Raw genomic sequence first — 56598 nt, forward strand, 5'->3', positions numbered from 1 at the left:
GTGCCGGAGGGTTATGTGTTCCGAGACACTTGCGCTGTGGCAACCACTGGGCCAGGGCGAGGCAACTTCGTTCAGGACTCCAATCTCCGCAGAGCTCGTCGCTACGGTCTTCGTTCGTGCGGTAAAGGTTGCAGAGTACTCTGGGAGGCCTGCTCGTTGCCGTCGCGCGGTGACTAATTAATGTGTGGTGCGAATTAGTTAACGAAAATTGCCCTCTGTCTCCACAGCACGAGGATGAGGAAGGGCGGAGATATATAGATGGGCAGAGGAAGATAAGTTGGTGGCCTACGCGGATTGCGCGGCGCGAATCCAGACTATATATTGAAAGCGCTTTGGTCAGCGCGCTTGCTCCGTCAAGAACTAGGTGATGTTTATCAAGACTTTGCCCGAGTCCTTCTTGGCGGATTCGAGAGAGCGGGAGTTGGTCACCCGAGCAATGCTCTCAGCTTCATAACGTAAGCAGGCCCATGGACCAGTGGATCGATAGCCGACGCGCCCAGCTTGTCGCCATCCAGGCGCACGGTAGCTTCAATGTCGACCCATCTGACGTCGAGTCGGAGTTGGCCGGTGCCCACCCGGATATCGATGCCGCCGTGGACCGTCATGCCCCATGAATTGCCGAGGGCGAGCCGACTGCCGGACAGTGCGCCGCGGGTATCCTCGCTGGAGAATGCGGTGTAATTGACGCCCACTCCAAGCGTCTGCCGTCCCAGGGCCTTGGAGATACAACGCCAAATCGACCGAAGAGGTGGGGCGCGTTTGCCGGAAGCGAATCAGATGGTGCTTCGGGGGTAGGCCTAGACAAGCGCAGTCGAGCGTCTGCGGAAAGAGCCGCGATGGCGCAGTGCAGGAATGCCGGTGGAATGAACTGTGAAGTTTTCTTCGTATTTCTCAACCAATGTGGTGCGGTCGCGTCCACAGCTACAAACAGCACTTGGGCGCGAGGCCCAACTCTTTCTGATGTTCGAGATCAGGCGATGAGCGGATGCAAATCCCGCGAATGCTCAATTATTTTCGAACATTGTCTGTAGTCCGACCTGTTCTTAGCGGGCAACGAACTCCTGTCCCGCAGGATCAGGTCTGGTCTCGAAGACCGCACAACGCAGCACGACCCTATGATTCAATCAGCGGGCTGACGCCCATTGAATATCGCAAATAACACGCCCGGAGTTCTACTTCTCAAGTGTGCGCTTGACGGGGAACTTCTGCAGTAGCTCGGCGGGCCGCAGCAAGATCAGAACTTCACGACGTAGGCAGCCCCGTACACCAGCGGATCGATTTCAACCGTGCCCAGCTTGGCGCCGTCGAGGCGTGCCGTACTGTCGATGTCGATCCAGCGGGCGTCGATCCGCAGCTTCCCCTTTCCGGCACGGATGTCGAGTCCGGCGTGGGCCGCGAGGCCCCAGGAATTGCCCAGTGCGAGGCGGCTGCCGGCCAGCGCGCCCCGGGTGTCCTCGTCGAAGAACGCGGTGTAGTTGACCCCGACGCCGAGCATGGGGGAGACGGGAGCCTGGGGCGCGAAGTGGTACTGCATGCTCACGGTGGGAGGCAGGTGTTTGGTGCTGCCCACGCGGCCGAGGCCGGTGATGTCGACGTCGTGATGAAACGGCGTGGCAGCGAGAACCTCGATGCCAAGGCCGTCACGCACGAAGTACTCCAGCGCGAACGTCGGGCGTGTGCTGCTGCCCAGCGTCACCGGCAACGTGCCGTTGGCGAGCCGCCCGTTGTTCGACTTTGGGTCGACCTGGTGGGCACCGAGGGCGAACGTCCAGTCGCCGGCCGACTGGGCGGCGGCGGGGCAGACGGGCAGGGCGCAGGCGAATGCGGCAAGGGCGAGAGTGAGGGGGCGCATCTGGGTCGTCCGGTTGGCAGGAATGGCGCCAGTGTCCCGGTGTGCGGCTGCAGGCGCGTTGATCCGGATCATTGCGTACACCTGTCCGACGTGGGTCCGGGTGGCTGCGGGACGGCTGGTAGACTGTGCAGCGCCGACCCGGCTGGCGCAGGTGCGCCGCGCGGGGGCGCTCTTCCCATCTACGCCGCGCATGCGGCCGCAGGAGTCCGGATTCATGGCGATCAAGGTAGGCATCAACGGCTTCGGCCGCATCGGCCGTAATGTGTTGCGTTCGGCGGTGGAGAACTTCGACGGCGACATCGAGATCGTCGCGATCAACGATCTGCTCGAGCCCGACTATCTGGCGTACATGCTGTCCTACGATTCCGTACACGGCCGCTTCAAGGGCGAGGTCTCGGTCGAAGGCAGTACGCTGGTCGTCAATGGCAGGAAGATCCGGCTCACCCAGGAACGGGATCCGGCCAATCTGAAGTGGGACGAAGTGGGCGCCGATGTCGTCATCGAGTCGACGGGCCTGTTCCTGACCAAGGACACCGCGCAGAAGCACATCGATGCGGGTGCGAAGAAGGTGATCCTCTCGGCGCCGTCGAAGGACGACACGCCGATGTTCGTCTTCGGCGTCAACGACAAGAGCTACGCCGGCGAGGCGATCATCTCCAACGCCTCGTGCACCACCAACTGCCTGGCCCCGATCGCCAAGGTCATGCACGACAAGTGGGGCATCAAGCGCGGCCTGATGACCACGGTGCATGCGGCCACAGCCACGCAGAAGACCGTCGACAGCCCCAGCAACAAGGACTGGCGCGGCGGCCGTGGCATCCTCGAGAACATCATCCCGTCGTCGACCGGTGCGGCCAAGGCCGTAGGCGTAGTGATTCCCGAGCTCAACAAGAAGCTGACCGGCATGGCGTTCCGCGTGCCGACCTCCGACGTGTCGGTGGTCGATCTGACCATCGAACTCGATTCGCCCGCGAGCTACGAGGAAATCTGCGCCGAGATGAAGGCGCAGAGCGAGGGTGCCCTGAAGGGTGTGCTGGGTTACACCGAGGACAAGGTGGTGGCCACCGATTTCCGCGGCGAGACCTGCACGTCGGTGTTCGACGCCGAAGCCGGCATCGCGCTGGATTCCACGTTCGTCAAGCTGGTGAGCTGGTACGACAACGAGTGGGGCTACTCCAACAAGTGTCTGGAGATGGTGCGGGTCGTCGCGTCCAGGTAAGCCGTGCCTGTGCACGCCTCGCCTCGAAGCCCCGCCTTGCGCGGGGCTTCGTGCTAAGGCTTGCGGCTGAGAGGTGCGACAGGATCACAGCATTCGTCCCCGCGGCCCGGCTGTCGGACGGCATGACGAAACGTATCGTCGGGCAGATCGCGGCGCACTCGGCACTTAGCCGGGATGAATGACTGATGGGGCGCTATGGGCCTCACGCGAGGCCCGCTTCGATCTCCGGCGGTGCCGGTCACTGCAGCGGGTCACGCGAGAAAGTCGCTGCGTCTCGTCGGTTTTCACGGCTCGTCCACTTTGGTGAGGACGACCACGAGCAGAGGCCACGCCTGCGATGTACCTGGTCGTGACAGAGCGACCCCGCCGGACCCGCTATGCGGGACGAGTGGGTTCAGCTCCTGCGGCGGATGTCTGGAAATGGTGTGCCTCGGTTCCTGCCGACACACGGGGTGCCAGAGTCATCCATCGCCTTGCCCCCTTTGAAATGAGGCGTCCTGGCTCACGTCAATGACGTCCTTGCCAAGAGGACAGCGTGCGCGAAGACATCGCGTAGCGAGCGAGCGAACAGAGCAGGAAGTAACACGCGCCCGCGAGAATGAACCACCAAGGCTGGACCCAGGGGCTCTTCGGCGGCAGGCGGTCACCACTCAACAAGATGTGCGGGAGCGCAAGGTACTGCATTGCGTCATTCGTGAACTCGCCGCGTGACACGGAGGCGGAGAAGTCCTTGGCGATCATGAAGATGGTCAAGAAGATCGTGAAATGGATCGCGAGCCTGAGCCCTTCAATGGTCCACGTGCTGTCGCGCCGGGCAGTGGTGTAAATCAGAGCTTTGCTGACCACCATCGCTAGCATCGGGACCAATAGCAACGCACTCGGCATCGCCTGCAGCGCCTTGATCCCCATCAAACCGATGAAGTACATCGCGCAGCAGAGGAGTGCGACCGCTTTGAGCTTGTCGGTCAAAGGACGCTCCATGTGGAGCATGAACAGGCCGGACAACGCCAGTAATGCAGGTAATTCCAGCGCGATGAGCACCATGGCGGCGAATACGCTCTCCGCGCCGAACGTCAGCGGCGCTTGCCAGATCATGATCAGGAAGGCCGCGGTGACGGCATCCGGGAAGGCGGCGAGGAGTCGATGGGCCGCAGCGCTCCGGACGATCTGCATGTCGCGCTGTTCGCGTTGAGGGCTCGCACGTGATTAGACCATGCGTGAGCGCCCGCAGGCCTATGCGCCGTGCTGTCGAATCGATGCGAGCCGGGGTCCAAGAGGACCCTGCGGCTAAATTCCCAAGCGAAGGATAGTGAGCCGCGGGGCGGCATCGTCGCTGGCAAGCAACACCGTTGGGGGCCATCCGCGATACCCAGGCCGCCCGCTTGTGCGGAGCTCCTTGTTTTCGCGCGCGGCCCGGCTAAGGTGCACGCAGCGCGCCGGGGTGGCGTGGACAGGCCTTGACCGTGGAAGAGCTGTTCGTGCTGATCGGACTGGCGCTGCTGACCGTGCCGGTTCTGCTGATCGTGTGCCTGGTCATGGTGTTCGGGCTGCGTCGACGGGTCCGCGAGCTCGAAGCGGCGACGGCGGACCTGCAGGTTGCGCAGCGGAACGCATCGGCTTCATGGCAGGCCACGCCTGCGCAGACGCGAGAACAGACGCCGGGCGTGCCGGCGGTCGAACCGGTCGGCTCGACGCCGCCGCCGGCCGCGCCGTATGAAGCGCCGGCACGTGCGACGCCTGCGGCAGATGGGCTCCGGCCAGCAGTGCCGCCCCCCTTGCCGCCGGCACCATCGCGCGAGGCATGGCGCGACGCGGACGCGGACGCGGTCGCGGTCGCCCCGGCCGGGCGCGATGCCGCGTCGCCCGCGCACGGCGCCTCCGATCCGGATGCAGTGCAGCGCGGCCTGCGCCTGATCGGCAGCTGGTTCACCTCGGGCAACCTGCCGGTCAAGATCGGCATGCTGGTGCTGTTCGCGGGCGTCGCCGCGCTGCTCAAGCACGCCAGCGACGAGGGCTGGCTGGCGGTACCGGTCGCGTTGCGGCTCGCCGGCGTGGCCGCTGCCGCGATCGGCGGCCTCCTGTTCGCGTGGCGCCGGCGCGACAGCCATCGCACGTTCGCGCTCAGCCTCCAGGGCGGGATGATCGGCGTGCTGCTGCTGGTGGTGTTCGCGGCCTATCGCGAGTTCGAGTTGCTCGAGGCCGTGCCGGCCTTTTCCGCGAGCGTGGCTCTGGTGGCCGGCGCGGGCGTGCTGGCCGTGCTGCAGAACGCACGCGCGCTGGCGGTGTTCGCGGTGCTCGCGGGTTTCCTGGCGCCCATCTGGCTCTCCACGGGCAGCGGAAATCACGTTGCGCTGTTCGCCTACTACGCAGTGCTCAACCTGGCGATCCTGTCGGTCGCGTGGTTCCGGCAGTGGCGTGTGCTGAACCTGCTGGGCTTCGTTTTCACGTTCGGCATCGGAACGCTCTGGGGCGTGCTGGCCTACGACCCGGTGCATTACCGCAGCACCCAGCCGTTCCTGGTTCTGTTCTTCGTCATCTATCTCCTGATTCCGTGGCTGGATGCACGTCGCCGTGCGGCCGCCCCAGGCGCGCTCGACGGAACCCTGGTCTTCGGCACGCCACTGGTGGCGTTCTCGCTGCAGGCGGGACTGATGCCCGGAGAACCCTTGGCGCTGGCGCTGGCGCTGTGCGCGCTGGGTGTATCGGCGCTGTATGCGGCCCTCGCGTGGGCGCGGCTGCGGATGGCCCCCGTTGCGCTGCTCGGCCGGTCCTACGCGCTGCTGGCGGTGGGGTTTGCGACTCTCGCGGTGCCGCTGGCGCTGACTGCCCAGGCCACGGCCTGCGTGTTTGCCCTGGAAGGCGTGGCACTGGTCTGGCTCGGCGTGCGCCAGGGGCGGCGGCTGCCGCAATTCATCGGTGCGGGTCTGCAGCTGGCGGCGGTGGTCGCCTTCGTGATCGCGGCCGACGTGCCGGCCCATCGGTTCGGCGGAGTGCGCGTGCATGGCCAGTTCGTTGCGGCGCTGCTGATCGCGTTGTCCGCGCTGGCGAGCGCTGCGGCCTGGCGTGGGGGCTCCCGGCTCGCGCTGGCACGCTGCGCCTACGGCTGGGCGCTGGCCTGGTGGCTGGGCGCATGGCTGTTCGAGTTCGCGATGCGCCTGCCCGAGCGGCTCTTCCCGGATGCGGCGCTGGGACTGCTTGCCGTGACCGGATGGCTGGCGGCGGAAGCGCATCGGCGGCGTCCCGACATCGCGACGGGGCTCACGCCGCTGGCCTTTTTTGCCGTCGCCGCGCCGCTGGCGGGCGTGCAGGCGCTCGCGCACGGCCACCCGTTCGGCGGGCGCGGCGCCATCGCCTGGGCACTGTTCGCGGTCCTGGGCGTGCGCACCCTGGTGTGCCTGCGCGGCGCGGGCGGCTGGCTCGCGTCCACGGCGCAGGGTGTCTGGTGGCTGGTCTGGGCGCTGGTGGGGTCGCTGTTGCTCCGCTACGTCGGCGAGCGCGCCGGACTCGCCGAAGGCTGGCGCCACGCGGCGCTGGTGGCGCCGTGGCTCGCGATTGCGCTCGCGGCGCAGTGGCGCTCGCGGTGGTTGGCGGCGCCGATCGGCGCGGCGTTCGATACGGCGCGCCCGGTTCTTCAGGCGGTGGTGTGCAGCGTGGTCGTCGTGTGGTGGTGCAGCGCCATCGTGCGCGCGGGCGACAGCGCGCCCTTGCCGTGGATCGCGCTGCTGAGTCCGCTGGATGTCGCCCAGGTGGCCGCCCTGCTGGTGTGGGCCGGTTGGCTGGGATCGGGCAGCGCCGGCCCGGTGCTCGGCCGGGTACGGGCGCCGGTGCTGGCGATCGGCGGTTTCGTTCTGCTGACCGTGATCACCTTGCGCGCTGCGCACCACTGGGGCGGCGTGCCGTGGTCGGGCGAGCTGGCGTCCAGCAGCCTCGCCCAGAGCAGTCTGACTGTCGTGTGGAGCGTGCTCGGGGTACTCGGCTGGATCATCGGCTCGCGCCGCGGGCACCGGGTGCTGTGGCTCGCCGGCGCGGTGCTGATGGGTGTGGTGCTGGCGAAGCTGGTGCTGGTCGACCGCGGTCATCTCGGCAATCTCTGGGGCATCGGCGCCTTCATCGCCTATGGCCTGTTGTGCACCGTCGTCGGGTTCTTCGCGCCGGCGCCGCCGAAGGCGCCAGCTGCGGCCGAACAGGTGCCCGCATGATCCGGCGCCGGGCCACGGCCGCCGCGATGGCACTCCTGGTCTCGCCGGCGCTCGCCGACGAATTCGCAGTGGGCTGGCCGCTCGTTCTCTCGGAGCCGGCCGCCGGCGCCCATCGCGTCGAGCTGGACCTCGACGTCTATCGGCATTCGGCATCCGCGTCGCTGGCGGACATCGTGGTCGTCGATGGCGACGGGCGCCCGGTGGCCGCCGCTCTCTGGAGAGACGGGTCCACCCCGCCTGCCGCGGCGGGCATCTGCGAGCTGCCCTGGTTCCCGCTGCCGGCGGCGGCCCCGGGCGTTCGCGACGATATCGCCGCGATCAGCGAGATCGACATGGATGGCCGGGTGCGCCGCGTCCAGTTGCGCCCCGGCAACGCCACTCCAGGCCTCGCGGTCCTGGTGGACGCCAGCGCGGTGGAGCGTCCCGTGCAGGCGCTCCAGCTGCGCTGGCACGACGACCAGCCGGATTTCGAACAGGCGTTCGACGTCTACGGGTCCGACGACCTGCAGCGCTGGGAGCCCGTGCAGGCCGACGCGCGCCTGCTCGCCCTGCAGCAGGGCGGTGCGCGGCTCGACGAGCGCCGCATCGTGTTCGACCGCAGCGCCCGGTGGCGCTATCTGCGGCTGGTGCCCCGGGCGCCGGTCGCCGCCACCCTGCGCATCGCCGGCGTGTCGGCCGAGCTGGTCGCGCCGGCCGCGGCACGTCCCTGGCAGTGGCAGGCGCTCACCCCGAGCGGAACAGACGGTGCGGCGGGCATCTACACCTACGTCCTCGATGCACGGCTTCCTGTGGAGCGGATCGACATCGTGCCGGCCGGTGCCAGCGCCGCACGCTGGAGCGTGGACGTGCGCGATGACGACGAGGCCGAGTGGCGCACGCTGGCGTCCGACCGTCTCGCGTTCCGGGTTGGCGAGGGCGCCGCCGGTGGGCACTCGCCTGCGATCGCACTCGACCGTGCGCTGCGCATGCGCCACTGGCGCCTGCGCACGGCGCCGCCGGGTCCTGCACGCGCGCCGGAGCTGCGTGTGGGCTACGTGCCCGAAACCCTCGTCTTCGTGGCGGAAGGGGATGCGCCCTACGAGCTGCGGGCCGGCAGCGTGCGGGCGCGACGCGCCGACGCGCCGGTTGCCGAGCTGGTGGCCAGCCTGCGTCGCGAGCGCACTCCCACGTGGCAACCCGCGCTCGCGACCACCGGTGAGCGGCGCGTGCTCGCAGGAGACGCCGCGCTCGAGCCGGCGCGCGACTGGACCACCTGGACACTCTGGGGCGTGCTGCTGCTCGGCGTGGGGCTGGTCGGCGGGCTCGCGATCCGACTGCTGCGGACACCCGCCGGCGGGACGTGACCGCTCGGCTCCTGGCGCGCGCGGCGTCTGCGGCCGCGTGGCGGACGCACCGTGTCGAAGGCTGCACCGGTTTCAAGCCGCCGGTGCAGCACGCGGGTTTGCCTCGATCCTCGTGCAGGGACGACAATCGCGGGCGGCCGGTGCCGATGTCGTCCACGGCGTCGGCAGGCCCCGGGTCCGATGGACCGGCGGATGTCGTCCGTCGCACGTGTCAGCGCCGTCCGGCATGCGCGGCGGGTGCGTCCCGTCGGCGGCCGGCGGACCCGCCCACCGGAGGTCGCCCCGCCACTGCAGCAGGCCCCTGATGCCATCGTCGCAGCGCCTCCGGACACCCGCGCCGCGTCTTCCGCGCCCGGAGCGACGCGTATCGCCCGCGCGGCGGATGGCGTGACGTCCAACTCTCATTCTTCGAAGCGAGTGCACTGCCCATGACCATCCTCCGCATGACCGATCTCGACCTCTCCGGCAGGCGCGTGCTGATCCGCCAGGACCTCAACGTGCCGCTCGACGGTGGCCGGATCACCTCCGACCAGCGCATCACCGCCTCGCTGCTCACGCTGAAGTACGCGCTGGAGCAGGGCGCCGCGGTGATGGTGACGTCGCATCTTGGTCGCCCGAAGGAGGGCAGCTGGAGCGAAGCGGATTCGCTCGCGCCGGTCGCGGCCAGGCTGTCCGGCCTGCTCGGCATCGAGGTGCCTCTGGTACGCGACTGGGTCGACGGTGTCGAGGTCGCGCCGGGCCAGCTGGTGCTGCTCGAGAACTGCCGCATGAACGTCGGCGAGAAGGACGACGACGAGGCGCTGTCCAGAAAGTACGCAGCGCTGTGCGACGTGTTCGTCATGGATGCCTTCGGCACCGCGCATCGCGCGCAGGCGTCGACCCACGGCGTGATCCGCTTCGCGAAGACGGCTGCCGGTGGCCCGCTGCTGATGGCCGAGCTCGATGCGCTGGCCCGGGCGCTCGACGCGCCGAAGCGTCCGCTGCTGGCGATCGTCGCCGGCAGCAAGGTCTCGACCAAGCTCGAGCTGCTGTCGTCGCTGGTCGGAAAGGTCGACCAGCTGATCGTCGGTGGCGGGATCGCCAATACCTTCATTGCCGCCGCAGGCCATGGCGTCGGGAAGTCGCTGGTCGAGTCCGACCTGCTGGAGACCGCACGCCGGATCGATGCCGACGCGCGGGCCCGGGGCGCCGAGATCCCGTTGCCCACCGATGTGGTGGTGGCGCCCGCGTTCGCGGCGGATGCGCCGGCCACGGTCAAGGCCGTCGATGCAGTGGGCGCGGACGACATGATTCTCGACATCGGGCCCGATACCGCGCGGCGCTATGCGGGGATGATCGCCGAGGCGGGCACCGTGGTCTGGAACGGGCCGGTCGGCGTGTTCGAGTTCGACGCGTTCGGCGCAGGCACCGAAGCGCTGGCGCGCGCGATCGCGGAGTCCTCGGCGTTCTCGATCGCCGGCGGCGGCGACACCCTGGCGGCAGTCGACAAGTACGGCGTGGCCGACGGGGTGTCCTACATCTCCACCGGCGGCGGCGCTTTCCTCGAGTTCCTCGAGGGCAAGACCCTGCCGGCAGTGGCCGCGCTCGAGGCGCGCGGCGCATAAGCCGCGCGATGGCGACACGCGGGCACGCGGCTGCCCGTGTGTCGACCGGTCACCGGGGTGCTCCGGGCGGAGGGGGCCGCACCCGCGAACGATCGAGTTCCGGCGCGGTCGGCGACACTGCCGGAGGCGCTGCCGAAGACAGGGAGCGGCGGATGGGAACGGCCACCACGGCACGTGGTCGCCCGTAAGCCGGGCGCCGTGGTGCATCGATGGCGGGCCGTTATACGAGCGCACGTGCGGGCAGTCCCACGTCGGAACCCGCGCGTGGCGGTGCGGGCCGGAATCGATGGGCCGCGTGCACATCCGGCACGGACATCCCTTAAGCTCGAACCGTGCGCCGCGCCCGATGCACATCCGATGTGTTGCCTTGCAACATGCCTTTGACTACCGGTGGACACTACACTCGACCGATGACCACGAACGAACTCGCTCCCGTCCCGGCGCATCGCCGACGCACACGTATCCTTGCCACCTTGGGGCCCGCCACCGATCCGCCGGGCGTGCTCGATGCCCTGATCGCCGCCGGCGTCAACGCGGTGCGCCTGAACTTCTCGCACGGTGACCCGTCCTCGCAGAAAGTGCGCGCCGAAGCGGTGCGTGAGGCGGCCGACCGCGCCGGTGTCGAGGTCGGCATCCTTGCCGATCTGCCGGGGCCGAAGATCCGCATCGAGAAATTCGCCGAAGGCCGGGTGCAACTGCGTGCCGGAGCGCGTTTCGACCTGGTGGCCGATCCCGATGCGCCGCCCGGCACCGTCGACGAGGTCGGGGTGAGCTATCTCGGCCTGCCCGGCGATGTCGCGCCCGGCGATGTGCTGTTGCTCGACGACGGCCTGGTCCAGCTGCAGGTGGCGTCGGTCGACGGCGCCCGGATCGCCACCACCGTGCTCAACGACGGCGTGCTGTCCAACCGCAAGGGGCTCAACAAGCAGGGCGGTGGCCTGTCGCTGGGTGCACTGACCGACCACGACCGTGAGCTGATCAAGGTGGCCGCCGAGATCGGTGTCGACTTCATCGCGGTCTCGTTCTGCCGCAATGCGGCCGACATGGAGGAAGCGCGCTCGATCGCGCGCGCCCACGGCAGCGATGCCGCACTGGTCTCGAAAATCGAACGCACCGAAGCGATCGACAACCTGGCCGAGATCATCGACGCGAGCGACGTGGTCATGGTCGCGCGTGGCGACCTGGGCGTGGAGATCGGCGATGCCGAGCTGCCGGGCCTGCAGAAGAAGATCATCCGCGAGTCGCTGGCCCGCAACAAGGTGGTGATCACCGCCACCCAGATGCTGCAGTCGATGGTCGAAAGCCCGATGCCGACGCGCGCCGAGGTGCTGGACGTCGCCAACTCGGTCATCGACGGCACCGACGCGGTGATGCTGTCGGCCGAGACCGCGGCCGGTACCTACCCGGTGCGCGCGGTGGAGGCGATGGCGCGCATCTGCGTGGGCGCCGAACGTCAGTTCGCGCACGACACGGACTTCGAGAAGGCCCAGCGCAATCTCGAGCGCGCCGACCATGCCATCGCGATGGCGGCGATGTTCCTGTCCGAGCATGTCGGTGTCGGCGCGATCGTCGCGATGACCGAATCCGGCGGCACCGCGCGCTATCTGTCGCGGTTCCGCGGCGGCGCGCACGTCTACGCGTTCTCGCGCCATGCCGATGCGCGCCGGCGCATGTCGCTGATGCGCGACGTGTTCCCGTTCGACTACGACAGCCGTGGCCAGACGCCGCGCGAAGCCGCCCGCGGCAGCATCCGCCTGCTGGTCGAGGCCGGCCTGCTGGGCGCGGGCGAGCGCGTCGTGTTCACCAGCGGCGAGCACATGGAGACGCACGGCGCGACCAACACGCTGCGCCTGTTGCGCGTCGGCGAGGACGGCCGCGCCGAGGGGCTGGGCGAACTCTGAGCGCGGCCGCGACCGGCGCACGAGGCGTCGGTCGCACCGGGCCGGGCGGGCAGGGGCGCTATAATCGCGCTCCTTTCCCCGTGCCCGAGCCATCGCCCCATGAGCATCGAACAGCTTGCCGAAACCGCCCAGGCCATGGTCGCCCCGGGCAAGGGCATCATCGCGATCGACGAATCGACGAGCACCATCGGCAAGCGCTTCGACGGCGTGGGCATTCCGAACAACGAGGAAAACCGCCGCGCCTACCGTGAGCTGCTGCTCACCACCCCGGGCCTGTCGGACCACATCAGCGGCGCCATCCTGTTCGACGAGACCATCCGCCAGTCGACGAAAGCCGGCGTGCCGTTCGCGAAGTACATGGCCGAGCAGGGCATCCTTCCGGGCATCAAGGTCGACAAGGGGACCCACGCCCTGGCCGGGTTCCCGGGCGAGCTGGTCACCGAGGGCCTGGACGGCCTGCGTTCGCGCCTTGAGGAGTACTACAAGCTCGGCGCGCGGTTCGCGAAGTGGCGTGCGGTGATCACGATCGGCGAGGACATGCCGTCGGGCACCTGCATCGACGTCAACGCGCACGCCCTCGCGCGCTATGCGGCGCTGTGCCAGGAGCAGGGTCTGGTGCCGATGGTCGAGCCGGAAGTGCTGATGGACGGCGACCACGACATCGAAACCTGTTACGAGGTCACCGAGGTCACGCTGCGCGGGCTGTTCGACGCGCTTTACAGCCAGAACGTCATGCTCGAGGGCACGATCCTCAAGGCCTCGATGGTGCTGCCGGGCAAGGACAGCGACGAACGCGCCGACATCGATGAAGTGGCCGAAGCCACCCTGATGTGCCTCAAGTCGTCGGTACCGGCGATCCTGCCGGGCATCGTGTTCCTGTCCGGCGGGCAGAGCGACGAGCGGTCCACCGCACATCTCGATGCGATGAACCGCCTCGGGCCGAATCCATGGCCGCTGTCGTTCTCCTACGGCCGCGCGATGCAGCAGGCCGCGCTGAAACTGTGGTCGCAGGATCTGGTGAACAACGTCGGCAAGGCCCAGGAAACGGTGCTCGCCCGCGCACGCGACAACGGGCTCGCGGCACAGGGCAAATGGAAGAAGCGCTGACCGCCTTTTAAGTAATGAAGGCAGTCAGGACGCCGGCCGTGGGCCGGCGTCGTGCGTTCCGGGGCTGGCGATCCCGCCGTGCCTGCTCGCGCGATGGAGGCGCCCGACGTCCGCTTCACGCTGCGAGCGCGGCGCGGTAGAGCGCGAGCAACGCCGGATCGTGGCAGCAGAACAGCACGTCCATCGGCATGTCCGCACGCCACGCGCGGACCTCGGCCACCGCCACCGCCACGGCCGCCGCGTGCGGGTAGCCGAACACGCCGCAACTGATCGCTGGAAACGCGAGCGAGGTCAGTGCGTGTTCGGCTGCCAGGTCCAGGCTGCTGCGGTAACAGGCCGCCAGCAGGTCGGCCTCGCCGGACTGCCCACCGCGCCAGACCGGCCCCACGGTATGGATCACATGCCGCGCAGGCAGCCCGAAGCCGGGCGTGATCCGGGCCGAGCCTGTCGGGCAGCGGACACCGGGCCGTACGAGCGGCAGGGCGCGGCACGCCCGCAACAGGTCGGGTCCCGCCGCGCGATGGATCGCGCCGTCCACGCCGCCGCCGCCGACCATCGCCTCGTTGGCCGCGTTGACGATCGCATCGACGTCGCAGCGGGTGATGTCGCCCTGCAGGGCGGTGATGTGTGCCATGCCGGCAGTGTCGCACCGCCGCCCACCGTGCCGTCACCGGGGGCCCGGCAGACTGCCCGGCCGTTCCACAATCCGGAGTCCGCCATGTCCGCGGTGAACCACGCCGGCCGGCTGCACGTGCCCCTGACCGTCCACGATGCGCTGCGGCGCGGCAAGCCGGACGAGGCCGTCCGCCTGTTGCGCACCGCCAACCCCTCGCTCGACGCCTCGGGCGCGCGCGACGCGGTGCAGCGGCTGGCTGCGAACCCGTCCGATCCGCTCGATGACGACGACGCCTACCGCCCCGCGGGCGCCGACGTGCCCACCGCCACCGACACGCTGCCGACCGAGGTGGCCGCGAAGATCGCCACCGGCAATACCGTGGACGCTGCGCGCCGGCTGCGCGATGCCAAGCCGGGGCTGAGCGACGCCGAAGCGCGCGAGGCGGTGGCCCGGCACGGCTCGCCCTTACTCAGCGAAGCACGCGACGAGACGGTGGTGCGCGGCGACAGCGGCCGCTACGGCTGGGTGGGCTGGGTGCTGGCGATCGTGATCGTGGGCGGCGGTCTGGCGGTGTGGCTCGGCTGATCGCGCCGGCCGCCCGCCGTCGGCCCCGGGATCAGGGCAGGCCGGCCAGCCAGTCGTCGTCGGAGCCTTCGTTGATGTCGGCGAACAACGGCGTGGAGAAGTAGCGCTCGCCGGTGTCGGGCAGCATCGCCAGGATGACGTCGCCGTCGCGTGCGGTCTTCGCCACCTCGAGCGCCGCGGCGAGCGTACCGCCGGCCGAGATGCCGGCGAAGATGCCTTCCTCCGCGGCCAGCCGGCGCGCGATTTCGATCGAGACCGCATCGTCGATCGACAGCACCTGCGCGGCGATCTCCCGGTTGAGCACCTCGGGCACGAAGTCGGGCGTCCAGCCCTGCACCTTGTGCGGCGCCCACGCCTGCCCCTGCAGCAGGGCCGCACCGGCCGGTTCGCAGGCGGTCACCTTCACGTCCGGGCGCGCGACCTTCAGGACCTCGCCCACGCCGGTGAGCGTGCCGCCGGTGCCCCAGCCGGTGACGAAGTGATCGAGCCGGCGACCGGCGAAATCGCGCAGGATTTCCGCTGCGGTGGTACTGCGGTGGTAGGCCGGATTGGCGGGATTGGCGAACTGGCTGGCCAGGAACCAGCCGTGCTGCTCCGACAGCTCCCGGGCCTTGCGCACCATCCCGCTCCCGCGCTCGGCCGCCGGGGTGAGGATCACCTTGGCACCGTAGGCCCGCATCAGCTTGCGCCGCTCGATCGAGAACGTCTCGACCATCGTGGCCACGAACTTGTAACCGCGCGCGGCGCAGACCATCGCCAGCGCCACGCCGGTGTTGCCGGAGGTCGCCTCGACCACCGTGTCGCCCGGTTTGAGCAGGCCCTTGGCCTCGGCGTCGAGAATGATCGCGAGCGCGAGCCGGTCCTTGACCGAGCCTCCGGGATTGAAGGACTCGACCTTGACGTAGAGTTCGACGTTGGCTGGCGACAAGCGGTGGAGGCGGACGATCGGGGTGTGACCGATGGTGTCGAGGATGCTGTCGTAGAGGGCCATTGGGGGGACTCGGCGGGCGCTCGTCGCGCGGTGCCCCAGACTGGGCCATAACGGACGAGCGTGCCAGCGGTTGACGTGGAACGCTGTTTTTTCATCCCCATCCGATGGCACGGTCGGCGTCACGGCACGACGGGTAAGATCGGGCGGTTTTCCCGTTTGCGCAGGCCGTCCCTTGCTCCAGTCACGTCCCCGTCTCCGCCCGTCCCTCCGGCGCGCGTCCCTCTGCCTCGTCGCTGCCGTCGCCGTGCTGGTGGCCGGCTGCGGAGGTGCCGCGCAGGAGTCGCCCCGCGGAGAACCGCAGGCGGTGCCGGTGACCACCGCGGTGGTCGAGTCGCGACCGTGGAACGACACCGTCGCGGCCCTGGGGACGGTGAATGCGCGCGAGTCGGTCACCGTCACCGCGAAGGTCAGTGAGATCGTCCAGCGCGTGCATTTCGACAGTGGCGACGAGGTGGCCGCCGGCTCGGTGCTGGTCACCTTGTCGGGCAACCAGCAGCAGGCATCGCTTCGCGCCGCCGAGGCCGCGGCCAACGAGGCCGAGCAGCAGTACCGCCGCGGCAGCGAGCTCGTCGAGCAGCAGTTGATCGCCCGCGCCTCGATCGACACCCTGCGGGCGACCCGCGACGCGGCCCGCGCCAACGTCGCGCAGACCCGCGCCGACATCGGCGACCGCACCATCCGGGCACCCTTCGCCGGCGTGCTCGGCCTGCGCCAGGTCAGCACGGGCGCGCTGGTGACCCCGGGCACGGCGATCGCCACGCTCGACGACATCGGTGCGGTCTACGTGGATTTCCCGGTGCCCGAGACGCGCCTGTCGGTGGTCGCACCGGGACAGCGCGTGGCCGGGCGCAGCGCGGCCTATCCCGACGTCGATTTCGAAGGCACGGTGCAGACCATCGATGCCCGGGTGGATCCCGACACCCGCGCAGTCCTCGTGCGCGCCACGTTCGCCAATCCCGAGCGCCAGCTGCGGCCGGGCATGCTGATGCAGGTGCGCCTGGAACAACGCTCGCGCACAGCCTTGCTGGTGCCGGAGATCGCGGTGATCCAGGTCGGCCGGGACACGTTCGTCTACCGGGTCCGCGAGGACGAGACGGTGGAGCAGGTCCCCGTGGTGATCGGCGTGCGTGACGGCGGCCTGGCCGAGATCGTCGAAGGCCTGGCGTCGGGAGCACGGATCGTCGTCGACGGCACCGGCAAGCTGCGGCCCGGCATGCGCGTGGTCGAAGGCTCGGTGCAGGAAGTGAAGTCCCAGTCCGGCGACGCGGTCGAGCCGGCAGGAGCGCCTGCGTCATGAAGATGTCCGACGTCTCGATCAAGCGGCCGGTATTCGCGGTCGTCATCAGCCTGTTGCTGGTGGTGCTGGGGATCATGTCCTTCAGCCGCCTCACGCTGCGCGAGCTGCCGAACATCGACCCGCCGATCGTGTCGGTCACCGTGAGTTATCCGGGTGCGTCGGCCGCGGTGGTCGAGACGCGCATCACCCAGATCCTCGAGGACGCGTTGTCGGGCATCGAGGGCATCCGCACCATCGAGTCGCGCAGCCGCAACGGCCGCTCCGACGTCACCATCGAGTTCAACCTCACCCGCGACATCGAGGCGGCGGCCAACGACGTGCGCGATGCCATCAGCCGCGTCGCGGACCGGATGCCGGTCGAGGCCGATCCGCCCGAGATCTCGAAGGTGGAAGCCGACGCCGACGCGATCCTCTGGCTCAACCTGCGTTCGAGCACGATGGACACGCTCGAGCTGACCGACTACACCGATCGCTACATTCTCGACCGGCTGTCCTCGCTCGACGGCGTGGCCCGCGTGCAGCTCAGCGGCGGCCAGCGCTATGCGATGCGCATCTGGCTCGACCGCAATGCGATGACCGCCCGCGGCATCACCGCGGTGGACGTGGAGTCGGCACTGCGGTCGGAGAACATCGAGCTGCCGGCCGGGCGCATCGAATCGGCCACGCGCGATTTCACCCTGCGCGTGGAGCGCGGCTACCGCGAACCGGCGCAATTCGCGCAGATCCCCGTGCGCCGCGGCGACGACGGCTACGTGGTGCGCATGGGCGACGTGGCCACGGTGGAACTGGGCTCGGCCGAGCGCCGCTCGTACATGCGCAGCAACTCGGTGCCCAATGTCGGGCTCGGTATCGTGCGCACGTCGACCGCGAATGCACTCGACGTGGCCCGGGCGGCGCGGTCGGAGGCGGAGCGCATCCAGGCGACGCTGCCCGAAGGCACCGAGATCTTCGTCGCGGCCGACAACACCGTCTTCATCGATGCGGCGATCACCCGGGTCTACTGGACGCTGTTCGAGGCCATGGCCTTGGTGTTCGTGGTGATCTGGCTGTTCCTCGGCAGCCTGCGCGCGGCGATCATTCCCGCCGTCACCGCGCCGGTCTGCCTGATCGCGGCGTTCACCGCGCTGTATGCATTCGGCTTCTCGATCAACCTGCTGACCCTGCTCGCGCTGGTGCTGTGCATCGGCCTGGTGGTGGACGACGCCATCATCGTGCTCGAGAACGTGCAGCGCCGCGCGGATCTGGGCGAACCGCCGCTGGTCGCCGCGCGCCGGGGCACGGCGCAGGTGGCGTTCGCGGTCATCGCGACCACCGGCGTGCTGGTCGCGGTGTTCCTGCCGGTCGGTTTCATGGAGGGCAATTCCGGCCGGCTGTTCCGCGAACTCGCGGTGACGCTGGCCTGCGCCGTGGCGCTGTCGGCCTTCATCGCGCTGACGCTCACGCCGATGATGTGCTCCAAGCTGGTCCGCAAACAGGAAAAGCCGCGCGGACTCAATGCCTGGATGTCCCGCAGGCTCGACCAGCTCGGCACCGGGTACGGTCGCCGCGTGGAGCGCCTGGTGGCGATGCCGGGCAAGCGGCTGATGCTCCTGCTCGCACTGGCGATCACCGGGCTGATGGCCGCGGCGCTGCTGCTGTTCTGGCGCGTGCCCAGCGAGCTGTCGCCGGCCGAGGACCGCGGCCGCTTCTTCGTCGGCGTCGACGGACCCGAGGGCGCCGGCTACGACTACACCGTGGCGCAGATGCAGCAGGTCGAGCAGATCTTCGCGCGCTACGTCGGCGAGGACCAGCCGATCCAGCGCGCCAACTCGCGCGTGCCGCGCGGCTGGGGCGGCAGCGAGGACATGCACACCGGACAGGTGATCGTGTTCCTGCAGGACTGGCGCGATCGCAGCGTGCCGACCAGCGACGTGGTCGCGAGCCTGCGCGCCGAGTTCGCCCAGCTTCCGGGCGTGCAGGTGCGCGCCAACGTGCCTGGCGGTCTGGTCAGCAGCCGCGGGCAGCGCTACCAGCTGGTGCTCGGCGGCCCGGATTACGCGGAGATCGCGCAGTGGCGCGACCGCATGCTGGCGCGCATGCGCGACAACCCGGGGATCATGGATCCGGACTCCGACTACAAGGAGACCCGCCCGCAGATGCGCGTCGACATCGACCACGCGCGCGCGTCCGACCTGGGCGTGTCGGTGCAGGAGATCGGGCGCACCCTCGAAACGATGATGGGCTCGCGCCAGGTCACCACCTTCGTCGACAGCGGCGAGGAATACGACGTGCTGCTGCAGGCCGGTCGCGAGGCGCGCATGTCGCCCTCGGACCTGTCCGACACCTACGTGCGCGGCCGTGACGGCACGCTGGTGCCGTTGTCCAACCTCGTGACGCTGAGCGAGATCGCCGAGCCCGGCAGCTTCAACCGCTTCAACCGGCTGCGCGCGATCACCATCGCGGCCGGGCTCGCCCCCGGTTACACCATGAGCGAGGCCCTCGAGTGGACCCGCCAGGTCGCCGCCGAAGAACTGCCCGACTACGCCCAGATCGACTGGAAGGGCGAGAGCCGCGAGTTCCAGGAGGCCGGCGGCGCGGTCCTGCTGACCTTCACGATGGCGCTGCTGATCGTCTACCTGGTGCTGGCCGCGCAGTTCGAAAGCTTCATCCATCCGCTTTCGATCATGCTCACCGTGCCGCTGGCGGTGCTCGGCGCACTGGTCGGGTTGTGGGCGACCGGAGGCACGCTGAATCTCTTCAGCCAGATCGGCATCGTGATGCTGATCGGGTTGGCGGCGAAAAACGGCATCCTGATCGTCGAGTTCGCCAACCAGTTGCGCGACGACGGGCGCAGCGTGCGCGAAGCCATCACCGAATCGGCGACGGTGCGCCTGCGCCCGATCCTGATGACGGCCGCCGCCACCGTGGTGGGCGCGGTGCCGCTGGTGGTGGCGGGAGGGCCGGGTTCGGCCAGCCGGGCCACGATCGGCGTGGTGATCATCTTCGGGGTGCTGTTCTCGACGCTGCTCTCGCTGTTCGTGGTGCCGGCGTTCTATGCGCTGCTCGCGCCGTTCACGCGCTCGCCGGAAGCATTGGCGCACGAACTGGAAACGCTGGAAGCGCAGACCCCGGCCGTGGGCGGCCATGCCTGAGCCCGCGCGCTGGGACGGTGTGGAGCTCCGCGGCGAGGGCTTCGTGCTCCGCCGCTGGCGCGGTGCGGATCTCGATGCCCTGCTTCGTCATGCCGACGACCCGCTCGTCGTCCGGGGTCTCAGCGACCGCTTCCCGAGCCCGTATACGCGGGCCGATGGCGAGGCCTTCCTGGCCGGCGAGGTGGTGGACTTCTCGGCGCCGGTGCTGGCGATCGAGTGCGGCGGCGAGGCCTGCGGCGGGATCGGTGTTCGCCACGCGGCGACGGGCGAGCGCGGGCATTCGGCCGAACTCGGTTACTGGCTCGGCCGCGCGCACTGGAACCGGGGCCTGATGCGCCGGGTCGTGGCCTGCTATGCACCCTGGGTGATGGACGCGCTGGCGCTCGAACGGCTGCAGGCCAACGTGCTCGCGGCCAACCCGGCGTCTGCGCGGGTGTTGCTGGCGAACGGCTTCATCGAGGAGGGCTGCCTGCGTCGCGCGGTGCGCAAGCCCGACGGCCTGCACGACCTGCGCGTGTTCGCCCGCCTGCGCTGAGCCCGGGGCGTTTCGCGTTTCGGCGCGCTTGGTGGAGAATCGGCCCGCGACGCCGGCGTCGCGACCATCGGGGAGCACTGCGTGGAAACCTTCGTCAATACCCTCAACGGCATCGTGTGGAGTCCGCCGCTGGTGTGGTTGTGCCTCGGTGCGGGTCTGTACTTCTCGATCCGTACGCGCTTCGTGCAGATCCGGCAGTTCGGCGAGATGATCCGGCTGATGCTGGCCGGCGGCAAATCCGACGCCGGTGTCTCGTCCTTCCAGGCGCTGGCGATGTCGCTGTCCGGACGGGTGGGTATCGGCAACATCGCCGGCGTCGCGACGGCGATCGCCTTCGGCGGTCCCGGAGCGGTGTTCTGGATGTGGGTGATGGCCTTCCTCGGCGCATCGACCGCGTACATCGAATCGACGCTCGCGCAGATCTACAAGGAGAAGGACGACAGCGGGCGCTACCGCGGCGGGCCGGCGTACTTCATCGAGAAAGCGATGGGCCAGCGCTGGTATGCGTGGATCTTCGCCATCGTCACCATCGTCGCGGCCGGCTTCCTGCTGCCGGGCGTGCAGGCCAACGGCATCGCGGCGGCGGCCGGCAACGCCTGGGGCCTGGCCCCTGCGGCGACCGCGTCGATCGTGGTGATCGGCCTGGGCTTCATCATCTTCGGCGGCGTCAAGCGCATCGCGCGCTTCGCTGAGATCGTGGTGCCGTTCATGGCGCTGGCCTACATGCTCATCGCGCTGGTGATCATGATGCTCAACGCCGACGCGTTGCCCGAGATGTTCGGGCTGATCCTGCGCAGCGCGTTCGGGCTGGAGGCGGGCGTCGGCGCGGTGCTCGGTCTGGCGATCGAGTGGGGCGTCAAGCGCGGCATCTATTCCAACGAGGCGGGGCAGGGCACCGGGCCGCACCACGCGGCCGCAGCCGAGGTCTCGCACCCGTCCAAGCAGGGCCTGGTGCAGGCGTTCTCGGTGTACGTGGACACGTTGCTGGTGTGCTCGGCGACCGCCTTCATGATCCTTTCCACCGGCATGTACAACGTGCTGTCGCCCGCCGGTGAGCTTCTCTACGAGGCCCTGCCGGGCGTCGCGGTCGGCCCGGGCTTCGCGCAGGCCGCGGTGGAGTCGGTGCTCCCCGGCTGGGGTGCGAGCTTCGTCGCGCTGGCGCTGTTCTTCTTCGCCTTCACGACCATCATCGCGTACTACTACATGGCCGAAACCAACATCGCCTACCTCAACCGGAAGATGCATCGGCCGTGGATGATCTACGCCCTGCGCTTCGTGCTGCTGGCCGCGGTGACCTTCGGCTGCATCCGCACCGCCGAGATGGCTTGGACGCTCGGCGACATCGGCGTCGGCCTGATGGCGTGGCTCAACATCGTCGCCATCCTGATCCTGCAGAAGCCCGCACTGCTTGCCCTGCGCGACTACGAGGCGCAGCAGAAGCTGGGCATCGATCCGGTCTTCGATCCCGACAAGCTCGGCATCCGCAACGCGGATCTGTGGCGGACGATCAACCGATGAGCCGCCCACCGTACGGGCCGAAGCGTGGCGGCCGCGAGGCACCGGACCGGCGCGAGGGCCGCGTGGCGGTGGACTCGCCCTGGGCACGTCGCAGCGCATCGGCCCCGGTGCCCGCACCCGCGCCGCCGGCCGATGAAGACGAGGCCGCGCCGCGCGAGCTGCGCATCTACGGGCGCAACGCCGTGGATGCGGTGTTCGCGCACCGCCCGGAGGCGATCCGCAAGCTCTACCTGCTCGAGGCGCGCATTCCGCAGATGCAGCCGCTGCTCAAATGGTGCGCAGCGAATCGCATCGGCTACCGCGTTGTGGCCGAGGACGATCTGCGCAGGCTCGCGGCCAGCGCCCACCACGAGGGCATCGTGGCCGACGTTCTGCGCGCGCCACCGCTGGCGCTCGGCGCCTGGCTGCAGGGTCTGCCTGCAGGCCCCCAGTGCGCCCTGTGGCTGGACGGCGTCGGGAATCCGCACAACCTTGGCGCGATCCTGCGCTCGGCCGCGCATTTCGGCGTCGCTGCGGTGCTGTTGCCGCGCACCTCGCCGCTGGCCCTGTCCGGCGCCGCGGCACGCGTGGCCGAGGGCGGCGCCGAAGCCGTGCCGTTCGTGCGTCTGGGACGCGACGACAATGCACTGGCGCAGCTGCGTGCGGCCGGCTTCACCCTCGCTGCGACCGTGGTGCGCGGCGGCGAGGACCTGTTGACCGCACGCCTGCCCGAACGCCTGGTCTATGTCCTCGGCGCAGAGGGCGCGGGCATGGACGCCGAGCTCGCGAACGCCTGCGACCTGCGCCTGGGCATTCCCGGCAGTGGCAGGGTCGAAAGCCTCAACGTGTCCGCGGCGGCCGCCGTACTGCTGGCGCAGTGGTGCGCACGATCGCGTTAGAACGCAGCGGCTGGGCGCAGCACGCGGCCTGGCAGGAGGCCGCGCCGCAGGCCTTTGCTGCCGACGTCGAGCCGGGATCCGAAGGGCGCATCGATGGACGCTGCGATGCCTGCGGCGCCACGCGCGGATTCCATGGTTTCGTGCGGCCGGCGGGTACCCGGGAGGGCATGCAGTGCCTGGCCTGTGGCTGCATGGCGCGCCAGCGCGCGGTCGCGAGGCTTCTTGCTGCGACCGGTCTCGACACGCGTGCCCGGGTCTATCTGACCGAGCAGGCCAGTCTGCTGTATCTCGCGCTACGCCGACGCTTTCCGGCGCTGATCGGTTCCGAGTACGTCAACGGGTGGCTTCGCCGCCTCCGCCTGACAGTTTGGCTCTGGCGACAGCGTGTCTACTGTCGCGTGCGTCGGGAAGATGTCACCCGGCTCGGCGTCGCGAACGGCGCGCTGGACGCGGCGCTGAGCCTCGATGTGCTGGAGCACGTGCCCGATGCCGATGCGGCATTCCACGAATTGGCGCGCGTGTTGCGGCCGGGCGGCTACCTGATTGCGACCGTCCCGTTCTACCAGGATGCACCGGACAGCGAGCGCATCGCCTCGCTGGAGCCGGAAGGAACGGTGATCCATCACGGCGCTCCCGAGTTCCATGGCGATCCGCTCGGCGGAGGGGTCGTGTGTTTCCATCACTTCGGCTGGGATCTTCCCGCGCGCGTGGTGGAGGCGGGGTTCTTGCAGGCGAAGATGCACTACGTCCAGGATGCGACGCGCGGACTGCCGCGCGGCATCTGGGTGCTGGTCGCGCGCCGCTGATCCGTCAGGGCACACTCTTCGGCGCGCTGCCGAAGCCGCCGTCCGCCTCCGCCGCGAGCCAGGCGAATACCGCATAGGCGGCGGTGTTCTGTGCGACGGCGTCGGGATCGACCTTGTCGAGGGTGTCGTCGGCGTTGTGGTGCAGGTCGAAGTAGTCCGTGCCGTCCTGGCCCAGCCACCCCCACGCGCCGCCCTTCGCGGCCAACGGGGAAATGTCCGGGCCGGGACTGCCCTTGTCCTGCAGATAATCGATACCGAGCGGTCGCAACACTTCGGCGATCGCATCGCTCGTTGCACGCTCGCCCGACGGTGCACTGGTGTTGAAGCCGTAGATGCGCCCGGCGCCGAAGTCGCTTTCCGCGCCGATGACGTGCCTGGCGATGACATCGGGGCCGCCGTAGGCGTCGGCATAGGCGCGCGCGCCGATCAGGCCCTGCTCCTCGTTGGCGAAGGCCACCACGCGCACGGTGCGACGCGGCCGCTGCGGCAGCTGCGCGATCAGGTGACCGGCGGCCATGGTGATGCCCACGCCGGAGGCATCATCGACGGCGCCAGTGCCGAGATCCCACGAGTCCAGATGCCCGGCGATCAGTACGATCTCGTCCGGCGCCTCGCGACCGGTGAGTTCGGCGATGACGTTCTGCGAGGTGTATTCGCCGTTCCAGCCCACATCGAGTGCGAGGCGTACCTGGACCGGCCCGCGCTGCAGCAGACGGGTGAGCTGGTCGGCGTCGGGCAGCGACATCGCGGCCGACGGGATCGGCGTGACACCGGCATCGAAGCGGGTGATGCCGGTGTTGGCGACGCGGTGCGGGCTGGTGCCGATCGACCGCATCAGATAGCCGGACGCGCCCTTGCGGGCGGCGATCGACGGCCCGCGACTGCGCACCGGGCCGGCCGCGCCGTAACCGCTGCCGTCGCGCGAACGCGCCATGGGCACGTCGACGAACGCCAGCTTGCCGCGCAACGTCGCCGGATCGGCCGCCTCCAGCGCGGCGAGGCTGTCGAATCGCACGAGCTCGGCCGTCACCTCGCCACCCGGGCTGCCGCCGAGCGCAGTGATCACCAGCGGCTGCGCATGCACGCCGACCACCGCGGCATGTTCACTGCGCCGCTCCCATTTCGGAAACGTCACCGGCTCGGTCCAGACCTTGTCGTAGCCCAGGGCCTCGAACCGGGCCTTCGCCCATGCGACCGCGCGTGCATCGGCTTCGCTGCCCGGCAGGCGCGGTCCGATCTCGGTGGTCAGCGATTCGATCAGTGCATACGCGGTCCCGTCGCCCGACGCGCGCTCGCGCAGCTCGACGGCCGCGGCGAGGCTCGCCGGCGACAGGCCGGTCGCCGATGCCTGCGAGGCGGTGGCCAGCAGCAGGCCGGAGGCGAGCGCGGTGGCGAGACGTGCGAACAACGGGGTGGTGCGCATGCGCGATCTCCGGTCGGGTTGAAACAGGGCCGCTGCGGTGTCGCGCGCGGCCCGTCGGCGCGCGCTGCGAGTGCAGGGGCCGCAGCTGGTCAGAGCGGCGGCGCGCCGGGGCGCTTGAGCGCATCGCGGATCTCGCGAAGCAGCTTCACTTCCTCGCTGGACTCGGCCGGCTTCTCCGCCTCGGGCGCCTGCGCCTGCTTGCGCTTGAGGCGGTTGATGAAGCGGATGACGAGGAAGATCGCGAAGGCGACGATGGTGAACTGGACGATGGTGTTGAAGAACTCGCCGAGCGCGATGAAGACCTCCGGCACCTCTTCGCCGGTGACGGTGTCCACCGTCGCCTCGCGCAGCGTGATGCCCCAGTCTGCGAAATCCACCCCGCCGATCAGCATCCCGAGCGGCGGCATGATCACCTTGTCCACCAGCGCGGTGACGATGCGGCCGAACGAGGCGCCGATGACCACACCGACCGCGAGATCGATCACATTGCCGCGAACGGCGAATTCCTTGAACTCGGCGAGCATGCCCATGGTGCTGAAATCCTGCGCAATGAAAACCTGCGCGACTATAGCGACGGTGCGGTGATTCTGCAGTGCAGCGCCAGCACGTCGTCGAGCCGCGCGTCGCAGACATCGCCGGGCTGCAGCGCGGCGACGCCGGCGGGCGTCCCCATGAAGACCAGATCGCCGGCACGCAGCGCGAACAGGGCGGACAGCTCGTGCAGGATCTCCGGCACGCTCCAGATCAGCTGGTCCAGGGTCGCGTGCTGGCGAAGGGCGCCGTTGACGTGCAGGGACAGCGCGCGCGGTGCCAGTGCGCCGAGCTCCGCGGCCGGAACCAGCTCGCCCACCGGCGCGGAGGCATCGAAGCCCTTGGCCACGTCCCAGGGCAGGCCCTTGGCCTTCGCCGCGGCCTGCAGGTCGCGGCGGGTCAGGTCGAGACCGACGGCGTAGCCGTAGACGAGGTCGGCAGCATGGTCCACGTCGAGGATGCCCGCTGGCGCGTCGCGACCGAGTGCCACCACCAGTTCCACTTCGTGATGCAGATCGCGGGTCGCGCTGGGGTAGGGCACCTCGACGCTCGTGACCACGGCGTCCGCGGGTTTGGCGAAGAACACCGGCGTGCCCCGGTCGGCTTTCGATGCAGGTGCGTCCGCCCCCATCTCGCGCGCGTGATCGGCGAAGTTGCGCCCCACGCAATAGATGCGGCGCACCGGAAACGTCCCGCCGCCGCGTACGGCAAGGCGGCTCGGGGCTGCAACGGGCACGACGTCGTGCGGCGATCCGGTCATGAACGGCCTCGGGAATCCGGCAGGGGGGGAGAACGGGAGACGGCGTCGGCCGACGCGGGCACTCAGCGCAGGACGGGCTGGTCCCGGTTGCGTACGACGCGGTATTCCGCGTCCACGAAGCGTGCATCGACGGCGCGCGTCGCGCGCGTTCCGCCTGCACCACGCAGCAGCAGCCGGCGTGCGATGCCGAACAGGATCATCGCCGCGCCGATGAACACCCCGGCCACCAGCAGCACTGCCAGCAGCGCGATGCCGGTCAGCCCCAGCAGGACGCGCAGCAAAGGATGACGCGGCTTGCGCGGCGCGAACATCGCGCGGACGCCGGACGCATCGAAACGGGCATGCAGATCGCGGAAGAAGGCCTTGGACATCGTCGATGGAGGCTCGTGAGACAATGCGGCGCGTTGCCGGGCGACCAGTATCGGTCGACCCCCGATCGGAGTTGTAATGTCTTCGTTAAATCCGCGTGAGGATGGCGGGCTTGCGTCGCTCGAAGCCGTCGCCGACGGCGCGATCGTCGAACTCGAGGCCCTGGTGGACGGTGAGCCCGAGTCGGTCCTGGTGCACCGCTCAGGCCAGACCGTGCGCGCCTGGCTCAACATCTGCCCGCATGCCGGCCGGCGGCTGGATTGGGCGCCCGGGCAGTTTCTGGTGTCCAAGGCCGGGCATCTGGTGTGCGCCGCGCACGGCGCGAGCTTCTCGCTGGCCGACGGCCTGTGCGTGGACGGCCCCTGCAAGGGCGAGTCGCTGCGCGCCGTGCCGGTGACCGTGCGCGACGGCCGTATCGTGGCCGTCTGAGCCGGCGGCGCCTCAGAACAGCAGGTTGACCATCAGCACGATCACCGCGGTGTAGAGCAGCGAGATCGGCAGACCCATCCGCCACAGTTCGCGCGCCTTGTAGCCGGCCGGGCCGATGATCATGGACATCACCGGGTTCGACTGGGTGACGAAGTTGTTGGATGCGGCCAGTGCGGTGATCAGTGCGAACGCGGTCGGATTCCCGCCCGCGGCCAGCGCGAGGTTGATCGCGAGCGGCACGACGACGATGGTCGCACCGACGTGGCTGATGACCATCGAGAAGGCCGCCGTGAGCAATGCGACCGCCAGCTCAAGCACCCAGATCGGCAGGCCCGACGGCAGGCGTTCGATGGTATGGCCGGCCACCCACGCCGCCGCGCCGCTCGAATCCATCGCCCAGCCCAGCGGAATCAGGCAGGCCATCAGGAACACGGTCTTCCAGTTGATGGCGCCGTAGGCCTCGTCCATCTTCAGCACACCGAACACCAGCATGCCGGCCACGCCGGTCATCAACGCCACCGAGGTGGGGATGCGCGAAGACACCGCGATCAGCATCGTCATGGCGAAGATCGCCATCGCGATCTTGAACTTGTGCGGGCGCTGCTCGCCTTTCGGGTAGTCGGTGACGATGAGGAAATCCAGCGATTTCGCGGTCTTGGCCAGGTCCTGCCAGATGCTGTGCAGCACCAGCATGTCGCCCGCGCGCAGCGGCAGCTTGCGCACGTCGTCGCGCAGCACCTGCTTGTCGCGGTTGATCGCCAGCAGGCGCACGCCGTAGGTCTTGCCCAGGCTGAGTTCGGCGGCGGACTTGCCGATGAACTTCGAGGTCGGAGGGATCACCGCTTCCGCGATGCCGGCGCGGCTCGGGTTGAACAGGTCGCCGAAGTGGCGCAGGCGCGTGCTCAGCCGCAGAAACTGGTTCTGCGCGAAATCCGCCACCTGTTGCCGCGGTCCCATCGCGCCGATCACGCTGCCGACCCAGATGCGCGTGTCCACCGGCGGCGCGAGCCGGGCGTCGTTCTCGGATTTCAGCGCCAGCAGCAGCGGTGCCTCGTGGATCGCCTCGGCCTCGCCGAACGTCATGCCCACCAGCGGGCTGTCGGCGGTCACCGTGAGCTCGAAGACGTCGCCGCCGATGCCGTAGGCGCTGGCGAAGTAGCTCTGCGTGCGCGCGGGAGTCACGTTGCCCTCGGTCGTCTCGCCGAGTTCGTCGAGCTGGCTGTGGCCGCGGAAGTGGAAATAGGCGATGCCGACCACCAGCAGGGTCAGGCCGATCGGCAATGGCGCGAACATGTTGAGCGATTCGAGCGTCGCCGCGCCCGATGGCAGGTTGGCATTGGCCGCGGTCAGCAGGTCGTTGAGCAGGATCAGGGGCGAGCTGCCGACCATCGTCAGCGTGCCGCCCATGACGATCGCTACGCATACCGGCAGCAGGATCTGCGCCAGGCGCAGGCCCGAGCGCGAGGCCAGACGCGCGGCGACAGGCATGTACAGCGCCATCACCGACGGATTCTGCATGACCGAGGAATTGAGTCCGGCAGTGGCCGAGGTGAGCAGCAGCAGATGGCGCTCGTTGCCCTTGGAGCGCCGCAGCAGCCAGCCGGCCAGCCGGTTGAGCGCGCCGGTGCGGTCGAGCCCCATGCCGAGAATCATCGTCGCAATCACGCTGATGACCGCGTTGGACGAGAAGCCGTTGAACACGTCCTCCGGTGCGACCAGGCCGGTCAGCCCGAGCATCACCAGCACCACCAGCGCGACCAGGTCCGCGCGCACGCGCTGGAACACGAACAGCACCATCGTCAGGGCCACCAGGCCCAGCACGATCTGCATGTCGGTGGTCAGCGCGAGCGTGCCGTCCATCAGCGCCCGGATCGCTGGCGGTGTCGTGCGGGCGGCGGTTCAGAGCCGGTCATCGGCGACAGCCTGACCGCTGCCGCGTGCAGCGGATGTCGAACCCGGCGTCCTCCGCGCGGGGCCACGGCTCAGGGTGCCGGCGGCACGTCGGGATCGACGCGGTCGTAGATGAGATCCCAGACGCCGTGGCCGAGCTTCTGCCCACGGGTTTCGAAGTGGGTCTGCGGCCGCCACTGCGGACGCGCGACATGGCCGCGCGGCCCGGCGCGATTGCGCAGTCCGGGGATCGCGTCGAGCACGTCCCACATCTGCTCGGCGTAGTCGGCCCAGTCGGTCGCCAGGTGCAGTCGGCCGGCAACGGACAGCTTGCGGACCAGAAGGGCCGCGAATCCGGCCTGCACCAGGCGACGCTTGTTGTGGCGCTTCTTGTGCCACGGATCCGGAAAGTAGATGCGGATCTCGTCGAGCGCGCCGTCGGCGATCTCGTGTTCCAGCACTTCGACTGCGTCGTGATGGTAGACACGGACGTTGTCGTTGCCGTCCTCGGCCAGCGCGTTGAGCACCCGGCCCACGCCCGGCGCGTGGACTTCGATCCCGATGTGATCGCGCGAGGGGTCCAGTTGCACCGAGTGCCGCAGCGCCGCCCCGTTGCCGAAGCCGATCTCGACGATGCGCGGGGCACTGCGGCCGAACACCGCGTCGAAGTCGCGCGGTATGCCCTGGTAGTCCAGGCCGAACCGGGGCCAGGCGTCATCGAACGCGCGCTGCTGGGCCGGGGTGAAGCGGCCCTGGCGCAGCACGAAGCTGCGGATCTCGCGGCGACCTTCGACGGCCGTGAACGGCTTCGGCGGCGCCTTGGCACCTTCGCTGGAAAACGGATCGGTCATCGCGCCGCGATCAGCCCACCAGCCCGTCGACCGGCGAGGACGCACTTGCGAAACGCTTGCGCGGAATGCGGCCGGCGAGGAAGGCCTCGCGCCCGGCCTCGACCGCCTTGCGCATCGCGCTGGCCATCAGCACCGGGTTGCGCGCGCCGGCGATCGCGGTGTTCATCAGCACGCCGTCGCAGCCCAGCTCCATCGCGATCGCGGCATCGGACGCGGTGCCGACACCGGCGTCGACGATGATCGGCACCTTGGCGTTCTCGATGATCTCGATCAAGTTGTACTTGTTCTGGATGCCGAGGCCCGAGCCGATCGGCGCGGCCAGCGGCATCACCGCGGCGCAGCCGATCTCTTCGAGCCGCTTGGCCAGGATCGGATCGTCGGAGGTGTAGACCATGACGTCGAAGCCGTCCTTGACCAGCTGCTCGGCGGCCTTGAGCGTCTGCACGACATCGGGGAACAGCGTGCGCGCATCGCCCAGCACTTCCAGCTTGGTGAGCTTGTGGCCGTCGAGCAGTTCACGCGCCAGGCGACAGGTGCGCACCGCGTCCTCGGCGGTGTAGCAGCCGGCGGTGTTGGGCAGGATGGTGTAGCGCTCCGGCGGCAGCACATCGAGCAGGTTGGGCTCGCCGGGGGTCTGTCCGATATTGGTGCGGCGGATCGCGACGGTGACGATCTGCGCACCGGCCGCCTCGGTGGCCAGGCGGGTCTCGTCGAGATCCCTGAACTTGCCCGTGCCGGTCAACAGCCGCGAGCGGTAGGTCGTGCCGGCGATGACCAGGCCGGCGTCTTCGGGAGATGTGTGCGTCATCGGCGGATTATCGCCGATGCGGGGCAGGCGTGCGGCCATGGTTCGGAATCGACGACCGTGGATGCCGAGGACAGCGACGCGGTGCGGGCGGCATGCCGGCGCGTGCGGACCGCACTTCGCCCGACCCGGCTCGCCCCCCGCGGCGGGATGCGTGCAGGCTGACCGCCCTGCGCCGGCCTGATCCTGCGCTGCGCGGGGTCAGCCGCCTCCGAGGGCATGCACGATCTCGACGCGGTCTCCCGGATCGAGCAGATGGTCCGCATGCCGGCCGCGCGGCACGATCTCGCCATTGACCTCGACCGCCACACGCCGCCCGGCCAGGCCTTCGCGTTCGAGCAGGCCGGCGATGGTGGTGCCGGGATCGAGGGGGCGGTGTTCGCCATTGAGCTGGATGTCCATGCCGCGATTGTCCCTGCTGCGCGCCCGGGGTGCACGCGATGCCGCAGTGCGGCGTGCCGGCCGCGGAACGCCCGTGGGACCATTCCGCAATGCGGTCCCGTACGGGACTGCGGACGCGGGCGCTTCGATGATCGCCTGCCCTCATGACTCCCGGGAGAGATCCACAATGCCGTCCAGGCCCCTCCGTGCCGCCCTCGCCATCGCCCTCGCCGCGGCCGCCGCGCCCGCATTCGCCGCCGACACGTTCTCGCGCACGGTGTTCTTCGGCGACAGCCTCACCGATTCGGGCTACTTCCGGCCGCTCCTCGGCCCGCAGGGCGCGGTCATCGGCCGGTTCACCACCAATCCCGGCCTGGCCTGGTCGGAGTGGGTTGCCGACCGCTACGGCACCCGCGCCGAAGCCAACGGCAACGGGCAGACCGGCGACAACTACGCCGCCGGCGGCGCGCGTGTCGCGGTCGATTCGGTCGGCGGACTCGGCCCGATCCCATCGCTGGTCACCCAGGCCAACCGCCATCTGGCCGCGAATGGTGGCCGCGCCGATCCCAATGCGCTCTACACCGTCTGGGGCGGCGCCAACGACCTCTTCGCCGTGCAGGCCAACCCGGCCCAGGCCCAGCAGATCATCGGTTCTGCGGTGACCGCGCAGGTCGGCCTGGTCGGCGCCCTGCAGGGCGCCGGCGCGCGCTACGTGCTGGTGCCGTCGATTCCGGACATCGGCCTGACCCCCGGCTCGCGCGCCGGCGGCGCGATGGGCATGGCCCAGGGCACGGCGCTCGCCGCCACGTACAACACCGCCCTCTATTCCGGCCTGGCAGGGCAGAACCTGCGCGTGATCCCGGTCGACACCTTCCACTTCCTGCAGGAAGTCACCGCCAGCCCGGCGCTCTACGGCTTCGCCAACGTCACCTCGCCGGCGTGCCGCACCCAGCCGGCGCCGGCCGGGGACTCCTCGCTATTCTGCAATCCGGGTTCGCTGGTGACCCCGTCGGCCGCGAACAGTTATCTCTTCGCCGACGGCGTGCATCCGGCCAGCCGCGCGCACGAGATGATCGCCGACCTCGCGATCGCGATGATCGACGGCCCGCAGCAGATCGCGGTGCTGCCGCAGTCGGCGGCGATGACTGGACGCGCGCGCGCCGATCGAATCAACAACCGGCTCAGCCTCGCGCCCGCACGCGAGGACGGCCGCAGCTGGTGGGCCGACGTGCGCGCCGACATGCAGCGCTACGACAACGGCGATGCCTATGACGGCGTGGGCCCCGCACTGACGGTGGGCCTGGACTGGACCCGCGGCGATACCACGTTCGGCGGCTTTCTGGGCTACGGACGCCAGGGCAACGACTGGGGCCTGCGGCGCGGCAGCTGGGACCAGTCGGAAATGACGGTCGGCGGGTTCGTCGGCTGGCGCGCCGATGCCGGCGCCTGGGTGAATGTGCAGCTGAGCTACAGCGCGCTGGATTTCGACACGGATCGCACCGTGCAGATCGGCCCGGTCACCCGCGTGCACACCGGCCAGGCCGACGGCAGCAACGTCACCGCGGCAGTCGGCGCCGGCTGGAACTTCGGTGACGGCGCGCTGCAGCACGGCCCGGTGCTGTCGCTCGTCGCCCAGCGGATCGAGATCGACGGGTTCGCGGAAAGCGATCCCGGCATGTCGAGCTCGCTGGCGTATCCGTCGCAGGAGGTCGATTCGCTGGTCGGCAGCGCCGGCTGGCAGTTCGCCTATGCCGCCAGCGATGCCTTCCGCCCCTACGCCCGGGTCACGGTCGACCGCGAGTTCGAGGACGCGCCCGCGGAGGCCTTCGCGCAGTCGCAGTCGCTGCCGTCGACGCTGGTCTACGCCGTGCCGGCGCGCGGCTACGACACCCGCTATGCCACGGCGACGCTGGGTACGCAGACGCGTCTGTTCGGCCTCGATGCCAATGTCGGCGCCAGCCTGACGATCGGCCAGAAGGGCGGCAGCCACACCACGGCGTTCGCGACCATCGGTGCTGGATTCTGAGCCCGCGGCCGCCGGGCGACGCCGCGTGCGCGGCGTTGCCAAGGCGCGCACGGCCGGCATAGACTGGCCGCCTGCGCGGGTGTAGTTCAATGGTAGAACTGCAGCTTCCCAAGCTGCTAGCGTGGGTTCGATTCCCATCACCCGCTCCAAACCGACGGCGACGCCATCACGATGGTGTCGCCGTTTTCGTTCGCGACCGTCCCACGGCTGGTGCATCGATGAAGCTCGCGATCCTGTCCCGCAACACCCGTCTGTATTCGACCCGCCGCCTCGTCGAGGCCGCGCGCCAGCGCGGTCACACCGTGCGCGTGCTGGACCCGTTGCGCTGCTATATGCGCATCGCCAGCGACGGATTCTCGATGCGCTACAAGGGCCGGCCGATCGAGGCCTACGATTCGGTGATCCCGCGCTTCGCGGCCTCGGTCGCGCGGTACGGTTGCGCGGTGCTGCACCAGTTCGAACTGATGGGCAGCTATGCCCCCAATCCGTCCACCGCATTCGCACGTGCCCGCGACAAGCTGCGCTGCCAGCAGCTGATGGCGGCCGACGGAATCGGCATGCCGGCCACCGTGTTCGGCGACAACCCGGACGATACGGACGACCTGCTGGCGATGCTCGGCCCGCCGCCGCACGTGATCAAGCTCAACGAGGGCATGCAGGGGGCCGGGGTCATGCTGACCGAAAAACCGTCCGCCTCCCGCGGCGTGGTCGAGGCGCTGCGCGGGCTCTATGCCAACTTCCTCGTGCAGGAGTTCATCGCCGAGGCCGAGGGCGCGGACCTGCGCTGTTTCGTGGTCGGCGATACCGTGATCGGTGCGATGCAACGCCAGGCGCCGGCCGGCGACTTCCGCTCGAACCTGCACCGTGGGGGCGTTGCATCGGCCGTCGAGACCACCGAGGAAGAGCGGGCGGTCGCGGTGCGTGCGGCGAAGGTGGTGGGCCTCGGCATTGCCGGTGTGGACCTCATCCGCTCGGCCCGGGGGCCCCTGGTACTCGAGGTCAACGCGTCGCCCGGACTGGAAGGCATCGAGGCCGCCACCGGAACCGACATCGCCGGCGGCATCGTCGAGCATCTCGCACGTCATGTCGCCGCGACGGCCCGGCCCCCCCGGCGGCGCAAGCTGCAGCCCGCGAACGGAACGTGAACATTTTTTTTCCGCTTTCCGACGGCGCCGCGGGCTAGCCTGCAAGTCCGGAGTCCGCTGCGCTCTCTCCGCCCCGGTGATACGGGGTTCGCGGCGGACGAAGGGGCAATCGGGGCATCACCTTTCGACCCGGACGGCGACGTCCGGGTCTTTTTGTATGCGTCGCCGCGACGCCGTTCATGGAACCATCCGCCGCTGTACCATCACGCCGGAGCACCTCGCGGCTCCGCGTGCATCCGAATCGACCAGAGACCGACATCCAATGCACATCCTCGTCATCGAAGACAACCAGGACATCGCCGCGAACCTCGGCGACTACCTCGAAGACCGCGGCCATACCGTCGACTTCGCCGCCGATGGCGTGACCGGCCTGCATCTGGCCGTGGTCCACGACTTCGACGCCATCGTGCTGGACCTCAATCTGCCTGGGATGGACGGTCTGGAGGTCTGCCGCAAGCTGCGCAACGACGCACGCAAGCAGACCCCGGTGCTGATGCTCACCGCACGCGACAGCCTGGACAACAAGCTCGCCGGTTTCGATTCCGGGGCCGACGACTATCTGGTCAAGCCGTTCGCGCTGCAGGAGGTGGAGGTGCGGCTCAATGCACTGGCGCGCCGCGGCAAGGGCAACCACACCCGCGTGCTCGACGTCGGCGAGGTGGAGTACAACCTCGACACGCTGGAAGTGCGCCGCGGCGGCAAGCTGCTGCAGCTCAACCCGACCGCGCTGAAGATCCTGCAGTCGCTGATGGAAGCCTCGCCGGCCGTGGTCACGCGCCAGGAACTGGAAACCCGGGTCTGGGGCGAGGAACTGCCGGATTCGGATTCGCTGCGCGTGCATATCCACGGGCTGCGGGCGGTGGTCGACAAGCCCTTCGACACGCCGTACATCCAGACCCGGCACGGCATCGGTTACCGCATCGCGGTGCCGGATGCGGCGAACTGAGGTCGCCCCGGGCCGGCCGGCCCGCACGCGCACGCGGCGCTATCGCAGGCGGCTGCGCAGCCGCATCATCCTGTCGTTCCTGCTGCTCGGTCTCGGGCTCACGACGCTGTTCGCCTTCCTGACCCAGGAAGCGCGCGACCGGGTCGAGAACACCCTGGTCGAGGATCTGATGAACCGGAACATCGACGAGTACGCACGTCGCTACTACGTCGATCCCTCGAGCAATCCCGCCGCGCCGGTGGAGCAGATCCGCGCCCGCGTGGTCCGTCGCGACCGGTTCGAGGAGCTGCGCCGCGAGCAGCCGGACTGGTACGAGCTCGGCGACGGCATCCACCAGATCAGCGGTGTCGACGACGACGGCACGCCGTTCGTCTACAAGCTCGCGGTGCGCAAGACGCCCGACGAGTGGTTCTTCCTCGCCTACGACATGAGCGAGACCATGCGCGGCGCGACCCAGTTCCAGCGCGCGATCTTCGGTTCGGTGGTGCTGGTGTCGCTGCTGTCGCTGCTGATCGGCTGGTGGTCGGCGGCGCGCGTCATGAGCCCGGTGTCGGCCTTGGCCAACCGCCTGCGCAGCTCGGGCGACAGCTCGATGCCCGAGGCGCTGGCACCGCACTTTCCCGACGACGAAGTGGGCCAGCTCGCCAGCGCTCTCGACGATTACGCGTTCCGGCTCACCGAGGTCGTGCAGCGTGACCGCGAGTTCAATGCGGACGTCAGCCACGAGCTGCGCACGCCGCTGGCGGTGATCAAGGGCGCGGTGGAACTGCTGTTGTCGCGGCCCGAACTCGATGACAGGACCCGGACCCGGTTGCTGCGCATCCAGCGCGCCGAACAGCAGTGCACCGACCTGATCAGTGCGCTGCTGCTGCTCTCGCGCAACGAGCGCGGCCATGGCGCCACCGACGTCGGCAAGGTGGTCGAACAGCTGTTCGACGCGCACCGCCCGCAGCTGGCGGGCAAGCCGCTGTCGCTGCGTCTCGAGGGCGAGGGCCCGCTGGTGGTCGATGCGCCCGAATCCGCGGTGACCGTGGCACTCGGCAACCTGGTCGGCAATGCGATCAAGTACACGCTGGAAGGCGAGGTCGTGGTGCGTCTGGGCGAGCGCGACGTGGAGGTCGCCGACAGCGGTCCGGGGCTCAGCGCCGAGGACGCCGCGCGCCTGTTCGAGCGGGGGTATCGCGGCACCCACGCCGAGCATTCGCAGGGCGGCGGGATCGGTCTGTCGATCGTGCGCCGGCTGTGCGCCTTGTACGGCTGGCAGGTCCGCGTGGTGCCCGGCCCGGTCCGCGGTGTGGTCGCCACGCTCTCGTTCCGCCCCGGCTGACGCGCACGCGGCGCCGCTTCGGTGGCAGGGGCGTGCCTCCTTGATCCGGCTCGCCCTCACTGCGGAAGCGGACGGGCGCCGACCTCGCCCCACCCGTATGGCGTCGCTGGAAGGTGGGTCACCCGAGGGGCCCGCGTCAGCCCAAGCGCGCAATGTCAGCCTGCGGCGACGACGTGCTCCCGGTGCGCGGCGTCCTCGTGCCGGCAATGGACACGTCTCCGGCGGGCCGTGTTCGGCCGCGCAGACACGGTGCCGGCCTCTGCACGGGTCGTCCCATCGCCACGCGGAGACGGGCGCCGTGCAGCGCAGGCATTGCGCCTCGAAGATCGCGCTACAGGCGGATCCACCAGCAGCCGAGGTTGCGATGAAGCGAGAACACGGTCCGGCTGGCGCCGGCGCCGCCCGGCCCCGCCTGCTCCACGCGCAGGGACGTCGGGGGGCGGGGAGCGGCGGCGGTCGGCAGGTCGCGTGCGCTGACCCATCCCGTGAAGCCGTGTTCGGGCATCGCCGGGACGGGCTGTTCGGGACGCTGCGCGGTGATATTGAACAGCGGGCGCTGCGCGATCGCGTCGAGCCGCTCGAGGACCTGGTAGCCGCCGGACTGGCTCAGCCCCGGCCAGTGGTACAGCGCCACGAGGCGGTTGGTATCGCCGCTGTGGATGGCATGGCTCATTTCCTGGATCAGGCCGCGTAGCTGCCGCTGGCAGCCGCCGCGATACACGTTCGCCTGCCCGCCGCCGCGGGCATTGGCGGGGCCCTCCACCGCGCCGACGGCCAGACAGGAGCGGTCGGTGTAGATGGTGCCGCCATCGGGCGCCACACAGCGCCGCACCTGCGCGCCGGCGGCCGGTATCGCGGGAAGCGACAGCGCCGCGATCAGGGCCAACGGCAGGGTACGGGCAGGGGCGCGCGGCATGCCTGCAGCCTAGCGTCTGGCGCCCCCCCGGACCAGCGGCGCCCGTGCTCAGGCCAGGCGCGCGAGTACGGCCTGGGTGGGACGCGACAGATTGAGCGTGTAGAAATGCAGCGCAGGCGCGCCGCCGGCGATCAGCCGCTCGCACAGGCGCGCGACGATGTCCGCTCCGAGTTCGCGGATCGCGTCCGCATCGTCGCCGTGGGCGGTCATCTGCCGCTGCATCCAGCGCGGGATCTCGGCGCCGCAGGCCTCCGAGAAGCGCCGCAGCTGGGCGAAATTGGACACCGGCATGACACCCGGCACGATCGGCACCTCCACACCAGCCCGGCGCGCGGCCTCGACGAAATGGAAGTAGGCGTCCACGTTGTAGAAATACTGGGTGATCGCACCGTCCGCGCCGGCATCCACCTTGGCCTTGAAGTGGCGTAGATCGGCCAGCGCGTCGTCCGCCTGGGGGTGCACTTCCGGATAGCAGCCCACTTCGATGTGGAACGCATCGCCGAATTCGCTGCGGATGAAAGCGACCAGGTCGACGCCGTAGCGCAGGTCGCCCGGCCGGCCCATGCCCGAAGGCAGATCCCCGCGCAACGCGACCAGGCGCCGGCATCCGAGGGTGCGATAGAGCTCGAGCAGCGCGCGGATCTCGGCCCGGCTGCCACCGACGCACGAGACATGGGGCGCGGCGTCCAGGGCGTGATGCTGCTTGAGCCTCCGCACCGTCTCGGGCGTGTGGCTGAGCGTCGAGCCGCCGGCACCGAAGGTGCACGAGACGTAGTCCGGCGCGTGGCCCGCGAGCCGCTTCGCGGAGCGGTCGAGCTGGGTCCGCTGGTCCTCGGTCTTGGGTGGATAGAACTCGAAGCTGATCGGGATCATCGGACGGCAAGGCGACGGCGAGAGCTGGATCATATCGCTTCATCGCGATGAATAGGTTTTCGATGTCCGGTGCTGTCGCGGGGCCTGCCTGCACACGCCAGCGGACCGGCTTTGCGCGACCACGGTTTCGCCTTAGGCTGCGCCATGCCCGAGCGCCCTGCCGTTTCCGCCGACGCCCCCAGCTACCCACACGATCTGCTGGTGCAGGAGGTCCGTGAAACCCGGCAGCGGGCGCGTCTCGGTGGCGGCTTCTATGCCGTCGCTGCAGCTTTGGTGTTCAGCGTGGTGGGCTTCGGCGAGCCCTGGCGCCTGGTGGGCCTGGGTGTCGTCGGCCTGCTCGCCGGCCTCGCATTGCTGCGCGTCCTGCTGCCGCTGTCGGTCGCGCCCGATCCGCGCGAGGCGCGTCGCTACCGGGTGGCGGTCTGGACCATCGTGCTGCTCACCACCGTGGTGTGGGGCGCGCTGAGCGCATGGGCGCGGGTCGCGTTGCCGGAGCCCGCACCGTTGATCGCGCTGCTCTTCTCCGGTGCATCCGGCATGGCGCTGGCGCATACCCTGTGCATGCGCAGGCTGCCCTCGGCGCTGGCCATCCTCGCAGTGATGCTGCCTTCACTGGCGATGCTGTGGCGCGAGGTGGCGGTCGCGGTCGGCGTGACCTGGCTGGTGTACACGGCCTACATGCTGGCGGTGATGCTGCGCAGCCATCGCGAGTACTGGACCCGTCTCGGCCTGGAGGCGCAGCTGCGGCACCAGCGCGACGGCTTCGAGCGCCAGAGCCGCGCCGACGGCCTGACCGGTCTCGCCAACCGTCGGGAATTCCAGGATGCGCTGGAGCGGGCCATCATCGACGCGCGGGACGGCCAGCCGCTCTCGCTGCTGATCCTCGACATCGACCACTTCAAGCGTGTGAACGACAGTTTCGGGCATGCCGCGGGCGATGCCTGCCTGGCCGTGTTCGCCGAGCGTCTCGAGCGCGCGTTCCCGCCGCCCGCTCCGGTGTGCGCGCGCCTCGGCGGAGAAGAATTCGCCGTGGTCCTGCGCGATGACGCGAACGGGGCCCACGCGCGGGCCGAAGCCTTCCGCGGCGCCCTCGCATCCGCACCGATGACGTTCGACGGATTGGACGAAACGATCACCGTGAGCATCGGTTGCAGCATCTTCGATCCGGCCCGTCACACGGAGACGGAGCTGCTGTACCGCGATGCGGACGCCGCGCTCTACCGCGCCAAGAGCGGCGGCCGCAACCGCACGGAGCACGCGCGCGCGGCCGGTTGACGCCCTGCCTCGGGACACCGGGCGGTGAAGCCGCTACCGTGCCGGGGCCTCGCCTGCCCGGAAGCTTCAATGAACATCGTGTTGACTCCGTTCGCCCGCACGCGCCTGTTTCCGCGCGACCCCCGGCCGACGTCGATCCAGGACTGCAGCGCCGAAGCATTCGAGCAGCACGTCGCGACCCGCGCGCCCGAATGCGTGCTCCCGGGCTACGCACCGTTCTGCGTGCTGCACGTGCACCGCAACTGGACATCCACCCGCTGCTCCGTGGTCGAGATCACCGACGCCAACCGGCACCGGTTGCGTTCGGGCTACGAGGCGCGTTCTCGGGCCGAACTTCCGGTGCTCGTGCGGTGGTTCGAGAGCGAGGAGCCGCCGGTCGCCAAGTACCTGGTGCCGATTCTCTACAGTCGCGAGCAGATGGCGAAGGAGGGCACGCCGATCGATGCGGACTGGGGCATCGTCGGCTGCCTCTACACGATGACGCCGGAGGAGCTGCCGATGGCGCCGATCACCATGCTGCGCAATGCACTGGGCGTGGACGAGGGCGGATCGGGCGTGCCCCTCGATCGCGATGCCTACCGCCGAAGCGTCGCGTTCTGGGAGCGGCACGCGAACTGGCGCTGAACCGGCGGGGCATCGCGGCGACCCCGGCGGCCGCCATCGCGCAGGGGGCGACCGGTGTCGTGCACGACGGCGGGCACTGTTGCTCTCGTGCGCAGGGATTGCACCCTTGGCGACGGCGTCGCACGCGCTGCGTTCACCGCTGTCGCGCGAAGGTCGGGCCTTCGCCGGTGCATCCGGCGGACCCGTTCCCCACCGGAGACCCCAATGCTGGCCACTACCTACCGGCGCCCGCGCACGATGCGCATCGCGCATGTCGCCGAGCCCGAGATCGAGCATCCCAACGACGCAATCGTCCGCGTGACCCGCAGTTGCATCTGCGGTTCGGACATCCACATCTACAACGGGTTGGTGCCCGATACCCGCGTCGGTTCGATCATCGGCCACGAGTTCACGGGCGTGGTGGAGGAAGTCGGCCCGTCGGTGCGCAACCTGAAAGTCGGCGACCGCGTGCTGGTGCCCTTCAACATCTTCTGCGGCAGCTGTTTCTACTGCCAGAAGGAGCTGTACGGGAATTGCCAGAACACCAATTCGCAAGCCAGCGCGGTGGGCGGCTTCTACGGCTACACCCACACTGCCGGCGGCTACGACGGTGGCCAGGCCGAGTACGTCCGCGTGCCGTTCGCCGATGTCGGCCCGGCGGTGATCCCGGACGACATCCACATCGAGGACGCCGTGCTGCTGACCGATGCCTTTCCCACCGGCTACCAGGCCGCAGAGATGGGCAGCATCAACGAAGGCGACACGGTGGTGGTGTTCGGCGCCGGGCCCGTGGGGCTGTTCGCGGCCAAGAGCGCCTGGTTCTTCGGGGCGGGCCGGGTGATCGTGGTCGACTGCGAGGATTACCGCCTGGAGTTCGCGAAGACGTTCGCGCACTGCGAGACGGTCAACTTCCGCGAGATCGACGACATGGCGACCCATCTGAAGAAGATGACCGACTGGCTCGGCGCGGACGTGTGCATCGATGCCGTCGGCTGCGACGCCAGCGGCAGCGCCTTCCACAGCTTCACCGGCAAGATCGCGATGATGCAGGCGGGCTCGCCGATCGCCCTGCACTGGGCGATCAACAGCGCACGCAAGGGCGGGCGGATCTCGATCGTCGGCGTGTACGGGCCGACCTTCAACATGATTCCGATCGGCAACGCGGTCAACAAGGGTCTGACCCTGCGCATGAACCAGGCCAGCGTGAAGCGGCACCTGCCGCGGCTGATCGAACACATCCGTGCCGGGCACATCTCGCCGCGCGACATCATCACCCACCGCATTCCACTGGAAGAGGTGGCCGACGCCTACGACATCTTCGTCAACAAGCGCGACAACTGCATCAAGCCGGTGCTGATTCCGCCTTCCGCCCACGGTGCGGTGTGATGGCCGGCCACGAACGGGAGACGACCATGGACAATGCAAGCAAGTTCGCCCACATCCCCGGCTGGGGCGCGGATCTCGCGCGGGAGAACCGGCCGGCGGTGCCGATGGAGCGCACGCCGCCGAGGCTGGACGTGCCCTGGAGCGATCCGCCGCCGCGGCAGCCGATGAATGTCGAGATCCTCAAGTCGGTGGAGCGGCCCGATCACTCGCGCGTTTTCGGCACGCGGCTGCCGCCCAAGGGGCTGAGCGGCGTGATCCGGCGCGCCGCTTTCAAGCGCAGTGAGAACGACATCGGCCACTGGCTGATGCTGATCGCCGCGGATCGCGTCAACGTGGTCGAAGGTCTGTGCGAGGACGTGCGCCGCTCGCCGACCAAACTGGCGATCGCCGGCGCAGGGGTCGCGCTCGCAGCGTGGTGGTTGCTGCGCGACGACTGAGCCTCCTCGTCGCGGCGCGCAGACATCGTCGCGCGAGGGCATCGAGGATCGAGAACGGGCGCCGCGAGGCGCCCGTTCTGTTTTGCGTCGTGCGCATCGGGGCCCTGCCGGCGTCCGTGCGCGCCCGCGACGCTTCCGATTCCGTGCAGCCCGCGCGTCGGGCCTGCTCAGGCCGCACGTCCCGCCAGACGCCGCATCGCGCGGTATTCGCGCAGCCGGCGTCGACCCAGCCCTCGCGACAGCCACCAGGTCGCCAGCGCGCAGGCGCAGGCGGCGGCCAGCAGGGTCGTCGCCGCCTCGCGCCACGCCGCGCCGCCCCACACGAACGCGCCGGTCGCCGCGAGGCCGGCATAGCCGAGCAACGCGACGGTCGCCAGGCGCGCCAACCGCATTTCACGCAGGCTGGCACGCAGCTGGGACAGCCGGATGTGCGCATACGTGCGCACGTCGCGCGTCGCATCCGCAGGCGATGGCCGGGCATTGCGCACCACCAGCCACCACACGGCGGGCAGGTAGACCACGTAGAACGGCATCACCAGCCAGTAGGCCGGGGTGGCGGCCGCGCCCAGCAGCGGTCGGGCCAGGATCGCGATCGCAGCGAGCGTCAGTGCGATCTCCACACCGCGCCAGAGCAGGCGCTGCCGCCGGTGACGCCGCACGCGCGCTGCAAGGGCCGGCGGATCGGACAGTGGCTGCGCGGTCTGCCAGGCGCTGCGGACCAGATCGTCGAACTCGCTCATGCGGTTTCCTCCTGCGAGAGCAGTGTCTTGAGGGCGGACCGGGCACGGTGCAGGCGCACGCCGACGTTTTCCTGCGAGATGCCGAGCAACGCGGCGATCTCGCCGTAATCGAATCCTTCCAGCTGCAGCATCAACGGCTGGCGCAGCGGCAGGGGCAGGGTGACCAGGGCCTGGAACAGCCACTGGCTGCGGGCGTTGTCGGCATCGGCCGTTGTGCGGGGATCCGGAACGTCGTGCCGGTCGGGATCGAGCGGCAGCGGTGCGGGCATGCGCGTGGCACTGCGCACGTGGCTGGCACCCAGGTTGTGCGCGACACGCAGCACGAACGGCAGCAGCCGCTCGTGTTCGCGCAGCGTCGGCAGGGCCTGCCAGACCGCGAGCAGCACGTCCTGCATCAGCTCCTCGCGCAGCGCCGGATTGAGCTCGTAGCCGCAAACCGCGCGCCAGAGCTGCGGGTGGAAGGATTCGACCTGGGACCACGAAGACGGCATCGGACTCGGTTTTTCCGTGGGTGTCACGCACTCAGTCGCCGGGCGGCGGCATTTTCTTACAGGAATTTTCTGCAGGCCCACGACGTAAGAAACCGGGCGGGCCCGACGACTGAAGCGGGTACACCCACCCCGGAGTCGCTCCATGCATCGTCTCATTCCGACCTCGCTTGCCGGCCTGCTGGCCTGCGTCCCCGCGCTTGCGCCGCACGCCGCGCCGCCGCCACTCGCACTCGACCAGGTGCGCATAGTCGACATCGAAACGGGCGTCAGCGGTTCACCGCGCTGCGTGCGCATCGAGCAGGGTCGCATCGTCCGCGTCACGCGCGCCGGCAGCCGCACCTGTCGGCGCGACGCCGGCATCGTCGAGCTCGAGGGCCGCTATCTGATGCCGGGCCTGATCGACATGCATGCCCACCTCACGCTCGGCCCGCTCGAGGTCCGCCAGGACGGGGATGCGGTGGTGGGCGAAGCCCTGCCGGACGACGCGATCGCCGACCACAACGCCGCGCGCCTGGTCGGCTTCGGCCTCACCACGGTCCGCAATCCGGCCGGCGATCTCCCGGCAGCGATGCGGTACCGCGAGCGGCGCGCCCGCGGAGCGGTCACCGGTCCGGAGAGTTTCGATGCGGGCACGGTGATCAACGATGCGGACCTTCCCGGACTCGGAACCGGGGTCGCGACGGTCGCCGACGTGCAACGTGTCGTGGCCGCCCAGGTCGCGGCCGGGGCCGACTGGATCAAGCTCTACACCGGCCTGACGCCGGAGCTGCTGCAGGCCGGCATCGACGCGGCGCATGCGCATGGCCGCCCGGCGGTCGCGCATCTGGAAGACGTCGCGTGGACGGAGGCGCTGCCGATGGGACTCGACGGCATCGTGCACCTGATGCCGATCAGTCCCGATCTGCTGGCGTCCGGCGATGCCGACGCCTATCGCCAGGCGCGCCGCCCCGGCACCTTCGGGTTCTTCGAATGGTGGGAGCGTTTCGACCCGGACGGTCCGGAGGCCGACCGGATGGTCGCAGCCTTCGACCGCTACCGCCCCGTGTTCGACGCCACGCTCGTGGCCTTCCACGCCGCCTTCGTGCAGGACCAGGACGACAGCCCCTACCGCGCCGATGCGGAGCGCTACGCGCACCCTCGCCTGCTCGGGAACTGGACGTCGTTCTTCACCTTCGCACTCGGCTGGGAGGCCGACGACTTCGCGCGTGCACGCGCGGTGTGGCCGAAAGTACAGCGCATGGCGGCGCGTCTGTACGCCAGCGGCGCGCGGATGACGCTCGGCACCGACATGAGCAATCCCTGGATCGCGCCCGGCATCAGCCTGCACCGCGAGATGGACCTGCTGGCCGGGGCCGGCGTGCCGAACGCACGCATCCTCGCGGCCGGCACGCGCCAGGCGGCCGATGCGCTGGGGGCGGGCGACCGGCTGGGCCGCGTCGCGGTCGGCTACGAGGCCGACCTGCTGGTCCTCGACGGCGATCCGCTGGTGGACCTGGCGCAGGCGCGCGATGCCCACGCCGTGGTGCTCGATGGACGGTATCTCGACCGCACCGAACTGGCCGCGCTGCGGGGTGGGGAATGAGCGCGCGCCGCGGTGCCGGCCCTGGCGCTGGATCGCCCTCGGCGGCATCGTCTGCCTGCTGGCGTGGATCGCGGTCGCGGTCGGGTTCGCGCTCGGCGTCGACCGGGCGACGTGGTTTGTGCTGGTCACGGTGGCCGCGGTCGCTACCGAAGCACTGGTGTGGTTGAGCGCGCTCGTGCTGGGCCTTCGGGTATTCGAGGTGCGGCGGCGGCTGTGGCTGGCGTTGCGGTCGCGCTTCGTCCGCTGAGCGCCACGAAAAAACGGGCGCCTCTCGGCGCCCGTTTTCGATTCCACGATGACCGTTGACGCGATCAGTAACGGTAATGGTCCGGCTTGAACGGGCCTTCCACCGGCACGCCGATGTAGTCGGCCTGTTCGCGGGTCAGCTTGGTCAGCTTCACGCCGATCTTCTCCAGATGCAGGCGCGCGACCTCCTCGTCGAGGTGCTTGGGCAGCAGGTAGACCTTCTTCTCGTAGCTGTCCTTGTTGGCCCACAGGTCGATCTGGGCGAGCGTCTGGTTGGCGAAGGAGTTCGACATCACGAAGCTCGGGTGGCCGGTGGCGCAGCCGAGGTTCACCAGGCGACCTTCGGCCAGCAGGAAGATGCTGTTGCCGTTGCCGAAGGTGAACTTGTCGACCTGCGGCTTGATGTTGGTGCGCGTGGCGCCCGAGGTGTACAGCGCGTCGACCTGGATCTCGTTGTCGAAGTGGCCGATGTTGCAGACGATGGCCTGGTCCTTCATCGCCTGCATGTGCGCCAGGGTGATGATGTCCTTGTTGCCGGTGGTGGTGACGTAGATGTCGGCGCGGCCGAGGGTGTCCTCGATCGTGGTCACCTCGTAGCCTTCCATCGCCGCCTGCAGGGCGCAGATCGGATCGATCTCGGTGACGATCACGCGGGCACCGTAGTTGCGTAGCGACGCCGCCGAGCCCTTGCCGACGTCGCCATAGCCGCAGACCACCGCGACCTTGCCGGCGAGCATCACGTCCATCGCGCGCTTGAGGCCATCGGCCAGCGATTCGCGGCAACCGTAGAGGTTGTCGAACTTGGACTTGGTGACCGAGTCGTTGACGTTGATCGCCGGGATCAGAAGGGTGCCGGCCTCGGCAAGCTGGTAGAGGCGATGCACGCCGGTGGTGGTCTCCTCCGAAACGCCCTTCCACTGCGCGACGGTGCGGGTCCAGAAGTCCGGGCGCTCGGCGCGCACGCGCTTGAGCAGCGCCTTGATCACCTGCTCCTCGTGGCTGCCGCCGGTGCTGTTGACCCAGCTCTCGTCGCCCTTCTCGAGCTCGTAGCCCTTGTGGATCAGCAGGGTCACGTCGCCGCCATCGTCGACGACGAGCTCGGGGCCGATCAGCCCGCCGTTGCCGTCGGGAAAGCTCAGCGCTTCCAGCGTGCAGTCCCAGTATTCCTCCAGCGTCTCGCCCTTCCAGGCGAACACCGGCGTGCCGGTCGCGGCGATCGCGGCGGCGGCGTGGTCCTGGGTGGAGAAGATGTTGCAGGACGCCCAGCGCACGTCGGCGCCGATGTCTTTGAGGGTCTCGATCAGCACCGCGGTCTGGATGGTCATGTGCAGCGAGCCGGTCACGCGCACGCCCTTGAGCGGCAGGGCGGCGGCGTGCTTGCGGCGGATCGACATCAGGCCCGGCATCTCGTGCTCGGCGATGTCGATCTCCTTGCGGCCCCAGTCGGCCAGAGAGATGTCGGCGACCTTGTAGTCGCCCTCGGTCGAAAAGACGCGTTCGGTCTTCAGTTGTGCGTTCATTGCGTGCTCCGTAGCAGGAATGCGGGATGCGCATTCGCGATTACGGGCGCCGTTTACAGGACATCGCGCCGAGCCTGGCCGTGTAGGTGGCTCGAGCCACGTCGCGGTCGCAGCGCCCCTCGGCGGGACGGACGCCCATTCTATCGCAGCGCGGCGCCGCCGGGCTGGTCGGCCGGGAATGGAGGAGCGCGGCCCCGGGCCAGGCGTGAACAGGAGTTCAGCCTGCAGGCTGCCTCTCGGGTTTACCCCAGTAGGTCATGGGCAGCGCCATGCAGGACCATTGTCGGCATGCGCCAGCAGCGCGCCCCCGAGACGACACAAGGCGAATCGCATGCACATGCAGGTACATGACGGCGGCAGGTCCATCGCGCAGGCATTGCCGCCATCGACCCCCGATGCCAGCCGGCACACCGTGCGTGCCGGCGATACCGTCGCGTCGCTGGCGGAACGGTACATGGTCAGCCCCGAGGCGATCCACGCGGCCAATCCACAGCTGGTGTCGCCAACCGCGCAGGGCGGCAACGCGATCCAGCCCGGTGATGTCATCGAGATTCCGGCATCGCCGATGAGCGCCAGCGGCGACATCGACGGCGGCAGTGCGAACCACGCCACGACCGACCTCAAGGTGTCCGCGAAAGCGGCCGACGGCAGCATCACCTGGCAGCCCGACAGCACCGCGGTGAAGCTGACCGCCGAGCAGGAAGCCCAGCTCGGCAACAACCGCGCCGAAGGTGCGCCGGCCGGCAGCCGCGGCGCGTCGATCAGCGTCGCCAGCGAATCGTCGGTCGAAGTGCAGGAAAGCCGGGGCGATGGCACCACATCGTTCTCGGTCACCACCGGTTCGCAGGTCAGCGTGTCGGGAGAGGCGAACGCCGGTGGTCGCGGCGGCGCCGAGGTCGAGGCCAGCGCGGCGGCCGGATTCGAGGCCCGCTACAAGGTCACGTTACCCGGCGAGGATCGCAGCGTCGAGGCGGCCGCCGCGGTGAATCCGTTCGATCCGACGACGATCCCGGTCGGCGGCAGCGTCACGCTCGACAGCAGCGCGTTCACCGAGACGGCACTCGCCGGCTCCTTCCGCATGATCGGCACGGAGACCAATCTCAAGGTCTCCGACGGCGTGAGCTATACCGTCGAGCGCGTGGATGCCGCTACCGTTCGGGTCACGACCGGCCCCACCGAGACGGTCAACGCGTTCAACGGGGTCGGCCTGCGGGCCGGCGATCTGTCGGTGATGGCCGGCCGCGAGGACCAGCTGCACGGCGCGACGCTGCAGACGGCCGAGTTCGACATTGCCAGCGTGGAGGGCCAGGCTGCCTATGCGCACTTCAACGCGACCGGTCAGGTGGCCCACGAGACGCCGGGAGTCGACAACGTCGCGACGATTTCGCGCGTCGACTACTCCTCCCAGACCCAGCTGCGCGCCGGCTACGACCAGGTCAGCCTCGCGCTCGGCGGACAGGCCAATCTCGGCAGTTCGGTGCACGTGGAATATCCCGATGGATCGACGTCGCTGACCACCGATCTGAGCTACGGCGGCAACGTGCCGCTGACGATCAACCAGCGTTTCGATGCCGCGGGCAACGAACTGCCAGGCGAGCGCAGCTACGCGTTCGAGGTCAGCACCGATCGACCGTCCTACAACTGGTTCGAGCGCAATGTGCTCGGGCGCAACGAAGGCAGTGAAGAGCAGGCCAACGCCGATCTGCTGAACTGGGCGCTGACCGGCGGCGCCGCTGGCACCGGGCCGGTCGATGCGGGCCAGACGGTCACGCTGACCTTCAGCGAGTCGCAGCTCGAAGCGCTGATCGACCAGACCCGCGCGACGGTCGACGGCAACGCATTCGCCGGCGCGCACCCGGATCTGCGTGTGCTGGTCGAGGACTACAGCGGCAACCCGGTCAACGACACGATGGACTTCGCGGTCTCGCTTGCACGCAATCTGGGCAGCGATCCCTACGGCTTCGCTGCGCGTCTGCAGACGATCTCCGCGGGCGCGGACGGCAACATCGCCAACGACAGCTACGCACGTATCGATGCGGAGGTGCAGACGCGCTGATCCGCTGCACGGTTCGGCATCGATTCGATGTCAGTTTTGGGGCCGCCTTCGGGCGGCCCTGTTTTTCAGGGCGCTGCTTCGCTGGGCGCAACACGCGCCGCAGCGCAAGTGCCGAGCGTCGCGGCGTGCGCGCGGCCGTGGGGGGGAACGCGGCGGTTATGCTCGACGGCCCGTGTGCTTCCGGATCGCCTGCCGATGTCCGCAACGATTGCCCGCCGTCGCCTCTCCCTCGTCGTTTCCGCCACGCTGCTCGCCGCGGCCTTGGCCTGGGGGACGCCCGTCCTCGCGCAGGGCGCGACCGAAACCGCACCGACGACCAGCGGCTACCAGCTGCCGCCCGAGGCCCTGCAGGCGATCGTCGATGCGCCGCGTCCGCCGCGCCTGCTGTTGAGCCCGCAACGCGATCTGGTTGCGTTCCTGCAGACGCCGTCGCTGCCGGGTATCGCGGAAGTCGCGCAACCCGAGCTCAAGCTCGCCGGCATCCGGATCAACCCCAGGACCTATTCCGCTAGCCGCGCCTCGTTCGTGACCGACCTGTGGCTGCGGCCGGTGGACGGCGGCAGTGACCAGCGCATCGCCGGGCTGCCCGAGCCCTTGTCGCTCGCCTCGCTGCTGTGGTCGCCGGACCAGCGCCATATCGCCTTCAGCCAGGTCGATGTGCGCGCCGGCGAGGTGCAGCTGTGGGTCGTCGACGTCGCCACCCGCCAGGCGCGGCGCCTGCTCGCGCAGCCGCTCAACGCGGTGGTCGGCAACGGCTTCGAATGGATGCCCGACAGCCGCAGCCTGCTGGTCCGTCTGCGTCCTGATGGGCAGGGCGACATCGCCCAGGACGACGCCGTGCCTGGCGGTCCGAACGTGCAGGACACCGGCGCCGGCGGCACCGTGCAGCAGCTGCGGACCTATCAGGACCTGTTGCGCAGCGAAGCGGATGCGCGCGTGTTCGCGCACTACATCACCAGCCAGCTCGCACGCGTCGCCCTCGACGGCGCGGTGGCGCCGATCGGCGCCTCCGGCATGACCACGAGCGCGAGCGCATCGCCCGACGGACGCCACATCCTGCGCCAGCAGATCGACCGGCCGTTCTCCTACCAGGTGCCGTATTCGCGCTTCCCGCGGCGCATCGAGGTTATCGATCTCGACGGTGCCGTCCAGCACACGGTCGCGAACCTGCCGCTGGTCGAGGGCCTTCCGGTCGGCAACGACGCAGTGCCGACCGGTGTGCGTTCGGTCGCCTGGCGCAGCGATGCGCCGGCGACGCTGGCGTGGGTCGAGGCGCAGGACGGCGGCGATCCCTCGCGTGAGGTGGACGTGCGCGACATCGTCTACATGCAGGCGGCGCCGTTCCGCGGCGCGCCCCAGGTACTGGCCGAGCTGTCGATGCGCTATGCCGGCACGCAGTGGGGCAGCGGTGATCTGGCGCTGCTGACCGAGTACTGGTGGAGGACGCGGCAGATCCGCGAGTGGCGGCTGCAGCCCGATGGCGGCGCCGCACCGGCGCTGGTGCGCGATGGTTCCTACGAAGACCGCTACGCCGATCCCGGCACGGCGGTCACGATGCCCGACGCCACCGGCAACAGCCGGCTGCTGATCGCCGCCGACGGAAGCAGCATCTACCGCATCGGCGATGGCGCCTCGGACGAGGGCGATCGCCCGTTCCTCGACCGGCAGAACCTGGCCGATGGCAGCACGACGAGGCTGTTCCATTCGCAGGCGCCCTATTACGAATCACCGGCGGCGGTGCTCGATGCGCAGGCCACGCGGCTGCTGACCTCGCGCGAAACCCAGACCGAGCCGGCGAACTACGTCGTGCGCCGGCTCGATGTACCCGATGCTGCGCCGGTGCCGCTGACCGCGTTCGAACATCCCACGCCGCAGCTGCGCGACGTGCAGAAGGAGCTGGTGCGCTTCAAGCGCAAGGACGGCGTCGACCTCAGCGGCACGCTGTACCTGCCGGCCGGCTACGACGCCGGGCGCGACGGCCCGCTGCCGATGCTGATGTGGGCGTATCCGGGCGAGTTCAAATCCGCCGACGCGGCCAGCCAGGTCACCGATTCGCCGCACCGGTTCAATGCGATCGGCTTCTGGGGCCCGCAGGCGTTCCTGGCGATGGGCTATGCGGTGTTCGCCGACGTGTCGATGCCGATCATCGGTGAGGGCGCGGCCGAGCCGAACGACACCTACATCGAACAGCTCGTCGCCAGTGCGGAAGCGGCGATCGACGAGGCAGTGCGCCGCGGCGTCGCCGACCGGCGCCGGGTCGCGATCGGCGGCCATTCCTACGGCGCCTTCATGACCGGCAACCTGCTCGCGCATTCGCGCCTGTTCGCGGCCGGCATCGCCCGCAGCGGTGCCTACAACCGCACGCTGACCCCGTTCGGCTTCCAGGCCGAGGAGCGCAACTACTGGCAGGCGCAGGACACGTATCTGAAGATGTCGCCGTTCAACTACGCCGGGCAGATCAAGGATCCGATCCTGCTGATCCACGGCGAAGAGGACAACAACTCCGGCACCTTCCCGATGCAGAGCGAGCGCATGTTCGCCGCGATCAAGGGCCTGGGCGGCAATGCGCGGCTGGTGATGCTGCCGAAGGAATCGCACGGCTACCGCGCACGCGAGTCGATCCTGCACATGCTCTACGAGACCAATGCCTGGCTCGACCGGCATGTGAAGAACCGGCCGGCGGCCGCGGCCACACGCTGAGCGGCCCGGCCGGCGCCGCGCAGGCGGCTGCCGGTCGACGGGACAGGGCGACCGCGCCCCGCGGTGCGTCGGCGTCGGGGGGGGCACGGCGGAGGGCCCCGCAGTGCCGCCATCACCGGCGGTCCTTGTGGCGCGGTCGCCGTCTTCGTTCCGCGCCGCGCTCGACCCGGATCCGCCTCTCGCGCTGCGTCGTTCGAAGACCCAGCCAAGGCGGGGATCAGGCCCAGTCGGGCGTGGGCAGCTCCGCGACGGCCCGGCGCATGCTGTCGTTCCAGCTCTGTCGGATCGCGACCAGATAGGGATCGGTGTCCTCGAACCGGTGCTGCACCCCGATCTGGAAACTGTCGCGCCGGTACACCAGCAGGTCGATCGGCGTGCCCACCGACAGGTTGGAGCGGATCGTCGAATCGAACGACACCAGGCTGCACTTGGCGGCGGTCACCAGGTCGGTGCGTGCGTTGACCACGCGATCGAGGATCGGTTTACCGAACTTCGTCTCGCCGGTCTGGAAGAACGGGGTCTCCACCGAGCTTTCGATGAAGTTGCCCTCGGAATACACGAGGAACAACCGCGGCGCCTCACCCCGGATCTGGCCGCCGACGATGAAGCTGCCGGACGGATCGATGCCGCCGTCGCGAAGATAGGCCTCGTCCCGCGCGCGGATCTCGCGCATCGCATCGCCGATCGCCTGCGCCACCTGGAACATGGACTGCGCGCTGCGCAGGCTGGCGCGCTCGGGCTCCTGGCGCTCGCGGTGCTCGATGAGGTTGAGCGCGTTCTGGGTGAGCGAGAGGTTGCCTGCCGACAAGGTCACCACGACCCGGTCGCCACCCTCGGCCAGCACCCGCATCTTGCCCGCACGGCGCACGTGGTCGACACCCGCGTTGGTGCGCGAATCGGACGCCAGGACGAGGCCCTCGGCGAGATTCATTCCGATGCAGTAGGTCATGGGCGGGTTCGGCCTCGCGGTCGACGTGGGGCGGCCATTGTGCCCGCACGCGACCGGTGGGGACACCTCACCCGGTGGTCTGCCACTGCGTCTGGCGAACGACACCGGGTCCGAGCGGCGTGGCGGAGGTGGTCATGAACTGCCGGTGGATCTCGACTCCGAGACGATCGAGGCCGGTCATCGTGCCCTGCAGCCAGGCTTCCAGGCCGCCGGCGATGATCTCGTCGATGCGCGCATACCGCGACTGCGCGGCCAGCGCACCGGCGATCCGCGCCACCTCCAGCGACTCGCCGCCCGACAGCGACTGCAGCACCCGATGCAGCGAGCCCACGCAGGTCTGCAGCGAACGGGGGTTGTCCGGATTGAGCAGCATCAGCTCGGCCACCCCGGCCGGGCTCACCGAATCGCGATACAGGCGGCGATAGGTCTCGAAGGCCGACAGCGCCTGCAGCAGCGCGCTCCACTGGAAGTACTGCACGGCGTCGCGCGCTTCGCCGCTCTCTGGAAGATCGTCGTCGCTGCCGATCATGTCGAGCAGGCGGATCGCCCAGTCCGCACGTTCGATGAAGGCGCCCATCTGCAGGAAGCGGTAGCCCTCGCCACGGCCCAGCGTGCCGATGGTGATGCCGCGGAAGGAGGCCGAGCGCGACTTCACCCATTCCAGCGTGTTGCTGAGGCCCTCGTGGCGCAGGCGCAGCGCATCGAGCCGACGGATGTCGAGCCAGGACCCGTTGAGGTCTTCGTACATCTCGGAGGTGATCGCCACCCGCTGCGCGCGGGCGTTCTCGCGCGCGTAGCGGAAGCAGCTGTAGATCGAACCGGGATTGTCCGGCGACAGCAGGAGGTGGTGGACGACGCTCTCGGTGTCGAGCTGGTCGTGCTGCTCGAGGAAGGCGTCGACGATCCCGAGCGAGTCCAGCGCGCGACGCCAGGGCGCCGCGCGCGCCTTGCCGCGGTCCAGGCGCTCGGGCAGCAGCGCGATGCGCTGCGCCATGTCGAGCAGACGCGCGGTGTTCTCCGCGCGCTCGATGTTGCGGGATACCCAGTACAGATCGTTCGCGGTGCGGCAGAGCATCGGTCAGGTCCTGGTCGAGAGGCCGGCGCGCGGCGCCGTCATGACGTTCGGTGGCGCCTCGCCCACGTGGCGACGGGCGATGCGGCTCATGCTTCCATCACCCAGGTGTCCTTGGTGCCGCCGCCCTGCGAGGAGTTCACCACCAGCGAACCTTCGCGCAGTGCGACGCGGGTGAGCCCGCCGGGCACCACGTGGATCCGCCGCCCGCTGAGCACGTAGGGACGCAGGTCGATGTGGCGCGGCGCGAGGCCGCTTTCGACGAACGTGGGGCAGGTGGACAGCGACAGCGTGGGCTGGGCGATGTAGTTGCCCGGGTCGGCGAGGATGCGTGCGCGGAACTCCTCGATCTCCGCCCGGGTCGACGCGGGGCCGACGAGCATGCCGTAGCCGCCGGCGCCATGGACCTCCTTGACCACCAGTTCCGGGAGATGCTCGAGCACGTACTTCAGGTCGTCCGGATTGCGCAGCTGCCAGGTCGGCACGTTGTGCAGGATCGGTTCCTCGCTGAGGTAGTAGCGGATCATCTCCGGCACGAAGGGATAGACCGATTTGTCGTCCCCGACACCGGTGCCCGGCGCATTGGCCAGGGTGACGTTGCCGGCGCGGTAGGCATCGAACAGGCCCGGCACGCCGAGCATGGAGTCGGGGCGGAATACCGTGGGATCGAGATAGTCGTCATTGATCCGGCGATAGATCACGTGCACCCGCTGCGCCCCGCGGGTGGTCTGCGCATAGACCATGTCGTGCTGCACGAACAGATCGGCACCCTCGACCAGTTCCACACCCATCTGCTGGGCGAGAAACGCATGCTCGAAATACGCGGAGTTGGCGGCGCCGGGGGTCAGCACCGCGACCACCGGATTGTCGATATTGGCCGGCGCGCACTGGCGCAGGACGTCGAGCAGGGCGTCGGGATAACGTTCGACCGGCGCGATCTGCTGGCGCGCGAACAGTTCCGGCGTCAGCCGGGCCATCATGCGCCGGTTCTCGAGCATGTAGGACACGCCCGAGGCCACCCGGAGGTTGTCCTCCAGCACGTAGTACTCGCCGTCACCGGCGCGCACGAGGTCGATGCCCGAGACGTGCGAATACGTGTCGCAGGCGATCTTCAGGCCCTGCATTTCCTTGCGGTATTCGCTGTTCGCGAGCACCAGCGCCGGTGGAATGCGCCCGTCGCGCAGGATGCGCTGCTCGCCGTAGACATCGCCGAGAAACAGGTTCAACGCATGCACGCGCTGGCGCAGGCCCGCCTCGAGCATCTTCCATTCCGGGGCGGGCAGGATGCGCGGCACGATGTCGAACGGAATCAGGCGTTCGTTGCCCGACTCCTCGCCGTAGACCGAGAACGTGATGCCGACGCGGTGGAACGAGACCTCGGCCTCGCGGCGCTTGTGCGCGATCTCGTCGCCCGGCGTGCGCTGCAACCAGTCGTTGAACACCCCGTAGTGCGCGCGCACCGCGCCGGTGGGGTCGTGCATCTCGTCATAGGCAGGCCGCATCGCGCACACGCTCCGGTCGATCGCGAAGCAGGCCGCTCCGCCGGTGCAGCATGCGTCCCACGTCATGCAGGACAGGTGAGGCCCCGGCTGCGCACCCCGCGACACGCGGCCCGATGGGCGCGCGGCAGCCGCAAACGCACACGGGCCGCATGCGCGGCCCGTGTCGTCCCGATCCGGCGGCAGCCGATCTACTTCAGCTTGGCGTCCGCGCGCAGCGCATCGGCACGGTCGGTCTTCTCCCACGAGAACGCGGTGGCCGCGATCTGCGCGCCGGCGCCATCGGTATAAGCGAACTCCTTCGGCTTGCGGCCGAAGTGGCCATACGCCGCCGTCTGCTGGTACATCGGGTGGATCAGGTCGAGCATCTGGATGATGCCGTACGGGCGCAGGTCGAAATGCTTGCGGATCAGCTTCTCGATCGTCGCGTCCGGCACCTTGCCGGTGCCGAAGGTGGTGACCGAGATCGAGGTCGGCTCGGCGACGCCGATCGCGTACGACACCTGCACCTCGCAACGGTCGGCGAGGCCGGCCGCGACGACGTTCTTGGCGACGTAGCGCGCGGCGTACGCGGCCGAGCGGTCGACCTTCGACGGATCCTTGCCCGAGAACGCGCCGCCACCGTGGCGCGCCCAGCCGCCGTAGGTGTCGACGATGATCTTGCGGCCGGTCAGGCCGCAGTCGCCGACCGGTCCGCCGATGATGAACTTGCCGGTCGGATTGATGTGGTACTTGGTGCCCTTGTGCAGCCACTTCGCCGGCAGCACGGGCTTGATGATCTCCTCGCGGACGGCCTCGATGAGGTCCTTCTGCTTGATGCCCGGATCGTGCTGGGTCGACAGCACCACGGCGTCGATCGCGGTCGCCCTGCCATCCTCGTAGCGCAGCGTGACCTGCGACTTCGCATCGGGACGCAGCCAAGACAGGCTGGAGTTCTTCTTCTTGCGAACCTGCGCCTGGCGCTCGACCAGACGGTGCGACAGATGGATCGCCGCCGGCATGAAGCTGTCGGTCTCGTTGGTCGCGTAGCCGAACATCAGGCCCTGGTCACCCGCGCCCTGTTCTTCCGGCTTCTTGCGGTCCACGCCCTGGTTGATGTCGGGCGACTGCTTGCCGATCAGGTTCAGCACGCCGCAGGTCTCGCCGTCGAAGCCCACGTCCGAGCTGTTGTAGCCGATGTCGAGGATCACCTTGCGGGTCAACGCTTCGAGATCGATCCAGGCACTCGTGGTCACCTCGCCGGCGACGATCGCCACGCCCGTCTTGACCAGGGTCTCGCAGGCGACGCGCGCGCGCTTGTCCTGCTGCAGGATGGCGTCGAGCACCGCGTCGGAAATCTGGTCGGCGATCTTGTCCGGATGGCCTTCGGAGACCGACTCGGAGGTGAAGAGATAGCTGGACATCAGGCCTATATCCCTATATTCGGATGAAAAGATGGCCGGGGATGATACACGTCGCCGGGCCTGCCCGCATCTTGGCCGGGTGGATGTTGCCGCCCGGTTAAGCGCCGCCGTTGCGGTGCGCAGGCGGACCCTCGACAATCCGGGCATGCAACCCATGACCGATCAGGCGCTCGATACGCTCGAGATGCTGCTGGAAACGCAGGCCGCGCCCCACGGCGGCATGTCCCTCGAAATGCTCGACGGCTATCTCTCGGCACTGGTGGTCGGGCCGGTGACGCCTTCCCCGGAGCAGTACACCGGTGCCATCTGGGGCGACGGGCCGGCGCCGGACGAGGACCAGGCGCGCACGCGCAGCGAGCTGGTGACGGGTCTCTGGCACCACATC

General features: G+C 69.3%; 51 protein-coding genes, 1 tRNA gene and 1 riboswitch (2 of these 53 only partly in view). Of the genes, 30 read left to right on the forward strand and 22 right to left on the reverse strand.

The annotated features are described in order from the left end of the window. Nucleotides 1-177, forward strand: partial view of a DUF4189 domain-containing protein gene (locus tag H0E82_RS17055; RefSeq protein WP_425600326.1) — the final stretch only. 261 nt of this gene lie to the left of the window's left edge; only the last 177 of its 438 coding nucleotides appear in the window; its start codon lies off the left edge, out of view; the stop codon is at nucleotides 175-177. Nucleotides 178-425: 248 nt separating this feature from the next. Here the strand turns inward: H0E82_RS17055 and H0E82_RS06555 are convergent, their stop codons facing one another. Continuing rightward, entirely contained in the window at nucleotides 426-692 is a 267-nt protein-coding gene (locus H0E82_RS06555) for an OmpW family outer membrane protein (RefSeq protein WP_180544640.1), read from the reverse strand. A 9-nt stretch (nucleotides 693-701) separates the two neighbouring features. Here H0E82_RS06555 and H0E82_RS17060 point away from each other — a divergent pair, with 9 nt between their 5' ends. After that, complete coding sequence (locus tag H0E82_RS17060) at nucleotides 702-1031, forward strand: DUF4189 domain-containing protein (protein ID WP_219338449.1); 330 nt, start codon at nucleotides 702-704, stop codon at nucleotides 1029-1031. A gap of 203 nt (nucleotides 1032-1234) precedes the next feature. Here the strand turns inward: H0E82_RS17060 and H0E82_RS06565 are convergent, their stop codons facing one another. Then, nucleotides 1235-1852 carry an OmpW/AlkL family protein gene (locus H0E82_RS06565; RefSeq protein ID WP_180544641.1) on the reverse strand — a complete coding sequence of 206 codons (618 nt, stop codon included), beginning with the start codon at nucleotides 1850-1852 and terminating at the stop codon, nucleotides 1235-1237. Nucleotides 1853-2066: 214 nt separating this feature from the next. Between H0E82_RS06565 and gap the strand changes: the two genes are divergently transcribed. After that, complete coding sequence (gap, locus tag H0E82_RS06570) at nucleotides 2067-3071, forward strand: type I glyceraldehyde-3-phosphate dehydrogenase (RefSeq protein ID WP_180544642.1); 1005 nt, start codon at nucleotides 2067-2069, stop codon at nucleotides 3069-3071. 507 nt (nucleotides 3072-3578) lie between these two features. On the opposite strand, the gene H0E82_RS06575 is transcribed toward gap, so the two are convergent. Continuing rightward, nucleotides 3579-4244, reverse strand: coding sequence for a hypothetical protein (locus H0E82_RS06575; protein ID WP_180544643.1), 666 nt, complete (start codon nucleotides 4242-4244; stop codon nucleotides 3579-3581). Between the two features lie 290 nt (nucleotides 4245-4534). Between H0E82_RS06575 and H0E82_RS06580 the strand changes: the two genes are divergently transcribed. The 5 genes from H0E82_RS06580 to H0E82_RS06600 all read left to right on the forward strand — a co-directional run bounded on the left by H0E82_RS06580 (nucleotide 4535) and on the right by H0E82_RS06600 (nucleotide 13225). Continuing rightward, nucleotides 4535-7270, forward strand: coding sequence for a DUF2339 domain-containing protein (locus H0E82_RS06580; RefSeq protein ID WP_180544644.1), 2736 nt, complete (start codon nucleotides 4535-4537; stop codon nucleotides 7268-7270). Continuing rightward, nucleotides 7267-8613: a DUF3999 family protein gene (locus tag H0E82_RS06585; protein WP_180544645.1), complete on the forward strand. Its 1347-nt coding sequence runs from the start codon at nucleotides 7267-7269 to the stop codon at nucleotides 8611-8613. The genes H0E82_RS06580 and H0E82_RS06585 overlap by 4 nt, the downstream gene beginning before the upstream one ends. A gap of 428 nt (nucleotides 8614-9041) precedes the next feature. Next, nucleotides 9042-10217 carry a phosphoglycerate kinase gene (locus H0E82_RS06590; protein ID WP_180544646.1) on the forward strand — a complete coding sequence of 392 codons (1176 nt, stop codon included), beginning with the start codon at nucleotides 9042-9044 and terminating at the stop codon, nucleotides 10215-10217. Between the two features lie 410 nt (nucleotides 10218-10627). Beyond that, a complete protein-coding gene (gene pyk / locus H0E82_RS06595; RefSeq protein ID WP_180544647.1) occupies nucleotides 10628-12118 on the forward strand; it encodes a pyruvate kinase in 1491 nt (496 codons plus the stop codon). A gap of 99 nt (nucleotides 12119-12217) precedes the next feature. Beyond that, complete coding sequence (locus tag H0E82_RS06600) at nucleotides 12218-13225, forward strand: class I fructose-bisphosphate aldolase (RefSeq protein WP_180544648.1); 1008 nt, start codon at nucleotides 12218-12220, stop codon at nucleotides 13223-13225. 115 nt (nucleotides 13226-13340) lie between these two features. Here H0E82_RS06600 and H0E82_RS06605 read toward each other — a convergent pair whose 3' ends face one another. After that, nucleotides 13341-13859, reverse strand: coding sequence for an O-acetyl-ADP-ribose deacetylase (locus H0E82_RS06605; protein ID WP_180544649.1), 519 nt, complete (start codon nucleotides 13857-13859; stop codon nucleotides 13341-13343). Between the two features lie 84 nt (nucleotides 13860-13943). On the opposite strand from H0E82_RS06605, the gene H0E82_RS06610 reads away from it, so the two are divergent. After that, nucleotides 13944-14426, forward strand: coding sequence for a hypothetical protein (locus H0E82_RS06610; protein WP_180544650.1), 483 nt, complete (start codon nucleotides 13944-13946; stop codon nucleotides 14424-14426). Between the two features lie 31 nt (nucleotides 14427-14457). Here H0E82_RS06610 and cysK read toward each other — a convergent pair whose 3' ends face one another. Further along, on the reverse strand, nucleotides 14458-15417 hold the full coding sequence (gene cysK, locus H0E82_RS06615; protein ID WP_180544651.1) for a cysteine synthase A: 960 nt from the start codon (nucleotides 15415-15417) through the stop codon (nucleotides 14458-14460). Between the two features lie 172 nt (nucleotides 15418-15589). Here cysK and H0E82_RS06620 point away from each other — a divergent pair, with 172 nt between their 5' ends. The 6 genes from H0E82_RS06620 (at nucleotide 15590) to H0E82_RS06645 (ending at nucleotide 23582) form a co-directional block, all read left to right on the forward strand. Next, the gene (locus H0E82_RS06620; RefSeq protein WP_180544652.1) at nucleotides 15590-16714 is read left to right on the forward strand and encodes an efflux RND transporter periplasmic adaptor subunit; all 1125 of its coding nucleotides are present in this window, start codon (nucleotides 15590-15592) and stop codon (nucleotides 16712-16714) included. Further along, the gene (locus tag H0E82_RS06625) at nucleotides 16711-19845 is read left to right on the forward strand and encodes an efflux RND transporter permease subunit (protein WP_180544653.1); all 3135 of its coding nucleotides are present in this window, start codon (nucleotides 16711-16713) and stop codon (nucleotides 19843-19845) included. Before H0E82_RS06620 ends, H0E82_RS06625 begins: the two co-directional genes overlap by 4 nt. Further along, complete coding sequence (locus H0E82_RS06630) at nucleotides 19838-20380, forward strand: GNAT family N-acetyltransferase (protein ID WP_180544654.1); 543 nt, start codon at nucleotides 19838-19840, stop codon at nucleotides 20378-20380. The genes H0E82_RS06625 and H0E82_RS06630 overlap by 8 nt, the downstream gene beginning before the upstream one ends. 81 nt (nucleotides 20381-20461) lie before the next feature. Next, nucleotides 20462-21898: an alanine/glycine:cation symporter family protein gene (locus H0E82_RS06635; RefSeq protein ID WP_180544655.1), complete on the forward strand. Its 1437-nt coding sequence runs from the start codon at nucleotides 20462-20464 to the stop codon at nucleotides 21896-21898. Next, entirely contained in the window at nucleotides 21895-22776 is an 882-nt protein-coding gene (locus tag H0E82_RS06640; RefSeq protein ID WP_180544656.1) for a TrmH family RNA methyltransferase, read from the forward strand. Before H0E82_RS06635 ends, H0E82_RS06640 begins: the two co-directional genes overlap by 4 nt. 191 nt (nucleotides 22777-22967) lie before the next feature. After that, nucleotides 22968-23582, forward strand: a complete 615-nt coding sequence (locus H0E82_RS06645) for a class I SAM-dependent methyltransferase (protein WP_180544657.1) — start codon at nucleotides 22968-22970, stop codon at nucleotides 23580-23582. A 4-nt stretch (nucleotides 23583-23586) separates the two neighbouring features. On the opposite strand, the gene H0E82_RS06650 is transcribed toward H0E82_RS06645, so the two are convergent. The 4 genes from H0E82_RS06650 to H0E82_RS06665 all read right to left on the reverse strand — a co-directional run bounded on the left by H0E82_RS06650 (nucleotide 23587) and on the right by H0E82_RS06665 (nucleotide 26667). Then, the gene (locus H0E82_RS06650; RefSeq protein ID WP_180544658.1) at nucleotides 23587-25005 is read right to left on the reverse strand and encodes a M28 family peptidase; all 1419 of its coding nucleotides are present in this window, start codon (nucleotides 25003-25005) and stop codon (nucleotides 23587-23589) included. An 89-nt stretch (nucleotides 25006-25094) separates the two neighbouring features. Continuing rightward, the gene (mscL, locus tag H0E82_RS06655; RefSeq protein WP_180544659.1) at nucleotides 25095-25535 is read right to left on the reverse strand and encodes a large-conductance mechanosensitive channel protein MscL; all 441 of its coding nucleotides are present in this window, start codon (nucleotides 25533-25535) and stop codon (nucleotides 25095-25097) included. A 35-nt stretch (nucleotides 25536-25570) separates the two neighbouring features. Further along, nucleotides 25571-26296 (reverse strand): fumarylacetoacetate hydrolase family protein, encoded by a 726-nt coding sequence (locus H0E82_RS06660; RefSeq protein WP_180544660.1) that lies wholly within the window; start codon nucleotides 26294-26296, stop codon nucleotides 25571-25573. 62 nt (nucleotides 26297-26358) lie between these two features. After that, nucleotides 26359-26667: a hypothetical protein gene (locus H0E82_RS06665; RefSeq protein WP_235974201.1), complete on the reverse strand. Its 309-nt coding sequence runs from the start codon at nucleotides 26665-26667 to the stop codon at nucleotides 26359-26361. 76 nt (nucleotides 26668-26743) lie between these two features. Here H0E82_RS06665 and H0E82_RS06670 point away from each other — a divergent pair, with 76 nt between their 5' ends. Further along, nucleotides 26744-27094: a Rieske (2Fe-2S) protein gene (locus H0E82_RS06670; RefSeq protein WP_180544661.1), complete on the forward strand. Its 351-nt coding sequence runs from the start codon at nucleotides 26744-26746 to the stop codon at nucleotides 27092-27094. Nucleotides 27095-27106: 12 nt separating this feature from the next. Here the strand turns inward: H0E82_RS06670 and H0E82_RS06675 are convergent, their stop codons facing one another. From H0E82_RS06675 to thiS, 4 genes are all read right to left on the reverse strand, one after another. Then, a complete protein-coding gene (locus H0E82_RS06675; RefSeq protein ID WP_180544662.1) occupies nucleotides 27107-28954 on the reverse strand; it encodes an SLC13 family permease in 1848 nt (615 codons plus the stop codon). 122 nt (nucleotides 28955-29076) lie between these two features. After that, nucleotides 29077-29835, reverse strand: coding sequence for a tRNA (guanosine(46)-N7)-methyltransferase TrmB (gene trmB / locus H0E82_RS06680; RefSeq protein ID WP_180544663.1), 759 nt, complete (start codon nucleotides 29833-29835; stop codon nucleotides 29077-29079). Between the two features lie 10 nt (nucleotides 29836-29845). Continuing rightward, complete coding sequence (locus H0E82_RS06685; protein WP_180544664.1) at nucleotides 29846-30643, reverse strand: thiazole synthase; 798 nt, start codon at nucleotides 30641-30643, stop codon at nucleotides 29846-29848. Nucleotides 30644-30841: 198 nt separating this feature from the next. Continuing rightward, on the reverse strand, nucleotides 30842-31042 hold the full coding sequence (gene thiS, locus H0E82_RS06690) for a sulfur carrier protein ThiS (protein WP_180544665.1): 201 nt from the start codon (nucleotides 31040-31042) through the stop codon (nucleotides 30842-30844). 166 nt (nucleotides 31043-31208) lie between these two features. Between thiS and H0E82_RS06695 the strand changes: the two genes are divergently transcribed. The 5 genes from H0E82_RS06695 (at nucleotide 31209) to H0E82_RS06715 (ending at nucleotide 36465) form a co-directional block, all read left to right on the forward strand. Continuing rightward, nucleotides 31209-33047 carry an autotransporter domain-containing protein gene (locus H0E82_RS06695; protein ID WP_180544666.1) on the forward strand — a complete coding sequence of 613 codons (1839 nt, stop codon included), beginning with the start codon at nucleotides 31209-31211 and terminating at the stop codon, nucleotides 33045-33047. Nucleotides 33048-33122: 75 nt separating this feature from the next. Beyond that, a tRNA-Gly gene (locus H0E82_RS06700) sits at nucleotides 33123-33196 on the forward strand. Between the two features lie 69 nt (nucleotides 33197-33265). Beyond that, entirely contained in the window at nucleotides 33266-34192 is a 927-nt protein-coding gene (gene rimK / locus H0E82_RS06705; protein WP_180544667.1) for a 30S ribosomal protein S6--L-glutamate ligase, read from the forward strand. 262 nt (nucleotides 34193-34454) lie between these two features. Beyond that, complete coding sequence (locus tag H0E82_RS06710; protein ID WP_180544668.1) at nucleotides 34455-35138, forward strand: response regulator transcription factor; 684 nt, start codon at nucleotides 34455-34457, stop codon at nucleotides 35136-35138. Beyond that, entirely contained in the window at nucleotides 35125-36465 is a 1341-nt protein-coding gene (locus H0E82_RS06715; protein ID WP_180544669.1) for a sensor histidine kinase, read from the forward strand. Before H0E82_RS06710 ends, H0E82_RS06715 begins: the two co-directional genes overlap by 14 nt. Nucleotides 36466-36796: 331 nt before the next feature. Here H0E82_RS06715 and H0E82_RS06720 read toward each other — a convergent pair whose 3' ends face one another. Both H0E82_RS06720 and metF read right to left on the reverse strand, forming a co-directional pair. Further along, nucleotides 36797-37381, reverse strand: a complete 585-nt coding sequence (locus H0E82_RS06720) for a hypothetical protein (protein ID WP_180544670.1) — start codon at nucleotides 37379-37381, stop codon at nucleotides 36797-36799. A gap of 48 nt (nucleotides 37382-37429) precedes the next feature. Further along, nucleotides 37430-38254, reverse strand: coding sequence for a methylenetetrahydrofolate reductase [NAD(P)H] (metF, locus tag H0E82_RS06725; RefSeq protein WP_180544671.1), 825 nt, complete (start codon nucleotides 38252-38254; stop codon nucleotides 37430-37432). 144 nt (nucleotides 38255-38398) lie between these two features. Between metF and H0E82_RS06730 the strand changes: the two genes are divergently transcribed. From H0E82_RS06730 to H0E82_RS06745, 4 genes are all read left to right on the forward strand, one after another. Next, nucleotides 38399-39529: a GGDEF domain-containing protein gene (locus tag H0E82_RS06730; RefSeq protein ID WP_180544672.1), complete on the forward strand. Its 1131-nt coding sequence runs from the start codon at nucleotides 38399-38401 to the stop codon at nucleotides 39527-39529. Between the two features lie 69 nt (nucleotides 39530-39598). Then, nucleotides 39599-40153, forward strand: coding sequence for a DUF3228 family protein (locus tag H0E82_RS06735; protein WP_180544673.1), 555 nt, complete (start codon nucleotides 39599-39601; stop codon nucleotides 40151-40153). 204 nt (nucleotides 40154-40357) lie between these two features. Continuing rightward, nucleotides 40358-41518 (forward strand): zinc-dependent alcohol dehydrogenase, encoded by a 1161-nt coding sequence (locus tag H0E82_RS06740; protein WP_180544674.1) that lies wholly within the window; start codon nucleotides 40358-40360, stop codon nucleotides 41516-41518. Between the two features lie 26 nt (nucleotides 41519-41544). Beyond that, complete coding sequence (locus H0E82_RS06745) at nucleotides 41545-41955, forward strand: hypothetical protein (RefSeq protein ID WP_180544675.1); 411 nt, start codon at nucleotides 41545-41547, stop codon at nucleotides 41953-41955. Nucleotides 41956-42122: 167 nt separating this feature from the next. Here the strand turns inward: H0E82_RS06745 and H0E82_RS06750 are convergent, their stop codons facing one another. Beyond that, on the reverse strand, nucleotides 42123-42695 hold the full coding sequence (locus H0E82_RS06750) for a hypothetical protein (RefSeq protein WP_180544676.1): 573 nt from the start codon (nucleotides 42693-42695) through the stop codon (nucleotides 42123-42125). After that, nucleotides 42692-43186: an RNA polymerase sigma factor gene (locus tag H0E82_RS06755; RefSeq protein WP_180544677.1), complete on the reverse strand. Its 495-nt coding sequence runs from the start codon at nucleotides 43184-43186 to the stop codon at nucleotides 42692-42694. The genes H0E82_RS06750 and H0E82_RS06755 overlap by 4 nt, the downstream gene beginning before the upstream one ends. A 142-nt stretch (nucleotides 43187-43328) precedes the next feature. Between H0E82_RS06755 and H0E82_RS06760 the strand changes: the two genes are divergently transcribed. Together H0E82_RS06760 and H0E82_RS06765 are read left to right on the forward strand one after the other, a co-directional pair. Then, nucleotides 43329-44768 (forward strand): amidohydrolase family protein, encoded by a 1440-nt coding sequence (locus H0E82_RS06760; RefSeq protein ID WP_180544680.1) that lies wholly within the window; start codon nucleotides 43329-43331, stop codon nucleotides 44766-44768. Continuing rightward, a complete protein-coding gene (locus tag H0E82_RS06765; protein ID WP_180544681.1) occupies nucleotides 44716-45015 on the forward strand; it encodes a hypothetical protein in 300 nt (99 codons plus the stop codon). The genes H0E82_RS06760 and H0E82_RS06765 overlap by 53 nt, the downstream gene beginning before the upstream one ends. Nucleotides 45016-45079: 64 nt before the next feature. On the opposite strand, the gene ahcY is transcribed toward H0E82_RS06765, so the two are convergent. Next, nucleotides 45080-46534 carry an adenosylhomocysteinase gene (gene ahcY / locus H0E82_RS06770; RefSeq protein ID WP_180544682.1) on the reverse strand — a complete coding sequence of 485 codons (1455 nt, stop codon included), beginning with the start codon at nucleotides 46532-46534 and terminating at the stop codon, nucleotides 45080-45082. Nucleotides 46535-46571: 37 nt separating this feature from the next. After that, a riboswitch (S-adenosyl-L-homocysteine riboswitch) is annotated at nucleotides 46572-46661 on the reverse strand. 210 nt (nucleotides 46662-46871) lie between these two features. On the opposite strand from ahcY, the gene H0E82_RS06775 reads away from it, so the two are divergent. After that, nucleotides 46872-48590 (forward strand): LysM peptidoglycan-binding domain-containing protein, encoded by a 1719-nt coding sequence (locus H0E82_RS06775; protein WP_180544683.1) that lies wholly within the window; start codon nucleotides 46872-46874, stop codon nucleotides 48588-48590. A 195-nt stretch (nucleotides 48591-48785) separates the two neighbouring features. Next, complete coding sequence (locus H0E82_RS06780; RefSeq protein WP_180544684.1) at nucleotides 48786-51290, forward strand: S9 family peptidase; 2505 nt, start codon at nucleotides 48786-48788, stop codon at nucleotides 51288-51290. A 217-nt stretch (nucleotides 51291-51507) separates the two neighbouring features. Here the strand turns inward: H0E82_RS06780 and H0E82_RS06785 are convergent, their stop codons facing one another. The 4 genes from H0E82_RS06785 to metK form a co-directional block, all read right to left on the reverse strand. Then, complete coding sequence (locus H0E82_RS06785; protein WP_180544685.1) at nucleotides 51508-52239, reverse strand: proteasome-type protease; 732 nt, start codon at nucleotides 52237-52239, stop codon at nucleotides 51508-51510. Between the two features lie 67 nt (nucleotides 52240-52306). Next, complete coding sequence (locus tag H0E82_RS06790; protein WP_180544686.1) at nucleotides 52307-53314, reverse strand: alpha-E domain-containing protein; 1008 nt, start codon at nucleotides 53312-53314, stop codon at nucleotides 52307-52309. A gap of 86 nt (nucleotides 53315-53400) precedes the next feature. Further along, nucleotides 53401-54813: a circularly permuted type 2 ATP-grasp protein gene (locus H0E82_RS06795; protein WP_180544687.1), complete on the reverse strand. Its 1413-nt coding sequence runs from the start codon at nucleotides 54811-54813 to the stop codon at nucleotides 53401-53403. Between the two features lie 188 nt (nucleotides 54814-55001). Beyond that, nucleotides 55002-56213 carry a methionine adenosyltransferase gene (gene metK / locus H0E82_RS06800; protein ID WP_180544688.1) on the reverse strand — a complete coding sequence of 404 codons (1212 nt, stop codon included), beginning with the start codon at nucleotides 56211-56213 and terminating at the stop codon, nucleotides 55002-55004. 145 nt (nucleotides 56214-56358) lie between these two features. Between metK and H0E82_RS06805 the strand changes: the two genes are divergently transcribed. Further along, nucleotides 56359-56598, forward strand: the start of a protein-coding gene (locus H0E82_RS06805) for a YecA/YgfB family protein (RefSeq protein ID WP_180544689.1). The gene runs 441 nt beyond the window's last position; the window shows 240 of its 681 coding nt (coding positions 1-240); it begins with the start codon at nucleotides 56359-56361; the stop codon falls past the right edge of the window.

Source organism: Luteimonas deserti, from assembly GCF_013425765.1.
In the GTDB taxonomy this organism is placed as follows: domain Bacteria; phylum Pseudomonadota; class Gammaproteobacteria; order Xanthomonadales; family Xanthomonadaceae; genus Luteimonas; species Luteimonas deserti.

Coding starts and splice junctions, on each gene's coding strand:
- H0E82_RS06650 (WP_180544658.1), bottom strand. CDS start 25,005: ATGCGCACCACCCCGTTGTTCGCACGTCTCGCCACCGCGCTCGCCTCC.
- H0E82_RS06605 (WP_180544649.1), bottom strand. CDS start 13,859: ATGGCACACATCACCGCCCTGCAGGGCGACATCACCCGCTGCGACGTC.
- H0E82_RS06795 (WP_180544687.1), bottom strand. CDS start 54,813: ATGCGGCCTGCCTATGACGAGATGCACGACCCCACCGGCGCGGTGCGC.
- gap (WP_180544642.1), top strand. CDS start 2,067: ATGGCGATCAAGGTAGGCATCAACGGCTTCGGCCGCATCGGCCGTAAT.
- rimK (WP_180544667.1), top strand. CDS start 33,266: ATGAAGCTCGCGATCCTGTCCCGCAACACCCGTCTGTATTCGACCCGC.
- H0E82_RS06645 (WP_180544657.1), top strand. CDS start 22,968: ATGGCGCGCCAGCGCGCGGTCGCGAGGCTTCTTGCTGCGACCGGTCTC.
- H0E82_RS06565 (WP_180544641.1), bottom strand. CDS start 1,852: ATGCGCCCCCTCACTCTCGCCCTTGCCGCATTCGCCTGCGCCCTGCCC.
- H0E82_RS06665 (WP_235974201.1), bottom strand. CDS start 26,667: ATGTCCAAGGCCTTCTTCCGCGATCTGCATGCCCGTTTCGATGCGTCC.
- cysK (WP_180544651.1), bottom strand. CDS start 15,417: ATGGCCCTCTACGACAGCATCCTCGACACCATCGGTCACACCCCGATC.
- metK (WP_180544688.1), bottom strand. CDS start 56,213: ATGTCCAGCTATCTCTTCACCTCCGAGTCGGTCTCCGAAGGCCATCCG.
- metF (WP_180544671.1), bottom strand. CDS start 38,254: ATGATCCCGATCAGCTTCGAGTTCTATCCACCCAAGACCGAGGACCAG.
- H0E82_RS06735 (WP_180544673.1), top strand. CDS start 39,599: ATGAACATCGTGTTGACTCCGTTCGCCCGCACGCGCCTGTTTCCGCGC.
- H0E82_RS06695 (WP_180544666.1), top strand. CDS start 31,209: ATGCCGTCCAGGCCCCTCCGTGCCGCCCTCGCCATCGCCCTCGCCGCG.
- H0E82_RS06630 (WP_180544654.1), top strand. CDS start 19,838: ATGCCTGAGCCCGCGCGCTGGGACGGTGTGGAGCTCCGCGGCGAGGGC.
- H0E82_RS06740 (WP_180544674.1), top strand. CDS start 40,358: ATGCTGGCCACTACCTACCGGCGCCCGCGCACGATGCGCATCGCGCAT.
- H0E82_RS06730 (WP_180544672.1), top strand. CDS start 38,399: ATGCCCGAGCGCCCTGCCGTTTCCGCCGACGCCCCCAGCTACCCACAC.
- H0E82_RS06750 (WP_180544676.1), bottom strand. CDS start 42,695: ATGAGCGAGTTCGACGATCTGGTCCGCAGCGCCTGGCAGACCGCGCAG.
- ahcY (WP_180544682.1), bottom strand. CDS start 46,534: ATGAACGCACAACTGAAGACCGAACGCGTCTTTTCGACCGAGGGCGAC.
- H0E82_RS06785 (WP_180544685.1), bottom strand. CDS start 52,239: ATGACCTACTGCATCGGAATGAATCTCGCCGAGGGCCTCGTCCTGGCG.
- H0E82_RS06685 (WP_180544664.1), bottom strand. CDS start 30,643: ATGACGCACACATCTCCCGAAGACGCCGGCCTGGTCATCGCCGGCACG.
- H0E82_RS06710 (WP_180544668.1), top strand. CDS start 34,455: ATGCACATCCTCGTCATCGAAGACAACCAGGACATCGCCGCGAACCTC.
- H0E82_RS06625 (WP_180544653.1), top strand. CDS start 16,711: ATGAAGATGTCCGACGTCTCGATCAAGCGGCCGGTATTCGCGGTCGTC.
- pyk (WP_180544647.1), top strand. CDS start 10,628: ATGACCACGAACGAACTCGCTCCCGTCCCGGCGCATCGCCGACGCACA.
- H0E82_RS06660 (WP_180544660.1), bottom strand. CDS start 26,296: ATGACCGGATCGCCGCACGACGTCGTGCCCGTTGCAGCCCCGAGCCGC.
- H0E82_RS06755 (WP_180544677.1), bottom strand. CDS start 43,186: ATGCCGTCTTCGTGGTCCCAGGTCGAATCCTTCCACCCGCAGCTCTGG.
- trmB (WP_180544663.1), bottom strand. CDS start 29,835: ATGACCGATCCGTTTTCCAGCGAAGGTGCCAAGGCGCCGCCGAAGCCG.
- H0E82_RS06600 (WP_180544648.1), top strand. CDS start 12,218: ATGAGCATCGAACAGCTTGCCGAAACCGCCCAGGCCATGGTCGCCCCG.
- H0E82_RS06775 (WP_180544683.1), top strand. CDS start 46,872: ATGCAGGTACATGACGGCGGCAGGTCCATCGCGCAGGCATTGCCGCCA.
- H0E82_RS06575 (WP_180544643.1), bottom strand. CDS start 4,244: ATGCAGATCGTCCGGAGCGCTGCGGCCCATCGACTCCTCGCCGCCTTC.
- H0E82_RS06585 (WP_180544645.1), top strand. CDS start 7,267: ATGATCCGGCGCCGGGCCACGGCCGCCGCGATGGCACTCCTGGTCTCG.
- H0E82_RS06610 (WP_180544650.1), top strand. CDS start 13,944: ATGTCCGCGGTGAACCACGCCGGCCGGCTGCACGTGCCCCTGACCGTC.
- H0E82_RS06760 (WP_180544680.1), top strand. CDS start 43,329: ATGCATCGTCTCATTCCGACCTCGCTTGCCGGCCTGCTGGCCTGCGTC.
- mscL (WP_180544659.1), bottom strand. CDS start 25,535: ATGGGCATGCTCGCCGAGTTCAAGGAATTCGCCGTTCGCGGCAATGTG.
- H0E82_RS06780 (WP_180544684.1), top strand. CDS start 48,786: ATGTCCGCAACGATTGCCCGCCGTCGCCTCTCCCTCGTCGTTTCCGCC.
- H0E82_RS06675 (WP_180544662.1), bottom strand. CDS start 28,954: ATGGACGGCACGCTCGCGCTGACCACCGACATGCAGATCGTGCTGGGC.
- H0E82_RS06590 (WP_180544646.1), top strand. CDS start 9,042: ATGACCATCCTCCGCATGACCGATCTCGACCTCTCCGGCAGGCGCGTG.
- H0E82_RS06715 (WP_180544669.1), top strand. CDS start 35,125: ATGCGGCGAACTGAGGTCGCCCCGGGCCGGCCGGCCCGCACGCGCACG.
- H0E82_RS06720 (WP_180544670.1), bottom strand. CDS start 37,381: ATGCCGCGCGCCCCTGCCCGTACCCTGCCGTTGGCCCTGATCGCGGCG.
- H0E82_RS06765 (WP_180544681.1), top strand. CDS start 44,716: ATGGACGGTATCTCGACCGCACCGAACTGGCCGCGCTGCGGGGTGGGG.
- H0E82_RS06790 (WP_180544686.1), bottom strand. CDS start 53,314: ATGCTCTGCCGCACCGCGAACGATCTGTACTGGGTATCCCGCAACATC.
- H0E82_RS06640 (WP_180544656.1), top strand. CDS start 21,895: ATGAGCCGCCCACCGTACGGGCCGAAGCGTGGCGGCCGCGAGGCACCG.
- H0E82_RS06745 (WP_180544675.1), top strand. CDS start 41,545: ATGGACAATGCAAGCAAGTTCGCCCACATCCCCGGCTGGGGCGCGGAT.
- thiS (WP_180544665.1), bottom strand. CDS start 31,042: ATGGACATCCAGCTCAATGGCGAACACCGCCCCCTCGATCCCGGCACC.
- H0E82_RS06670 (WP_180544661.1), top strand. CDS start 26,744: ATGTCTTCGTTAAATCCGCGTGAGGATGGCGGGCTTGCGTCGCTCGAA.